This is a genomic window from Actinomadura rubrobrunea NBRC 15275, assembly GCF_001552235.1.
In the GTDB taxonomy this organism is placed as follows: Bacteria; Actinomycetota; Actinomycetes; order Streptosporangiales; family Streptosporangiaceae; genus Spirillospora; species Spirillospora viridilutea.
Genome location: NZ_BCQU01000003.1, coordinates 1 through 57,671 on the forward strand (window position 1 = coordinate 1; position 57,671 = coordinate 57,671).

At 71.9% G+C, this 57,671-nt stretch carries 44 protein-coding genes (1 of these 44 running past the window's edge); 27 read left to right on the forward strand and 17 right to left on the reverse strand.

The annotated features are described in order from the left end of the window. The 4 genes from AR3_RS01400 to AR3_RS01415 all read left to right on the forward strand — a co-directional run. Positions 1-622 (forward strand): respiratory chain complex I subunit 1 family protein (locus tag AR3_RS01400; protein ID WP_174545408.1); only part of this gene is annotated, 622 nt, incomplete at its 5' end. 14 nt (positions 623-636) lie between these two features. Next, positions 637-1,308: a hypothetical protein gene (locus tag AR3_RS01405; protein WP_067907139.1), complete on the forward strand. Its 672-nt coding sequence runs from the start codon at positions 637-639 to the stop codon at positions 1,306-1,308. Further along, positions 1,308-2,804: a proton-conducting transporter transmembrane domain-containing protein gene (locus AR3_RS01410; protein WP_067907141.1), complete on the forward strand. Its 1,497-nt coding sequence runs from the start codon at positions 1,308-1,310 to the stop codon at positions 2,802-2,804. The genes AR3_RS01405 and AR3_RS01410 overlap by 1 nt, the downstream gene beginning before the upstream one ends. Further along, entirely contained in the window at positions 2,801-4,315 is a 1,515-nt protein-coding gene (locus tag AR3_RS01415; RefSeq protein WP_067907143.1) for a hydrogenase large subunit, read from the forward strand. Before AR3_RS01410 ends, AR3_RS01415 begins: the two co-directional genes overlap by 4 nt. Before the next feature lie 29 nt (positions 4,316-4,344). On the opposite strand, the gene AR3_RS01420 is transcribed toward AR3_RS01415, so the two are convergent. Next, a complete protein-coding gene (locus AR3_RS01420) occupies positions 4,345-5,679 on the reverse strand; it encodes a hypothetical protein (protein ID WP_083950827.1) in 1,335 nt (444 codons plus the stop codon). Between the two features lie 1,495 nt (positions 5,680-7,174). On the opposite strand from AR3_RS01420, the gene AR3_RS30965 reads away from it, so the two are divergent. Then, positions 7,175-7,606, forward strand: coding sequence for a hypothetical protein (locus tag AR3_RS30965; RefSeq protein WP_169803769.1), 432 nt, complete (start codon positions 7,175-7,177; stop codon positions 7,604-7,606). A 66-nt stretch (positions 7,607-7,672) separates the two neighbouring features. Here AR3_RS30965 and AR3_RS01430 read toward each other — a convergent pair whose 3' ends face one another. The 7 genes from AR3_RS01430 to AR3_RS01460 form a co-directional block, all read right to left on the reverse strand. After that, complete coding sequence (locus AR3_RS01430; RefSeq protein ID WP_067907147.1) at positions 7,673-8,557, reverse strand: MinD/ParA family ATP-binding protein; 885 nt, start codon at positions 8,555-8,557, stop codon at positions 7,673-7,675. Between the two features lie 11 nt (positions 8,558-8,568). Continuing rightward, positions 8,569-9,888, reverse strand: a complete 1,320-nt coding sequence (gene eccD, locus AR3_RS01435; protein ID WP_227023295.1) for a type VII secretion integral membrane protein EccD — start codon at positions 9,886-9,888, stop codon at positions 8,569-8,571. A gap of 61 nt (positions 9,889-9,949) precedes the next feature. Next, positions 9,950-10,939: a TNT domain-containing protein gene (locus AR3_RS01440; RefSeq protein WP_067907307.1), complete on the reverse strand. Its 990-nt coding sequence runs from the start codon at positions 10,937-10,939 to the stop codon at positions 9,950-9,952. A 384-nt stretch (positions 10,940-11,323) separates the two neighbouring features. Continuing rightward, positions 11,324-11,623, reverse strand: coding sequence for a pore-forming ESAT-6 family protein (locus tag AR3_RS01445; protein WP_067907149.1), 300 nt, complete (start codon positions 11,621-11,623; stop codon positions 11,324-11,326). A gap of 20 nt (positions 11,624-11,643) precedes the next feature. After that, the gene (locus tag AR3_RS01450; RefSeq protein ID WP_067907151.1) at positions 11,644-11,982 is read right to left on the reverse strand and encodes a DUF6507 family protein; all 339 of its coding nucleotides are present in this window, start codon (positions 11,980-11,982) and stop codon (positions 11,644-11,646) included. A gap of 158 nt (positions 11,983-12,140) precedes the next feature. Continuing rightward, on the reverse strand, positions 12,141-13,124 hold the full coding sequence (locus AR3_RS01455) for a DUF6177 family protein (protein WP_106259027.1): 984 nt from the start codon (positions 13,122-13,124) through the stop codon (positions 12,141-12,143). Then, the gene (locus tag AR3_RS01460; RefSeq protein ID WP_067907155.1) at positions 13,124-13,516 is read right to left on the reverse strand and encodes a hypothetical protein; all 393 of its coding nucleotides are present in this window, start codon (positions 13,514-13,516) and stop codon (positions 13,124-13,126) included. Before AR3_RS01460 ends, AR3_RS01455 begins: the two co-directional genes overlap by 1 nt. A gap of 108 nt (positions 13,517-13,624) precedes the next feature. On the opposite strand from AR3_RS01460, the gene AR3_RS01465 reads away from it, so the two are divergent. The 8 genes from AR3_RS01465 to AR3_RS01490 all read left to right on the forward strand — a co-directional run bounded on the left by AR3_RS01465 (position 13,625) and on the right by AR3_RS01490 (position 20,523). Next, positions 13,625-13,921, forward strand: coding sequence for a hypothetical protein (locus tag AR3_RS01465; RefSeq protein WP_067907156.1), 297 nt, complete (start codon positions 13,625-13,627; stop codon positions 13,919-13,921). A 110-nt stretch (positions 13,922-14,031) separates the two neighbouring features. Then, positions 14,032-14,385: a DUF6507 family protein gene (locus AR3_RS01470; protein WP_146150342.1), complete on the forward strand. Its 354-nt coding sequence runs from the start codon at positions 14,032-14,034 to the stop codon at positions 14,383-14,385. After that, positions 14,382-17,033, forward strand: a complete 2,652-nt coding sequence (locus AR3_RS01475) for a hypothetical protein (protein WP_067907159.1) — start codon at positions 14,382-14,384, stop codon at positions 17,031-17,033. The genes AR3_RS01470 and AR3_RS01475 overlap by 4 nt, the downstream gene beginning before the upstream one ends. A gap of 9 nt (positions 17,034-17,042) precedes the next feature. After that, on the forward strand, positions 17,043-17,525 hold the full coding sequence (locus AR3_RS01480) for a DUF6301 family protein (RefSeq protein ID WP_067907161.1): 483 nt from the start codon (positions 17,043-17,045) through the stop codon (positions 17,523-17,525). A gap of 5 nt (positions 17,526-17,530) precedes the next feature. Further along, positions 17,531-17,965 carry a TY-Chap domain-containing protein gene (locus AR3_RS01485; RefSeq protein WP_067907163.1) on the forward strand — a complete coding sequence of 145 codons (435 nt, stop codon included), beginning with the start codon at positions 17,531-17,533 and terminating at the stop codon, positions 17,963-17,965. Between the two features lie 145 nt (positions 17,966-18,110). Further along, positions 18,111-18,527 (forward strand): DUF6301 family protein, encoded by a 417-nt coding sequence (locus tag AR3_RS30155; RefSeq protein WP_227023296.1) that lies wholly within the window; start codon positions 18,111-18,113, stop codon positions 18,525-18,527. A 235-nt stretch (positions 18,528-18,762) separates the two neighbouring features. Beyond that, the gene (locus tag AR3_RS30160) at positions 18,763-19,518 is read left to right on the forward strand and encodes a TY-Chap domain-containing protein (protein ID WP_146150344.1); all 756 of its coding nucleotides are present in this window, start codon (positions 18,763-18,765) and stop codon (positions 19,516-19,518) included. A 441-nt stretch (positions 19,519-19,959) separates the two neighbouring features. Next, positions 19,960-20,523, forward strand: coding sequence for a hypothetical protein (locus tag AR3_RS01490; RefSeq protein WP_146150345.1), 564 nt, complete (start codon positions 19,960-19,962; stop codon positions 20,521-20,523). Between the two features lie 505 nt (positions 20,524-21,028). On the opposite strand, the gene AR3_RS01495 is transcribed toward AR3_RS01490, so the two are convergent. Next, on the reverse strand, positions 21,029-21,757 hold the full coding sequence (locus AR3_RS01495) for a DUF6882 domain-containing protein (protein WP_067907167.1): 729 nt from the start codon (positions 21,755-21,757) through the stop codon (positions 21,029-21,031). A 210-nt stretch (positions 21,758-21,967) separates the two neighbouring features. Here AR3_RS01495 and AR3_RS01500 point away from each other — a divergent pair, with 210 nt between their 5' ends. From AR3_RS01500 to AR3_RS01510, 4 genes are all read left to right on the forward strand, one after another. Further along, positions 21,968-22,741 (forward strand): Imm49 family immunity protein, encoded by a 774-nt coding sequence (locus AR3_RS01500; protein WP_067907169.1) that lies wholly within the window; start codon positions 21,968-21,970, stop codon positions 22,739-22,741. Positions 22,742-22,930: 189 nt separating this feature from the next. Then, positions 22,931-23,086, forward strand: coding sequence for a hypothetical protein (locus AR3_RS30165; RefSeq protein ID WP_157406596.1), 156 nt, complete (start codon positions 22,931-22,933; stop codon positions 23,084-23,086). Between the two features lie 578 nt (positions 23,087-23,664). Next, a complete protein-coding gene (eccCa, locus tag AR3_RS01505; protein ID WP_083950829.1) occupies positions 23,665-27,795 on the forward strand; it encodes a type VII secretion protein EccCa in 4,131 nt (1,376 codons plus the stop codon). Between the two features lie 327 nt (positions 27,796-28,122). Continuing rightward, on the forward strand, positions 28,123-28,509 hold the full coding sequence (locus AR3_RS01510) for a YchJ family protein (protein WP_067907314.1): 387 nt from the start codon (positions 28,123-28,125) through the stop codon (positions 28,507-28,509). Here AR3_RS01510 and AR3_RS01515 read toward each other — a convergent pair. Then, the gene (locus tag AR3_RS01515; protein ID WP_227023297.1) at positions 28,506-29,717 is read right to left on the reverse strand and encodes a cytochrome P450; all 1,212 of its coding nucleotides are present in this window, start codon (positions 29,715-29,717) and stop codon (positions 28,506-28,508) included. The two genes, AR3_RS01510 and AR3_RS01515, sit on opposite strands and share 4 nt — an antisense overlap. A 178-nt stretch (positions 29,718-29,895) precedes the next feature. Here AR3_RS01515 and AR3_RS01520 point away from each other — a divergent pair, with 178 nt between their 5' ends. Then, positions 29,896-30,711: an SAM-dependent methyltransferase gene (locus AR3_RS01520; RefSeq protein WP_067907171.1), complete on the forward strand. Its 816-nt coding sequence runs from the start codon at positions 29,896-29,898 to the stop codon at positions 30,709-30,711. A gap of 14 nt (positions 30,712-30,725) precedes the next feature. Here the strand turns inward: AR3_RS01520 and AR3_RS01525 are convergent, their stop codons facing one another. Beyond that, on the reverse strand, positions 30,726-32,159 hold the full coding sequence (locus AR3_RS01525; protein ID WP_067907173.1) for a xylulokinase: 1,434 nt from the start codon (positions 32,157-32,159) through the stop codon (positions 30,726-30,728). Between the two features lie 903 nt (positions 32,160-33,062). Here AR3_RS01525 and AR3_RS01535 point away from each other — a divergent pair. Beyond that, positions 33,063-36,947 carry an nSTAND1 domain-containing NTPase gene (locus tag AR3_RS01535; protein WP_169803770.1) on the forward strand — a complete coding sequence of 1,295 codons (3,885 nt, stop codon included), beginning with the start codon at positions 33,063-33,065 and terminating at the stop codon, positions 36,945-36,947. Next, a complete protein-coding gene (locus AR3_RS31625; protein WP_227023298.1) occupies positions 36,902-37,462 on the forward strand; it encodes a phospholipase domain-containing protein in 561 nt (186 codons plus the stop codon). The genes AR3_RS01535 and AR3_RS31625 overlap by 46 nt, the downstream gene beginning before the upstream one ends. Positions 37,463-38,571: 1,109 nt before the next feature. Here the strand turns inward: AR3_RS31625 and AR3_RS01545 are convergent. Next, entirely contained in the window at positions 38,572-39,903 is a 1,332-nt protein-coding gene (locus tag AR3_RS01545; protein ID WP_146150346.1) for a helix-turn-helix domain-containing protein, read from the reverse strand. A 202-nt stretch (positions 39,904-40,105) separates the two neighbouring features. Here AR3_RS01545 and AR3_RS01550 point away from each other — a divergent pair, with 202 nt between their 5' ends. Continuing rightward, positions 40,106-40,399 (forward strand): hypothetical protein, encoded by a 294-nt coding sequence (locus AR3_RS01550; protein ID WP_067907184.1) that lies wholly within the window; start codon positions 40,106-40,108, stop codon positions 40,397-40,399. A gap of 759 nt (positions 40,400-41,158) precedes the next feature. Here AR3_RS01550 and AR3_RS01560 read toward each other — a convergent pair. Continuing rightward, positions 41,159-42,325, reverse strand: a complete 1,167-nt coding sequence (locus tag AR3_RS01560; protein ID WP_067907188.1) for an acyltransferase family protein — start codon at positions 42,323-42,325, stop codon at positions 41,159-41,161. Between the two features lie 425 nt (positions 42,326-42,750). Between AR3_RS01560 and AR3_RS01565 the strand changes: the two genes are divergently transcribed. Both AR3_RS01565 and AR3_RS01570 read left to right on the forward strand, forming a co-directional pair. Continuing rightward, the gene (locus tag AR3_RS01565; RefSeq protein ID WP_067907190.1) at positions 42,751-43,500 is read left to right on the forward strand and encodes a hypothetical protein; all 750 of its coding nucleotides are present in this window, start codon (positions 42,751-42,753) and stop codon (positions 43,498-43,500) included. A gap of 154 nt (positions 43,501-43,654) precedes the next feature. Beyond that, entirely contained in the window at positions 43,655-44,623 is a 969-nt protein-coding gene (locus AR3_RS01570; RefSeq protein ID WP_390097707.1) for an alpha/beta hydrolase family protein, read from the forward strand. Positions 44,624-44,707: 84 nt separating this feature from the next. On the opposite strand, the gene AR3_RS01575 is transcribed toward AR3_RS01570, so the two are convergent. After that, the gene (locus AR3_RS01575) at positions 44,708-45,916 is read right to left on the reverse strand and encodes a PucR family transcriptional regulator (protein ID WP_067907192.1); all 1,209 of its coding nucleotides are present in this window, start codon (positions 45,914-45,916) and stop codon (positions 44,708-44,710) included. Positions 45,917-46,230: 314 nt separating this feature from the next. On the opposite strand from AR3_RS01575, the gene AR3_RS01580 reads away from it, so the two are divergent. Both AR3_RS01580 and AR3_RS01585 read left to right on the forward strand, forming a co-directional pair. Continuing rightward, positions 46,231-48,951: an AAA family ATPase gene (locus tag AR3_RS01580; protein WP_067907193.1), complete on the forward strand. Its 2,721-nt coding sequence runs from the start codon at positions 46,231-46,233 to the stop codon at positions 48,949-48,951. A 312-nt stretch (positions 48,952-49,263) separates the two neighbouring features. Then, positions 49,264-50,286, forward strand: a complete 1,023-nt coding sequence (locus AR3_RS01585) for a DNA polymerase IV (protein WP_067907196.1) — start codon at positions 49,264-49,266, stop codon at positions 50,284-50,286. A gap of 291 nt (positions 50,287-50,577) precedes the next feature. Here the strand turns inward: AR3_RS01585 and recQ are convergent, their stop codons facing one another. Then, positions 50,578-52,476: a DNA helicase RecQ gene (gene recQ, locus AR3_RS01590; RefSeq protein ID WP_067907198.1), complete on the reverse strand. Its 1,899-nt coding sequence runs from the start codon at positions 52,474-52,476 to the stop codon at positions 50,578-50,580. A 54-nt stretch (positions 52,477-52,530) separates the two neighbouring features. Beyond that, entirely contained in the window at positions 52,531-53,208 is a 678-nt protein-coding gene (locus AR3_RS01595; RefSeq protein WP_067907200.1) for an HAD family hydrolase, read from the reverse strand. Between the two features lie 229 nt (positions 53,209-53,437). Between AR3_RS01595 and AR3_RS01600 the strand changes: the two genes are divergently transcribed. Next, complete coding sequence (locus tag AR3_RS01600) at positions 53,438-53,908, forward strand: hypothetical protein (RefSeq protein ID WP_174545409.1); 471 nt, start codon at positions 53,438-53,440, stop codon at positions 53,906-53,908. A gap of 108 nt (positions 53,909-54,016) precedes the next feature. Next, positions 54,017-54,388 carry a phage holin family protein gene (locus AR3_RS01605; protein ID WP_067907202.1) on the forward strand — a complete coding sequence of 124 codons (372 nt, stop codon included), beginning with the start codon at positions 54,017-54,019 and terminating at the stop codon, positions 54,386-54,388. A gap of 134 nt (positions 54,389-54,522) precedes the next feature. On the opposite strand, the gene AR3_RS01610 is transcribed toward AR3_RS01605, so the two are convergent. Further along, positions 54,523-57,671: the 3' portion of a hypothetical protein gene (locus AR3_RS01610; protein ID WP_067907205.1), read on the reverse strand. Its footprint extends 250 nt past the window's final position; only the last 3,149 of its 3,399 coding nucleotides appear in the window; its start codon lies beyond the right edge, outside the window; its stop codon occupies positions 54,523-54,525.

Below are 57,671 nucleotides of genomic sequence, written 5' to 3' on the forward strand. Positions count from 1 at the left end.
GCTCGCGCTGGCCGCGCTGGACACCGCCACCGCGTTCGGCGGCATGGGCGCCAGCCGCGAGATGACCGTGCTGGCGCTGGTCGAGCCCACCATCCTCATGTCGGTGTTCGCGCTGTCGGTGCCGGTCGGCTCGACCAACCTCGGCGCGATCGTGAACTCGACGCTGCACGAGCCGCAGCGGGTGGTCTCGCCGGTGAGCCTGCTGGCGGCGGTGGCGCTGGCCGTCGTGGTGATCGCCGAGACCGGGCGGATCCCGGTGGACAACCCCGCGACGCACCTGGAGCTGACGATGATCCACGAGGCGATGGTGCTGGAGTACGCGGGGCCGGACCTGGCGCTTGTGGAGTGGGCGTCGGCCATGCGGCTGACCGTTCTGCTCGGCCTGGTCGCCAACCTGTTCGCGCCGTGGGGCATCGCCGGGGCGGACTCGGGGTGGGTGGCGCTGGCGGCGCTGCCGCTCGCGCTGGCGGCGTTCGCCGCCAAGGTCACCCTGCTCGGCGGCGCGCTCGCGGCCGGCGAGGTGTTCATGGCCAAGCTGCGCATGTTCCGCGTGCCCGAGCTGCTGGCCGGGTCGTTCGTCCTGGCGCTGCTGGCCGTCGCCGCGTCCTTCTTCCTGGCGTGAAGGCGAGCTGGATCATGAGTGACGTCACCTACGTGCGGCTGCTCGACCTGGCCTGCGGCGTGTTCCTGCTCGCCGCGGTGCTGGTGCTGTGGCGGCGCGACCTGGCGGCGATCGTGCGGCTGTTCGCGCTGCAGGGCGCCGCGCTCGCCGCGCTGGTCACCGTGCTCGGCGTGCACGAGGGCCTGGACGGGGACGGCGCCGAACTGGTCGCGCTGGCCGTCGGCATCGCGGTGCTGCGCGCCGTGGTGCTGCCCCGGCTGCTGCGCCGCGCCGTCGCCGACGGCGGCGAGGCCAGGGAGACCGAGCCGCTGGTCAACGTGGCGGCGTCCCTGGTGGTCGCGGCCGGGCTGGCGCTGCTGAGCTACGCGGTGACGCGTCCGGTGGTGGCGCTGGAGCCCTCGCCCGCCGTGCACGCCGTGCCGGTGGCGCTCACCGTGGTGCTCATCGGCTTCTTCGTGCTGGTCTCCCGCCGCCGCGCCCTGTCGCAGGTGGTCGGGTTCCTGCTGGTGGACAACGGCATCACGGCGGTGGCGTTCCTCACCACGTCCGGCGTGCCGCTCATCGTGGAGCTGGGCGTCTCGCTGGACGTGCTGCTGGCCGTGCTGGTGCTGCAGGTGCTGACCGCGCGCATGCGGGCCGCGTTCGGCGGCACCGACCTGGACGACCTTCGGGAGCTGCGGGACTGATGACCACGACGGCACTGCTGATCGCCCCGGTGGGGCTGCCGCTGCTGGCCGCCGCGTCCCACGCCGTGTACGGGTGGCGGCCCCGCAGCACCGCGTGGTCCGGCGCGGCCGCGGCGGCCGGGCTGCTGGCGTGCGGCGTCGCCCTGGCCGCGGCGGCGGTGGACGGGCCGCGCACCGGCCTGGGCGGGCTGCTGCGGGCGGACGCGCTCAGCGCGTACATGCTGATCGTGGTCGGGGCGGTGGCGCTGCCCGCGATGCTGGCGAGCCCCGCCTACCTCGCCGCCGAGCAGGCCGCGGGGCACGCCGGCCCGGCGGACCTGCGCCGCTACGGCGTCCTCACCCAGGCGTTCGTGGCCGCGATGGCGCTGGCGGTGCTGGCCGCCAGCCTGGGCGTGCTGTGGGTGGCGGTCGAGGCCACCACGATCTGCACGGCGTTCCTGGTCGGGCACCGCCGGACGCGCCACGCCACCGAGGCGGCGTGGAAGTACGTGGTGATCTGCTCGGCGGGCATCGCGCTGGCGTTCCTCGGCATCGTGCTGCTGAACTTCGCCGCCCGCCACGCGCACGTGCCGTCCTCGGACGCCCTGGACTGGGCCGTGCTCGCCCAGGACGCCGCCGCCCTCGACGTCGACGTGACCCGCGTCGCCGTCGCCCTGCTGGTCCTCGGGTTCGGCACCAAGGCGGGCCTCGCCCCGCTGCACGCCTGGCTCCCCGACGCGCACAGCCAGGCCCCGGCGCCGGTGTCGGCGCTGATGTCCGGGGTGCTGCTGTCGGTCGCGTTCTACGCCGTCCTGCGGGTCAAGGCCATCGCCGACGCGGCGCTGGGCGCCGGCTTCACCCGCACGCTGCTCACGGCCGTCGCGCTGGCCTCGCTGGCCGTGGCGGCGGCGCTGCTGCTGCGGCAGCGCGACTACAAGCGGATGCTCGCCTACTCCAGCATCGAGCACATGGGGCTGATCGCCCTCGGCGCCGCTATCGGCACCTCGCTGGCGGTGACGGCCGTCCTGCTGCACATCCTCGGCCACGGGCTGGCCAAGTCGGCCGCCTTCCTGGCGTCCGGCCACATCCAGCAGGCGACCGGCTCGACCCGCGTCGACGCGGTGCGCGGCCTGCTCGCCCGCGTCCCGCTGACGGCGGGGGTCTTCGGCGCGGCCCTGGCGGCGCTGCTGGGCTTCCCGCCGTTCAGCCTGTTCGCCAGCGAACTGGGCGTGTTCCGGGCGGGCTTCGCCGCCGGGATGGGATGGGCGGTGACCGCCGCGCTGCTCCTCATGCTGGTGATCGTGGCCGCCGTCGCCGCCCGCGCCGGCCGGATGCTGCTCGGCGCGCCCCGGCCCGGGCCCGGCGCCGCCGCGCTCGTCGACGGCGCCCGGCTCCCCCGCTCCGCCGCGCTCGCGCTCGTCGCGGCGCCGGCGGCCTGCGCGGCCCTCGGCGCGACCGCCTGGCCGCTGCACACCCTGCTCGACACCGCCGCAGCCGTCATCGGAGCACAGCCGTGACCACCGAGCCCACGCACCAGGACCCGGCCGCGCGCACCGTCGCCGACGTCGCGCCCGCGGAGCTGCCGGACCGCGTCGCCGCGCTGCTCGCCGAGCACCACCGGCCCGCGCTGGTCGCGGCCCACCAGGATCCCGACGCGCTGCGCGTGGTGTACCTGTTCACCGCGGCGTCCCCGGACCGCCGCACCGAGCTGCACGTGCGGCTGGACCCGGACGACCCGGTGCTGCCGAGCCTGGCCGCCCTCAGCTTCCCCGTCGGCCGGTTCGAACGCGAGATGCACGACCTGTACGGGATCGTCCCGAAGGACCATCCGCTGCCGCGCCGCCTGGTCCGCCACCACCACTGGCCGCGCGGCTGGTACCCGATGCGGGCCGACGCCGGTCCGCCGCCCGCCTTCGGCGACCCGGAAGGCCCCTACCCGTTCGTCAGCGTGGAAGGGCGCGGCGTGTACGAGATCCCCGTCGGCCCCGTGCACGCCGGGCTCATCGAACCCGGGCACTTCCGGTTCTCCGTCGTCGGCGAGAGCATCCTCAAGCTCAAGGCCCGCCTGTGGTTCGTGCACAAGGGCGTGGAGAAACTGTTCCAGGGCCGCGTCCCGGCGGACGCGCTGGAGCTCGCCGAACGCGTCAGCGGCGACACGTCCGTCGGCCACGCCCTGGCCTTCTGCCTGGCGGTGGAGGAGGCCACCGGCATGCGGGTCCCGCCCGAGGCGCAGCGCATGCGCGCCGTCCTGCTGGAGCTGGAGCGCCTCTACAACCACGTCACCGACCTGGGCGCGCTGTGCAACGACGTCGCCCATTCCGTCCTGAACGCCCAGTTCGGCCGCGTCCGCGAGCAGCTCCTGCGGCTGAACGCCGAGGTCACCGGGCACCGGCTGCTGCGCGGCGGGGTCGTGCTCGGCGGCGCCGTCCTGCGGACGGTCCCCGACGCGTACCGGCTCAAGGCCCTCGGCGAGGACGTCGCCGAGATCGTCGACCTGGCGCTCGGGCACACCGTCGTCGCCGACCGGTTCACCGGCACCGCGCCGCTGTCCACCGCCGCGGCGCGCGACCTGGGGACCCTCGGCTACGTCGCGCGCGCCAGCGGCGTCGACGTCGACGCCCGGCGCGACCACCCCTTCACCGACCTGGGGCCGACGCTGACCGTGCCCACCTGCGACACCGGCGACGTCCTGGCCCGCTTCCGCATCCGGGCCGAGGAGATCGCCGTCTCCATCGCGCTGATCGGCGAACTGGCCGACGGCATGGCGCCCGGACGGATCGGCTCATGGGCGCCGTCCAAGGCGCGCGACGGCCTCGCCTCCGGCGTCGGCATCGTCGAGGGCTGGCGCGGCACCATCACCCACCGGGTGGAGCTGGCCGCCGACGGCACCCTCGCCCGCGTCAAGATCGTCGACCCGTCGTTCTTCAACTGGCCCGCCCTGCCCGTCGCGCTCAACGGCGCGATCGTCCCCGACTTCCCGCTGGTCAACAAGAGCTTCAACCTGTCCTACGCCGGCAACGACCTGTGACCCGGGGCCGGTGTGCGGGCCGGTGCGGGTCAGCGGGGAGTGGTCGCGTACACCATGCGGGCGTTGCGGTGTTCGGAGACCGACCAGATGGTGCCCAGGGTCGGGGCGTCCGGCGCGCCTCCCGGCCAGTGGGACAGGTCCTCGACGCCGATGGCGGCGGGCTGCGTCTTCTCCACGCGCAACGTGCCCGTCGTGGACGTCACCGGGGCCGTGGTGTGGAGCTCGCCCAGGTCGTCCTGCCCGGACACGGGCTGCCCGTGGCTCTGGCTGACGTACCAGCGTCCCTCGAACCGCGTGGCGCCCTGCACGTTGGTGGTCGGCAGGTTGTAGGCGCTGTCGGCGTTCCAGTACCCGCTGGTGCGCTGCTCCCCGTCGACCACGGCGTCGGCGATCTTCCAGGTGAAGACGCGTCCGATGGCGCCGTTGCAGTACTCGCCCGCGACCAGGTGGTCGATGCCGCTGCGGTCGAGACCGGCGAACGAGAACTTCGGCGCGACGGCGCTCGAGGTGCAGGGCGTCCCGCTGTCGGGCACGGAGTGCCGCCACACCGTCACCTCCGGCATGACATAGCGGTACCCGTAGCCGTAGAACACCCCGTTGATGCGGCCGACCTTGGACTTGTCGGTCACGTTGCCCTTGGAGCCCGCGGCCTTCAGGTCGTAGATGTGGCGCATGTCGAAGACGCGGAAGCCGCGTCCGGTGTCCGCCACATAGAGGAAGTTGCCGTACCAGACGATGCCGCCCGCGTGCAGAGAGGTCCCCTCGCCCGCGGTCTGGTCGGTGCGGACGCTGGTGTAGCTGGCGTTGCCGTAGGAGTTCTCATACGGGTGCACCAGCAGCACGTGCCGGTACCGCCCGGTCTTCGGGTCCATGAACGTGACGCGCACGCCCTTCTGGGAGTTGCCCTTAGGGGCGTCGCCCGCGAAGTACCAGCTGACCAGCACCGGCTGATTGGACTCGCCCCACAGCTGGTCCGCTTGCGCGTCGGCCACCGTCGTCACGCCCTGGGGGAACCAGTCGGCGGTGCCGTTGTCGCCGTCCTCGAAGCACAGGCTCTTGGTCACCGGGACCGACTTGCTGCTATCGGGGTCGGTGACAGCGGCCGGGTTGCACGCCGCCCCGTTCCGCACGGTTCCCGTGCGGTTGGCCTCCGCCATGATGGCGCCCACGCCGACGTTGGGCAGCTCGGCGTCGAGCCGGGCCACGTTGGACTTGAGGTACGCGGCGTTCGACGCGACCTCGAGCCGGAAGTTGGACAGATCCAGCGGGGCCGCTGACGCCGCCGGGGTGTGCAGCCCCACCAGCGCGGTCACTCCCAGCGCGGACGTCGAGACGAACGACAGCGCTCGCCGGCGCCACGTCATCGGTGCTCCTCACGGTCGACTCCGGCCGCCCAGCTGTGATCAAGGTGACACAAAACGTGCCGATCGCCTATTCCGTGATGTTGTTAGGAAAATCACAACTTGTGGCGTTTCGATCGTCCGCCCCTGTTTCGGACATCCGTTATCTGCTGGACAACCTCGCCGATACGGCCGCAACAGCCAGGAACGCCGCGCCAAGATGTCTCAAATATGGGAGTCAGTGCAGCAAAGTCGCTTCTGGCTCTGCGAGGAACGCCGGGCGACGACACCGGAGAGAAGCGACGGCCAGACGGCTGATAACTCCTGCGCTCCCTTACAGGGCCTCCGCCCTGAAGGCAGCCGATCTCCTCACGATCCGGGGCTGGAACCCACCCAGACGCGACGGCCAGTACGCGCACACGGGACGTCATCCGGGCAGGACGCGTGCCGCATCTCGCACGCCGCCGACAGCAGGTCACCGGATGCCAACGGCAGCTCCAGCCAGGGGCTGCCGCAGTCGGCACCGAGCCAGAACACTCCGGTGTCGCCCAAGCTCAGCGACACCGCTGCGTTCGTCGCGGTCCTGGCGCGCCGGGCGGCGGCGTGCGCGGAGTGGCCCCTGCACGTCTTGGAACTGGCCCGCGCGATCGGGGTCGACTACCGGCCGCGCGACCCCGAGCTGCTGGTGTCGGCCGCCGACGCTCAGTGGTCCGTGTTCGGCGGTGATGCCCGACCCAGCTGGGGCGGGACGCTTGTCCGTCGTCCAGTGCCTGTACGGAGGCGGTGGCACACCCGTGCGGAGCGTTCGACCACAAGGTTGCGCCCACCGCATCGTGGAGAGGGGCTGGAGCGTCACCGTGGAGGGCGTGGAAACCCATCGCAGTGCCCAGGCATTTCGGCGGGCTAAAGCCGGAAGTGGGCGGCGAGCTGGTGTGCGCCTACGACAGCAGTTGCCGAGCGCCACGTCGTGGCGGGCCGGGATGCGGTGCGCGGTGGACGGGCGCGACGCTGGTGCGCACGATCTTCGACCAGCCCGCCGCCGAGGAGGTGCACGCCCAGCACGCGCGGGTCGTCGCCTCGCTGGAGGCCAAGCCCCCCAGGACGCCGAGCACTTCGACGCCCCCGGTGACGACTGCCTTCACCGCGTTCCTGCGGCAGATCTGGCCAACAACCGCACGCGCCGGTCAATTCGCCGGCAAGGAGGGGCAGAGTGACTGTCCCGCTTCGCGCCTACGGGCAGGCAGCGGCCGAGGCGAGCGCCGCGGCCGACCTCATGCGGATTGGGGTTCCGTTAAGCGCAACGTGCTCCATCAAGGTGCGGGACGAGACCGCAGGCATCCGCGGAGATAGATGCGCGCACCGACTGGAATCGTCACGACCCGACTCGGCCCCGAAATACCACGCCGTGCACCACGGCGCACCGCACATCCGAAATATTGCGCGGCCTTGGTTTCCGTGGCGGGACGCTTCCGTAAACGTGGAACGAGGGGCATCCACGCTTGCAGGACGGAAGGTCACCATGGCGACGAGGCAACGAATTTCCGTGCTCGGTGCCACCGCGGCGGCGCTGCTGGTCGTCGCGCCCACGGGGGCCGCCGGCACCGTCGTGCGCGACACCGTCCGGGCGGAGTCGGCCACAGTGCTCGGCGACGGACGGAACCTCTTCGTGAAGGTGACCTACACCTGCACGACCGGCAACACCCTCAGCGTCGCCGTCGCGCAACCGCCCGTGAAGTCGGGGCAGCGTCCGCTGCGGGTGGGCGCAGGGCTGACCACGGCGAAGTGCGACGGAAGGACCTACACGCTCGATGTACCGGTCCGGCCCACAGGGACGTTCACCGGCACATGGCAGAAGGGCCGGACAGCCGCGGTCGGAGCGGTCATCAGCACCGTCGTGCAAGGAAAGGCCCGGCTCAACGCCAGTGACTCCAGGCAACTGCTCCTTCGATGAGCCCCTGTGCGCGCCGCCCCTAAGCGAACACCGCACCGACCAAGACGCGATGAAGGCGTGGGCGGATCAGGACTGGACGGCGCGGCGCAGCGCCTCCGCGGCTATACGCACGGCGGTCGTTCGGGTGCCGTGAGCAAGACGTCCGGGGTCGAGCGTCGAAGTGCTCGCAAGGTGACGGTCGTAGTGAAGCCGGACGGCCCCCGCCCCCACGTCCGCGAGAATGGCGGCCGCCCCGCTGAAATCGAGGGTCTTGCGTGTGTGCGGACTCTTCACGGTGAAGACGACGACCGATCGGGCGATCAGGTGGCCGAGGCCGGACCCGGCGACGAGATCGAGGGCGCGTCCCGCGCTGCGGGCCCCGTCCGGGGTCGCCGGCGTCGCCAACACGACGGCGTGCGCACCGGCCAGCACCGTCCGCTGCAGCGCGCCGCGCATCCCCGAGCCGCAGTCGATGATCGTCACGCCGAAGAAGCGGGAGAGGGGGACGGCGTTGTGCTCGTAGATCTGCGGGGTCAGCGGGCTGTCCCCCAGGCGCCCGCGGTTGGCGGGGAGCACCCAGAGCCGTTCCGACGCCGGTGTGAGGTACGGCTCGATGTCTTCGAACGATCTGGCGCCCGCCAGGGCTTCCTGCACGTCGGCGAGGGCGTGCCGGTGGCGGACGCCCAGACGCAACGGAAGCGAGCCCAAGTCCGGGTCGACGTCGACGGCGAGCACGCGATCGCGGCGGTGGTGGGCGAACACCAGGGCCAACAAAGCGGCGAGAGTGCTCTTGCCGGAACCGCCGCGCATGCCGACCACGGCGATCCGGCGTCCCGTGGTGACCGGTCGTTGGACGTCCGCGGCGTCTTCGGCGAGGCCCGCCAGGTCCTCCGCGGGACGGAACACCCGGACGGCCTCGCGTCCCAGTCGGCGGAGCAGAGGGTCGCCGTGCGGCAGGTCGCGGTCAGGCACCCTGCTCCTCGTCAGAAGGTGTGGAGAAGTCGCTGGTAGACGCCGAACACTCCGAGGGCCACGGGAATGATGGCGACGGCCGCGGCGGCCTCGGCGCGGCCGGTGATCCGGCGGAGCCGGGCCCGGACGTGCTCGGGCTGTTCGGCGGTCAGCACGGCGAGCGGGATCGCCAGCACCGCGACGAGCATGCCGAGCGCCGGCGCGGCCGCCCACGGCGTCCGATCCGCCCACCGGTAGGCCAGGTTGACCCAGATCGCCAGCGCGGCGGCCAGCAGCACGGCCTTCTGCGGCACCAGCGGGAACATCCGGGCGCGGCTGGCGACGACGATGGCGAGCAGCACGGCGAGGGCGGCCGTCCAGCCGTCGAGACGCGTCGCGGGCGCCCACCCGGCCGTCACCGCGGCCACCGCCACGGCCATGGTCGCGATGACCAGGCTGCGGTGCGTGTGCACCAGGGCGGTCAGCACGTCGCCGCGCGGCACGGCCGACCCCGCGCTGCGCCGGTCGTCCAGCGAGGTCAGGCCGGACAGGGTCAGCGCGATCCGCAGCATGACGTTGAGCAGCACCACGCAGGCCACCGCCAGGACCGCGCCGGTGCGGGCGGCGTCCAGGCCGAGGCCGGTGCAGGCGCCCCACATGGCGGCGAGCAGCGCGACCAGCCCGCCGCCGACCAGGCCGCCGCGTCCCAGCGGGGTGGCGGCGCCGAGCGCGGCCAGCAGCAGTCCGACGAGCACGCCCAGGGAACCCCAACGGATCCAGGGCTCCCAGTCGTACAGGTCGGCACCGTGCCAGACCGCGACGCCCGCCAGTGCGCCGCCGCCGAGCGTCACCGCCGCCCCGAGCCGCGTGCGTCCCAGCGCGCTGAGCGCCAGGCCCGCGACCGTGAGCAGGACGGCCAGTGTCGCGGCGGCCGCGAAACCCGCCGCGCCGCCGGGGTTGGTCCGAAGGACCAGGCCGCCGGCGGCGGTGAGGACCGCCGTGGCGACGGTCGCGGTCCACTGGGCCGCGCGCGGGCTCCACCGCCACAGGTGGTCCGCGACGGCGTCGTCCACGGCCTCGGGCACGTCGTGCACCACGGGCGCGGGCAGCGGTTCGTCGGCGCGCACCAGCCGGAGCACGCTGCCGTCGAGAACACCGCGTTCGGCGAGCGTGGCCTGACCGTCGAGCACCTCACCGGTGGAGGTGACCAGGTGCCGCAGTTGCGCGGGATGCCGGACGGGGTCGTCGAGCAACCGCAGCACCTCCGGCATCAGCGTCCCGATCGGCTCGGTCGCTGGGAGGACCGCATCGACCCTGCGTTGCTCGGCGACCAGGGTGACCCGGCTCCACACGGTGTTCAGCCCTCTCCTCGGTCGGTTGCCGGTTCGGCGGTTCGGTTCCGGTCCGGCGCGGTCACTTCGGAATCTGCGATGTGGCGACGCGTTCAACGTAGCCGTTGCGCAGCAGCCAGCGGACGGTGGGCAGCGCGGGCGGACGCGGGAACAGCCCCGGGTTCAGGGTGAACCTGACGGCACCGCCCTGGCTGGTCGCGGTCGGCCCCGAGATGGACGCGGTGACCTGGAACGGCTTGACCACGCGGTACCGGTGGTAGCTCGCGGGCGTGCGCGGGTCCACCGTGGCCCGGGCGGACGGCGGCAGGCCGCGCTGCGCGAACGGCGTGCCGTACGGGAACAGCACCGATCCGCTCTCCTGCCCGAACGCGTCGACGAGCTGCCCCTGCGTCAGCAGGTAGGCGGCCGAGGCGCCGCCCGCAGCGGCGATCTTGGCCTGGGCGTCCGCGGCGAGCTTCGCCGCCTGCTGAGCCGCCTGGGCCTCCTGCGCGGGCGTCAGCGTCCGCGGCGGCGTCTCGCGCAGGACGAGTTCGCCGTAGAGCCACCGGCACGCCTCGTCCTCGGTGGCGAACTGCGCGCCTATCCGGCCCTGGTCGTACTCGACGACGCCGCCGGAGAAGCCGTTCGCGCTGGGCGCCACCACGTAGTAGCTGGACGTTCGCGACGGCGCCGGCTTGGGCTGCCCGGGCAGCACGTACAAGTCCGGAGGCACCTTCGCCTGCGTCAGCGCCCGCCGCAGCATGGGGAACGTCACCTTCGCCCCCACCCAGTCGGCGGGCACCGGCGCCACCCCGCCGTCCGGCGGAGGAGCCTGCGCCTGTTGGGCCTGCTCCTCCTGCTTCTTCTGGGTGGCGAGTTTCGACTGCAGGAACGACCACCCGACCATCCCGGCGCACACGACGGCGGCGACGCACAGCCCGGCGACGACCTTCATCAGGCTCTCGTCGAACGTGCGGCGCGCCCGTTGCGGCCCGAACAGCACCGCGTCGCGCAGGCGCCGACGGCGCACCGCGACCGACTCCAGCAACTGGGTGTCGTAGTCGCGAGCCACCGGCACCTCCCTGCCTTCCTCCGCCCCGCGCCGTCGGCTGCGGGCACCCGCATTGTCGTGTTCGCCGACGTTCCGTCACCAACGACCGTCCCGCACGGTCGCCGCATCCGCTCCCGCGCAGTCGTTCGTCACCCGGACGGCCCGACGCGACGCGCCGCAGCCTTGGCGTCAGACCGTCCTTTGCGCACTTTACGATCGCTCGGACGGTCGCCGTGTCGGTCGGCGGCGTTCCCGCCGGGCCGAAGGCGCTTCTACCTGGCCGTACCGCGTTCGGCGGCGGTCCGCGCGGGCTGCGGCCAGGGTCGCCGGCGGTCGGGCGCGGGCGACGGCCGCGCCCGGTCGGCTGACCGCCGGTCGCAGGTCAGGACGGCGGCGCCGCCAGGGTCAGATGGCGGCCACGGCCGCGCTGGCCTTGTTGAGCGCGGTCTGGGCGGTCTGGTCGTTGGCGGCCAGGGTCTCCTTCACCAGGCGGATGATCTCGCGCGTCTCGTTGGCCGCCTGCTGCCACCGGGCCTCCTTGGCGGCGTACTCGGCCGACACTCCGGTCGCCTCGAAGTCCGACAGCGCGGTCTTGACGTCCCCCTCGTGCTGGCCGATCAGCGCCTCCAGCCGGGCGATGACCGCGTGGATGTTGGCCTGCGCCTCCTGCGAGGCGGCGGTGTCGTACGCTCGGCGTCCAGCCATGTCGTGCTGCCCCCCCTCCGTCAGGATCCGGTCCGGAACTTGGCGGCGTCGAAATTGGCCGCGGCCATGTTCCGCTGCGCCTCGGCGGCCATCGTCTCGTCACCGGTGACGAAGGCCTTCTCCATGCCGATCTGTCCCTGGTTGACCGAGCCCAGCCCCGCGGTGAGGTCGGCGATGATCTGGTCGGACCGGGCCTTGAACGAGTCGAACGCGGCCTTGCCCGCGCCGTCGAACCGTCCGACGAGCGGCTCGGCCGCGGCGATCAGCTGCTTGACCAGCGTCGCCAGCTCCTGGGTGGAGCCACTGGTGTTCCTGGCCAGGGTGACCAGCGTCTCCTGGCCGTAATCCCATCGCCCCACGTGACACCCCTTTTGTCAGTCAGTCCGCCAATCTGTCACTGCCAATGAGACACGAACGCATCCGTCATGGTTCCATACGTCGCATCTGTCATAGAAGGCCCACTGACCGGCCATCTCGGGGCCTAGATACGCTTTCCTTTTCGGCGTCGCACTGTTGATCACGGTTCCGCCGCTCCGTAATGCGCCATCACGGCCTGGAACTTCGCCCAGTCGGCGGGATCGCGGCCATTGCCCACCTCGTACCAGGCGCCGCCCCCGCCCAGGTCGCGCAATCGCGTGCCCGCCACGTCGGGCGTTCCGGACCGGCGGATCTGCCGCACCGCGTCGGCCGTCACGGCCACTCCCACCGGCGCGGGAATACCGGTGAACCGAGGCTCGGTCGTCAGGTCGCGCCGACCGGGCATCGCCTGCGCCGTCATCGAGACGAGGCCGAACCGCGAACCGATCGCGTCGGCCAGGCCCGCCAGGTCGGGCACGGACTCGTCCGCCCGCAGGCCCACGGCGACGGTCGCGGTCTCCTCGACGCCCGAGGCGGACCGGTCGACCTCCAACGTGCCGATCGCCGGGCGGTCGGCACGCGGATCGGCCACGCAGACGAGCTGGACCCGCTGCGGTGAACGCTCCCGGCACAGCGCGGTCAGCGCGTCCTTCTGCCACGGATTGGCGGCGGGCTCGCATACGCCCCACCCGCCGGGGGCGCTCCCGGTGAGCTCCCGATGCAGGGTTTCGGTCACCTCTCCGAGCGTCAACCGCTCTGTCGGCGGGTGCCGCACGGTCGCCGTCACCAGCAGCTGCAGCCCCTCCGGCGGCGGGCCGGATGAGAACTCCGGGTGGACGACCGCCTCCCCCTCACCGGACCGCGGGACGAAGGCTGCACCGTCCCAGGTCAGCACGGTGCCGTCCAACCCGTCGTAGTACGTCCCGTCGGCGCCCTTCACCGCCCACTGCGCCCACGGGCCCAGCATCAGCCTCAGCGGCAACGTCAACCGGGCTCCGGAGCATACGGAGATCACGAGCCGCCGTTCCGTCTCGGCGCAGAAGCGCAAGGCCTCCGCCATCCGCACCGAGAGCGAGATCACCGGACGGTACACGAGCAGCACCCCGGTGAGGTCAGTGCACAAATCCAGCGCTGGGTGCTCCATCACCGGCTCCTCAACCCCGCCGTCTCGGCGTAGGCGGGGTCGTCCATCCAGACCATTCCGTCGAGCCGTAGCGACAGCTCGGCGGCGAAGCGCAGGGCGGGCACCTCGGAGCCCTCCACCTCCTCGGAGGCGTGCACCTCCAACCACCAAATCGGCGGTTCTAGGTGCGCCACCTCCTGCCCCAGCAGGCGTTCCAGCTCCCCGGGAACCCGCACCAGGATCGGGGCCTCGACGAGCGCCACCACTTGGCCGCCCTCGCGGTCCCAGAGCTGCAGGGCGCCGCCGTCCCCGATAGCGGTCGCGTGGACGTCAGGCCCGGCCGCCACCATGGCGGCCGCGACGGCCTCCTCGTCCAGCGGCTTCTTCAGCAGCGCGACCATGTTCTTGCTCACCGCGTCTCGTCCTCCTCCACGGGCGCGGCGGACCGACCGCACGGGCGACGTGATGCGGATTCGTCGGAAATCATCAAGGCGACCCTAACGGCTACCTCTGACACTCTCGTGCTGATATCCAGTGATCTGACGCTGGAGGTGGAAGTGAAGTTCACGTGGTCTCCGGACGAGTCCGAGTCGGACAAAGCGGACGAGCCTCAGCCCGCAGAAGACCAGGTCACGATCACCACACCGGACGAACTCGCACAGGTTCTCGCCGACGAGACCGAGCAGATGAACGAGTGTTTGAAGCAGCTGACCGAACTCATCGGGCAGACGCCGTCCCGTCCGCGCAATCGGCAGGAGCCCCCGCCGGCCAACTTCCAACCCGATAGATTCCGCCCTAAGCGTCCCAATAATTCATAACGGGACGTAACGCGATGAACGACGACACGCCGTAGTTTGGGCCTTCGCTTCCCGACTCGCCCGCTTTACTCTTGATCGCCGCAGTTGTCGACCGTGCGGGGGGAGCTCGGGTGACACTACGGGGTTGGGACATCGATCTGCCGGGGATCCGCAGCACCATCTCGAAGACCATTGCGGCGATCGAGCCCTTGGAGAAGCACGCCAAGACCTACGCCGACGCCCTCGACGCCGCGGGCGAAGCCTCAGGCAGCAACGTGGTCCAAGCCGCCGTGACCGGATTCGGTCAGCACCATCTGTTCACCCTGCCGCTGCTGGCGAAACGCACCTCCAACTGCATTCGCGGTCTCACCCTGGCCGCCAACGCCTATGTGGCCGGCGACGAGGAGATGGCCGAACGGGCGCATCGCATGGCCTTGAAGGCCCCCCGCCCCGAGGACCTGCTGCGAAAGGGGCGCGACAAGTGATCAACGCCGCCGGCATCGCGACGATGATCGCGAAGCTCAACACCGCCGAGGTGTACGCCCAGGCCTCGCGGCTGCGCAGCGCCGCGCACTCCATCTCCGTCACCGGCGAGAACGTCCACCTCGCGTGGACGCACGGCCTCAACCCGCGCGTGTACACCGCCCCAGAGGCCGAGGAGCTGCGCCAGGCGACCCTCCCCGTGCAGACCGGCACCGCCGACTTCGCCGGTCGGCTGCGGAAGGTCGCCTACGCGCTCGAGCAGTACGCCGACGCGGTGAGCCCCATCAAGACCCGGCTCCAGGACCTGTACGGCGAGGCCACAGCACTCGAAGCCAAGATCAAAGCCGAAGGGGCCGACTGGACCGAGGACGAGGACCTGGTCAAGGAGAACAACCGGATCGAGGCCGCCGTCCGCGCCCAGGCCATGGCGCTGTCAGCCGCCGAACAGCAGTGCGCCAGCGCCATCTACGCCACGTACGGCGGCCGTCCGCCCGCTCCACCCAGCGGCGCAGCCGCCGCCCCGACCACGCCGCCGTGGGGCACCCCGGAGAAGGCCGATTTGCCCTGGTACAAGGACGCTTGGAGGGGCGTGGGCAGATTCCTGCGCAGCTTCGGGCTCGGCTTCTGGGACGTCACCTGGGGCAACTTCTCCGCACTCGTCGGCCTGCAGGGCTGGGAGACAGCGAAAGCGGCCTGGACGCAGATCGGCAAATTCAGTTTGGCCTCCGCGCTCATCACGGCTCCGGGCGGCGCGGCGGCGCTGCTCGATCCGAAGATCCGCAGCTTCGTCTGGAACTCCCACAAGGAACAGGCCAAGGGCCTGGTCGCGTGGGACGAATGGAAGCGCGACCCCGGCCGTGCCGCCGGCCAGGTCTTCGGCAACGCTCTGCTGCTCGCCAGTGTCAAGAAGACCGGAGGCCCGGCGTCCAGCGCCGTCGGCCGCGGCCTGCAACGAGCGGCGGTGGTCGGCCGTGCCGTCGACCCCTTCACCGCCCTCGGCAAGGTCGGCGGCGGCGCGTGGAACCTCGCCCGCAACCGCATCGCCCCCCGCCTCGACGCCGACCTTCCCAAACTCACGTCCATCCCCGAACCCAAGCCCGCCAAGCCCGGCCTGGGCGACTACAGCACCCCCGGCGGAGCCATCGGCGAGGTCAAGCACGTGCAGCCCATCGGCCGACCTGCGACCGATCCGACGTTCCGCCCGAACACCGCCCACTCCGCTCCCCGTGAACCCGCCCTGGCCGGAGCCCCTCCGCGCACGACCCCCCACGAAATCAACAGCTCCCACAACCCGCTCCAGAATCCTCACGGCCCCCGAACGCCTGGCGACGACTTGACGAACACCAGCGGTGGCCCCGAAGCTCCCGGAACCGCCGACCAGACGGTGGCCGGTGGTGTTCCTAAGACAGAACCGGCCAAGACCCCCAGCGGCGAAGCACCCACCTCGGGCGCGGTCGGGAAGGGCGACGAGCCCATCGGCGGCCATAAAGACTCACAACCTTCCGACGGCGAACCCGGTGCTCCGCGTGACCACGACGGAGAACCTGCCGCCCCAGCCGGACGCGACGCCGAGAACGGCGGTCCCGACACCGAGCATGGATCGGTATCGGAGGAGACACCGCCCAACCGCGCGCCCGACGCGAATGGTGGCGAGGACAGAAAACTCGCTGAGCTGCAGCGCGGTGACGACGGCCGGCTGCACCATCCAGACGACCCCGAGGGGACGTATCGAACCGAAGACGGAAAGCTCCACTTCGACGGCGACCCGCCGAATACCTTCCGAAACGAATACACTCACCGCCTGCACGGCGAGAACGGCCGATTCGTCGAGGATCCTTTTGCCAAGCGGCCGTTCGACTACAAAGCCGATTTGGGGCCAACGCAGAAATACATGCCGAGTCCGGAGGTTGCTGCCGAAATCTCCGAGCTGGTCAAGGAGCGTGCTCAGTTGGCAGGCCAACGAGACTCGCTCCGCAGCCAGAAGGAGCCTCTGATGGAGGTTTTCGGCATAGAAGAGCATAAAGAGCTGAGTAGCGCTAAGCTTCCCGAGAGAATGCTGAGTCTGCGTCGGGCCGTCCTCAAAGACGGCGGCCTCTCCGCCGCTGAGAAGGCCGAGAAGTTGGCGCAGTTGGACCAACTGGAGCGCCTTGCGGTCAGGGACAACGCCATCGGAAAGTCGATGGTGCGCACGAGCGAGCGGATGGGGATGGCGGCGGCCCAAGACTTCGTCCGGCAGCGGAATGCCATCCAATTGACTCCGTTGAACGACGGGCCTGGACGATCGGGCACGCTCGATGTCACCGCGGCGCTCACCAAAGAGAATCCGCCACGCCTCGTCATCGTAGAGGCCAAGGGTGGGTATTCCCAGCTCGGGGCCCGGCTCGTCGAGGGAGGGAAGAAGGCGCAGCAGGGCACTCCCGAATATCTGAGGTCGCTGCTCGCGATAGACCCCGACCTTCGTGCGGCTCTCGAAGCCAATCCGGAAGTCAGTCGGCAGCTCAAGGAGGCACTCGACAACGGGACGCTGGAAATTGACTACTATCTTGTCCGTGTCGACAACTCTGGCAAGGCGACGTGGGCCCAGTTCAATTTGAGTCGTGATGGTGCACCGTTCAAACCAAGGCGGATCGTCGGACTTGATGCCCGCTAGGATGAAGTCATGGAGGAGCGACGAAGACTGTCTGCCGAGCAAGTCGTCCAGTTGGTGACGAAGCTGCGGGGGCTGGAGTGGTCGTGGCGTCGGGCGGACATCAGTCCGATCCTCGACGATTTCGGCTGGAATATCGAGTACCAGCACGAACTCGGTATGCGTCTCGGTACCCAGTTCGGCATGGCCACTGGAGACGTGTACTGCACCGATGATGGTCGAGTTTCGGCCATTTATGGGGCTGTTTGTCCGTTCATCGATGACACTCCAGAAGAACGAGCCTGGCTGCAGGACGTCTTTGTGGAGACTGTGGCCGCCGCTGCAACCGTACTCGGTGATCCGACCGATCGTCTGCCGGGAGAATTCCCTGAGGTTCGGTGGCGTGGCCCCCAGACGACGATCGGTGTCCGCAACTCCGCAGTTCTTGTCAGGATATTTGTTGCCACCAACGAGTACATGGATGAGATGGACTGGGCTGCAAGCAAGGGGTTGTAGCAAGGATGGATTGGGAGCATTTCATCACCGCCTTGGCGGAGGAGCTTGCCAAACTTCCCGCCGGCGCACTCGTTGTGATCTCAGAACCAGGGGAGGGCAAGCAGAGCCGTTACGTGCAGTTCGCCCAGTCCAGCGGTGAGCTGGTGGGGTACGTGGTGTACAACGGCTTTCTGGACGAGCGGGTGCGGGCCACGCCTCGCGGTGAGGAAGCCATCATGGATGCTGGCTGGAATCCGCCCCGCGGTCCTCACGACAATTGGTGGCAATCGCTTGGCTGGCCGGCGACCTCCAAGCAGTACCGCGACTTGGCTAGAGCGATCGTTATCGCCCTACGTGACGGGTATGGCATCGACGACATCTCTCATTGGCGGTACCAGGCCTGGAATGAACGAAGCGGGGAGCCTATCGAACTCCGTGGCCTCGGGCTTCGGCCACGGTGATTGCTTTTGATCGCAACCTGATTCCAGGCGGCAATGTGTTGTCTTCGGTGGCCTGATATGTCAGTGCGACGGTTGCGGAACGTGTGTGGCGCATGAAGTCAGGGAGGATCGGCGAAGACTGTCTGCTGACCGAGCCGCCCAGTTGGTGACGAAGCTGCGAGGGCTGGAGTGGTCGTGGCGTCGGGCGGACATAACTCCGATGCTCGGCGACCTTGGCTGGAATATCGAGTACCAGCACGAACTGGGTATGCGTCTCGGTACCCAGTTCGGCATGGCCACTGGAGACGTGTACTGCACCGATGATGGTCGAGTTTCGGCCATTTATGGGGCTGTTTGTTCGTTCATCGATGACACTCCAGAAGAACGAGCTTTGCTGCAGGACGTCTTTGTGGAGACTGTGGCCGCCGCTGCAACCGTACTCGGTGACCCGACCGATCGTCTGCCGGGAGAATTCCCTGAGGTTCGGTGGCGTGGCCCCCAGACGACGATCGGTGTACGCAACTCCGCGGTTCTCGTCAGGATATTTATCGCCACGAATGAATACATGGGACGGCTCGCCTAGTAGGGGGAACAACGTGGAGGAGCATGCGATAACGGTCGATCCGGTTGAGGTGCTGCTTGGCCGCCTACTTTCCATTCAGTGGGAAGAGAAGGCATGGCAGCGGGTGTCGTAGGCGCGTCTTCTGGAGGAATTTCTCCGTCGCGCTGCATTGTGGGCCAAAAAGTTCAACTCCACTGAGTGGCCCTTTTTTGATGTAGCGGCACTCGTTGATCCATCCGTTCGAGCGGACGAGGAGGTGCTGGCCAAGCTCGATAAGGGGTTGCCGATCTTCCTCAGCCTGCCGACGATACGCTTCTGTGAACGAGCCCTGCATTTCGCGACGTTGAAAAGGGCGGGAAAGGCTCCTTCTGAGCTGCCGGACCCGTTCGAGCCGCTGATTGTTCTCTTTGAGCGCGGTAGCCTCTTCTCGAGTGAAGGATCGGGGTATATCGACGTAGATGGGCTTGGAATTCGTCGCGGTCGCTTCGTTGATTATCTGCAGGATGAGCCGCGGGCCCCAGTGGATCGAGAACAGCTGAACGATCTGGACTGGCGGGTACTGGCGGATCGACTCGCCAAGGAGATTGCTGGACTTGATTCCGGAATCGAAATCACTCTGTCAGCTTCCAGTGGGGCGGACCATCGTCAGTATGTACTGCTCTCTCGGGAAGAGCGCGAACTAGCGGTCGTGTTGGTGGAAGATGACTCTGCTGCGGCGCGCGTATCGGAATCTCTTTCTGAGGGGATGCAGGAATCTTGGGCGGCGAGTTGGCGCCACGTAGATGCGCCCGACGGGCATAACAAGCTGGAATGCAGGATGACGTGGCCGCCATCTGACGGGCAACTCAAGCAGCTTGTCGATACGTTGGTGCATGCACTGCGTCGCGGTTTTGGCCTTGATGAGACGGGCAATCTGTGTTATGAGGCTCTGCAGCGTGAATCTGGCAAAGCTATCTGGCTTCCCCGACTTGGATTGACACCACAAAGGACGACTCGAGCGAAGCAGCCATGATCCACAAGTTCGTCCGTCTGTCGGACGCAGTAGTCAGGAGAGGGCGGTGTCAATGGTTCATGTGGGCTGCATTTCCTAAGCCTCCGCAGCGGCGAATGGAAGCATGGAGAGATCGGCGAAAACTTGCTGCTGAGCGAGTCGTCAAATTGGTGACCAAGCTGCGGGGTGGAGTGGTTGTGGCGGCGGGCGGACGCCAGTCCGATGCTACCGAGCCTGGAACGAGCGGAAAGGTAATGAGCCCGTCGAGCTCCCCCGGTTGGGGCTTCCGCGCGAACGGTAACTTACCCGGCCGGTTGTAGCGTCGTAGTCGGCTGAAGGGCCGGGGTATCTGCGCTCTCACACCTTGCATGCGCGGCAGGCAGAAGAGAATGGCAGCTCGTTGTGGTCAGACAGATCGATTTCACTCAGAAGCCTCCGTCGGCGCGTCAGTTGCGTCAGCAGGTGATCGAGCTGCTTGAGCAGTCGGCGTGTGGTCGGGAGGAGCAGCTTGCCGAGGCTTTGAGTCGGCTTCTGCTGCTCAGATTTGTCTACGGTCCTGACTATGGACTTCGCGGGGAAGAGCTGCGTGCCTTCAAGAAGCGAGTAGCTGATGGCGTGCAGAGCGGCAACAACCCGGTGAACCTGGAGAACTATCTAGGGGAGGCGGCGTCTTGGGCTGCTGAGGGGCGGTACGACGGGTACGCGCCTGCGGTGCTTGCCCGCTCCTCGTTCCAGATCCTGCTCGAGGATTTCGGGGAGTGGGATCTGATGAACGAACAGAGGCGTGAAGATCTCGCCTACATCGACGAAGACCTCCGGGAGGCGGCCGAGGATGCGCCGCCTGTCGAGACCAGATTCGTACCTCCGAACTTGCCGGCCACGCACTGGTGGTGGAAGGCCCCGAAGCGCACTGACATGAGCGAAAGGGAGCGGAGACTGAGACTGCGCGGGAGAGACCTGTACATGATTGAGACGTACGGATCTGACAGGGCCTGCCGGCCTTTAGGTGAGGCAGATCGACCTTAGTGCCACACTGGAGTCCCGTCCGGAACCCGCTTGGGCCCTTTTCAGTTGATCTTTGCGTTCAGGTGAGGACGCTCTCGCACCGCCTGGACCGTCAGCGCGGACTCCACGACCGTGCGCGCACGCTGGCACGCCGCCGGAGTCCGCGCAATGGGGCGAACGAGCGCGGACGAAGCAGCCGACCGGGCAGCTGCTCGGACGGTCACAAGGCGTGCCGACCACCAGGATTCGCCCGACGGTCGACTCGCGCGGCATCACATATGCCGCCCCACCAAACCTGATCACCATGTCACCGCGCTGCTGCGGATCCACCAAGATCCACCGGATACTGCTAGCGCGGCAGAGGCTGGTGCGGGGAGCATGTGGGCTCCTGGCCGGTTCGGTCGGTGTGCCCCCAGGTGCACGCGACAGGTGCGGGCGTCAGCTGAGGGCGCATCGTCGCGACCAGCACGTACTCGCCGCAGAGCGGGGGATTGGGCTGGGCTGACGAGGCCTGGCGGGCGGGGGCTCAGGCTGGGGTGGTGGTGGCGGACATGTTGCTGACGCGGCCTTGGGGGTCGAAGGAGACCTGGATCCCGAAGCCAGGGCCGGTGATGCTGAGCTCGGTGTAGTCGTGATTGAACGCGGCGCCGAGCTGACGCAGGCGGGCGTAGCTGTGGATGGCGCGCCGCTGGTCCCGGAGGGGCATCTCGGCGAGTCCCTGCTGCAGGATGCGCATGACGCGAGGGAATGCAGGCGGCGGCAGCTGGAACTCCGGGTGCTCGAGAAGGAACGCGGCACGCGTGCCGCGGCCGACGTCGGCGTGGTAGGAAGTCCAGACGCCTGACACGACCTTCGCCGCGTCCAGAAGCGTCGAGGCGACGCGGGCCGGTTCCAACCTGAAGTCGGCGGGACCGCCGGGCACCGCGGTGAAGGGGATCTCCGCGGACGCCAGCTCGGGGATGCCGTACTGCTGGCCGAATTCGCGCACCTTGACGGACGCGGCGGTCAGGGATTCGGAGTAGCCGGTCGGGTTCGCCCAAGCCCACAGCCACGACTGCGGGCCGGGGGCCGCGCTACCGAGCAGGTGGACGCGGGTGCACCTGAGATTGCGGCTGCCGGTGAACTCGAAGAGTCCTTCCCGCAGGTCCATGTGCCAGTTGTGCCGGCCGACGACCTCCTCCAAGCGCAGCTGGTGTTCCAGGGACAGTAGCGCCGCGTCATCGAGGACGTTGGCCAGCGTGAGCGTTCCGGACATGGGCGGAAGGCTAGGGCAATCCCACTGCTGCGGCGATCCGAATCACCAACCTCGATAGATCCTTCGTGAGTGCGCCATACCCGGCGGTGCGGGCAGGAGCCGCCGGGCGTAGCCGGTCACGGCGACTTGTGCAGGCGTGTGGAGTGAAACCGTCGAAGCGGCGGCACGCGTCACAACCGCGGATCTTGAGTTGAGAACGGGAGCACACACATGCGGATTGCGCGTCACGAGGTCAGCGAGGAGCGCCTGCGTGCCGCCACCGAGAACTTCGCCGAGCGGATCGCCGACCTCGTCGACATGCAGCAGAACGTCGAGTTCGACCACGCCTTCGGCTGGGAGATGGTCGGCATGGACCTGCTCGACTACGCCGGCGCGCGGTCGGTGGCGGATCCGGCGATCGATGACGACACGTGGAAGGCGCTGCTGTCGGCGGCCGAGGCGAATCTGGGGGCGGTGTACCTGGCCGGGGCTCCCAAGGGCGCGCCCGCGTCGGTCACGATCACTTACACGGGCACCGGGGTGTCCTACAACGGCGTGCCCGCCGACGCTGGGACGCTGCACGTCTCGGACTGGCTCAAGGCGCTCTACCTGTGGATCATCATCGGACGGCAGGACCACAAGCGCGGAGCGTTCCTGTTCATCGGCAATCGCCTCCCCGAAGACGCAGGGTTCGCGCACGCCCTCGCCGACTACGTGTTCGGTGAACGTGCCCTTGTGGCCAAGTACCTGGAGGACGCGGCCGGCGACGCGGCGTCCGCGCTGCGTGCCCTCACCGACGGCGCCCAGGACGCATTCTGGGACGCGATCGCAGGCATGCTGACCGCCTACCGTTCCGCTCTCAGTGACGATCCCCGTCCGCGCACGCTGCTGCCCCTGGAACCGCTCGCGCTGACCACGCTGGCCGTCCGCGGCGCGGGCTGGGAGCAGCGCATCGAGTCCGACTACCTGCCGGTCCGGCTCACCTCGGGAAAGGCCGCGCAGTAGCGGGCTCGCTAGGGCCGTTGAGGAACGGGCGCTCGCCGGGGACGTCGGTGAATGAGACGATCTCGCTCAGACCGGCGGTGGTGAAGCCGTGGGCGAGGGCGTTGCGGGCGGCCTCGACCCGCGTAGCCGCGGCTCCAGTGCGGCGGGCCGGCCGCCCGCCGCCGATCTCGACGGCGGAGGTGAATAGGCGTGGAAGTCGGCCGTCCACAGGCCGGTGAAGCCGAGGAACGCGCCGGTGGCGATGTGCTCGGAGTCGAGCGGCTGCCGTTGGTCAGCGTCGGCCTCGATGGGCTGGTCTCCGACCCGCTGTGCGGCATCCACGTCGTCGCAGGGGTGCTGCGCTGAACGACGTGCGCGTCGAACTCCGGGCAGCGCGTGGAGCTGCGGGTGAACGACCTGGTCGGCCGCGAGCTCGCCTCAACGATCTGCCGGGCAAGTGCTCGAGGAGGAACTGCGGCGTGAGCGCGGGGGGCGATGTCGGACGTGGGAGCTGCTCCAATCACCCGACAAGACAGGCTCGTCCGTGGGGTCGGGCGGAGGCGCGTGAACGGGACCTCCGCGGACGCCGCGTTCGTCATGTCGGGCTGCTGCCCGAAGCCGCGCTTCTTCTTAGATGTCAGAGACTCGGCGTAGCTGATCGGGTTCGCCCTGGCTCACAGCCGCGAGTGCGAGCCAGGGCTTGCCAAGTGTTCCGAGCGCCTTGTCGGTGCCGCTGCCGTGAGGACGCATCCCTCCTTTGTGGGACGGGCACTCCTGGCCGACCCAGGACAGCGTTCCAGCCGCACGAGATGGCGGGTCTGCCGGCCGCTGGCCGGGTCCGCTGCGGCCGGGGTCGCGGGGACGGTGCCCGGGGAGGGTGGGCGCAATACTCTCGTGCCGTGACAGCTCGAGTCTGATCGGGTCAAGGCTGGCGAGGAGGCATCGTGACGGTCCGGATCGTCCATCGGCCCGCGCGGACCGTGCATCCGCTGCCGCCGCAGGAGACGAGGCAGGTGGAGGCGCCGCCGACGCTCCCCGAGGCGGGCGGACTGGGCGGGCAGGTGTTCGCGATCCTGCCGATCGTCGGGATGACGGCGTCGCTGACGGTGATGACCGTCCTGCGCAATCCGGCGTTCATCGCGCTCGGGGCCGTCATGCTCGTCGTCGCCGTGCTGGTGGGGGCGGCCTTGCTGCTGTCGCGGCGGGGACAGGTGTCGCGGCAGCGGCGCAGCCAGCGGGAACGGTACCTGGAGTACTTGGAGGAGCTGCGCGACGAGCTGGGCCGGGCGGAGCGCGAGGCGCGGACGCGCGCGCGGCTGCTGGATCCGCCGCCTGAGGCGTTGTACGACATCGTCCGGGATCCGGCGCGGCTGTGGGAGCGGCGCCGGCGGGATCCGGACTTCCTGCGGGTGCGCGTGGGCACCGGGACGATGCCGGGCCCGAAGCTGGAGCTGGGCGAGCGCGGCACGGCGCTGGCGCCGAGCGATCCGTTCATGCTGGCCGAGGCGCGGGGGGCGATCCGGCGGTTCAGCTCTGCCCCGGACATGCCGCTGACGGTGCCGCTCGACATGGCGGGCAACGTCAGCGTCATCGGGCGCAGGGAGGACGTGCTGGCGGTGATGCGGGCGCTGCTGGCCCAGCTCGCCGCCTTCCACGCCCCGGAGGACGTCGCGATCGGCGTCGCCGCCGGCGAGGACCGGATCGGCGACTGGGACTGGGTGAAGTGGCTGCCGCACGTCCTCGATCCGAACAGGAGGGACGGCGGGGCGCCGCTGCGTCTCGTCGCGTCGAGTCCGGGCAGGTTGAGCGCGCTGCTGGCGGACGAGCTCAAAGAGCGGACCGACTTCGCCACCGAGGTGCGGCGCGGGCTCGGGAAGCGGGACGCCTACCGGCTGTTGCGGCGGCTGGTGGTGGTGCACGACCTGTACGGGGGCGTGGCCGCGGATCTGGTGCGTCCGGACGAGACGATCGGGCCGGCGGGGCTGGCGGCGACAGTGATCCATCTGGTGGCGGATCGCACCCAGGAGCCGGGGGACGTGGGCGTCCGCATCACCGTGGACGGCACGCGGGTGCGGGTGGAGGATCTGCGGGCGGCGACCCCGGTGGCCTTCGAAGGGACCTTGGACCAGGTGCCCGCCCCGACGCTGCTGGGGCTGGCGCGGATGCTGGCGCCGTTGCGGCTGTCGCGGGAGTCGGTGGAGGAGTCCGCCGAGCAGGGCGGGACGCTCGACGTCACCCGGCTGCTGGGGGTGGACGAGCCCGAGCGGCTGGACCTGCGGAAGATGTGGGCGCCGCGCAGCGAGCGGGCGTTCCTGCGGGTGCCCATCGGCGTCGACGACGCGGGACAGCCGGTCGTCTTGGACCTCAAGGAGGCCGCGCAGCTCGGTATGGGGCCGCACGGCCTGTGCGTGGGCGCGACCGGGTCGGGCAAAAGCGAGCTGCTGCGCACGCTGGTGCTGTCGCTGGCGCTGTCGCATCCGCCCGACCAGGTGTCGATGGTGCTGGTGGACTACAAGGGCGGCGCGACGTTCGCCCCGTTCGAGAAGCTGCCGCACGTGGCGGGCGTCATCACCAACCTGGAGGACGACGCCGGGCTGATCGAACGCGCGTACGCCAGCCTGTCGGGCGAGGTGCAGCGCAGGCAGCAGGTGCTGCGGGACGCGGGCAACATCGCCAACATCGGCGACTACAACTACCAGCGCGTCCACCACCGGCCCGAGCTGCCGCCGCTGCCGCACCTGCTGGTCATCATCGACGAGTTCGGGGAGCTGCTCACCGCGCGTCCCGACTTCATCGAGCTGTTCCTGTCGATCGGGCGGATCGGGCGCAGCATCGGCGTGCACCTGCTGCTGTCCAGTCAGCGCATCGAGGGCGGCAAGCTGCGCGGCCTGGACACGTACCTGTCGTACCGGATCGGGTTGCGCACGTTCTCTGAGGAGGAGTCCCGCACGGTCCTGGACACCCCGGACGCCTTCCACCTGCCCGCGCTGCCGGGCTTCGGCTACCTCAAGGTGGACACCAGCCTGTACCAGCGGTTCAAAGGCGGGTACGTGTCCGGACCGTACCGAGGGCCCGTGGTGGAGGAGCCCAAGGAGGCGGGGCCGGCGCCCGTGCGTCCCTACACCGCCTACAACACGGCCGTCGATCAACGGGTGGACGTCGTCGAGGAGGAGGGGCGGCTGCCGGAGCGGACGGCCGGGCCCACGCTGCTCGACGTGCTGGTCGAGCAGCTCACCGGCGAACGCGTCCAGACGATCTGGCTGCCGCCGCTGCCCGCCGCCCTCACGCTGGACGCCGTCGTCGGACGGGTGGGCGTCACCGGCGAGGGCATGCGGGCGTCCGCGCAGGTGGCGCCGCTGCGGGTCCCCATCGGGGTGCTGGACGATCCGCGCCGGCAGTGGCAGGGACGCTGGGACCTCGACCTGACGGCGGCGGGCGGCCACATCGCGATCATCGGTGGGCCGCAGACGGGGAAGACGACGCTGCTGCGCACGCTGGTGCTGTCGCTGGCGCTCACCCACTCCCCCGCCCAGGTGTCGGTGTACGGGGTCGACCTGGTGGGCGGCGGGCTGCAGGCGCTGGCGGGGCTGCCGAACGTGGGCGGCGTCGCCGGGCGCGCCGACCGGGAGCGGATCCGTCGCACCGTCGAGGAGGTGCGCGGGATGCTCGACCACCGCCAGGAGGTCTTCCGGCTGCACGGCATCGACTCGGTGGCCGGGCTGCGGCGGCTGCACGCGGAGGGGAAGGTGCCGGAGCTGCCGTGCGCGGACGTGCTGCTGGTCATCGACGGGTTCGGTGCGCTGCGGGACGACTTCGAGGAGATCGACGAGCTGGTCTCCGACCTGCTGCAGCGCGGCAGCGGGTACGGCATCCACGTCGTCGCCGGGATGCTGCGCTGGAACGACGTGCGCATCGCCATGCAGTCGAACTTCGGGCAGCGCGTGGAGCTGCGGCTGAACGACCCGACGGACTCGGCCGTCGACCGCAAGCTCGCCGAGACGATCTCCGCGGACCTGCCCGGGCGGGCGCTCACCGACGCCAAGCTGTTCGGGCACGTCGCGCTGCCCCGATTCGACGGCGTGCCCGACACCGAGGACCTCGGCGGGGTCGTGGAGGCCGCGGCGCGGGCGATCCGCGCGTCCTGGACCGGCCCCACCGCGCCGCCGGTGCGGGTCCTGCCCCACCGGCTGCCGGCCGCGGCGCTGCCCGGTCCCGGCCGGATGCCGGACGCGGTGCCGATCGGGGTGGACGAGCGCGCGCTGGAGCCGGTCGCGCTCGATCTGTTCGACCAGGACCAGAACCTGCTGGTGCTCGGGGACGGGGGATGCGGCAAGACGAACCTGCTGCGGCTGGTCGCCGAGGGGCTGGTCGCCCGGTATTCGCCGGAGGAGGTCGTGTTCGCGGTCATGGATCCGCGGCGCGGCCTGCGCGAGGTGATCCCCGAGCCGTACGTGGGCGGGTACGCGGGGAGCGCGCGGCTGGCCGCGGGACTGGCCGCGGGCGTCGCGAAGGAGCTCGAGTCGCGGATGCCCGACTCGCCGGAGGATCGGTGGAGCGGCGGGCCGCGCGTGGTGGTGCTGGTCGACGACTATGACCTGCTCGCCACAGCCGGGCAGCAGCCGCTCGAGGCGTTCCTGCCGTTCGTGCCCAGCGGACGCGACATCGGGCTGCACCTCGTAATGTCGCGGCGGGTGGCCGGGGCGGCACGTGGGTTGTACGACCCGTTGCTGCTGGCGGTCCGCGAGACGGGTGCGGCGACGGTGCTGATGTCGGGCGACCGGTCCGAGGGGCAGCTGTTCCCGGGGCTCTATCCGTCTCAGCAGCCGCCGGGGCGAGGGCACTGGATCAGGCGGGGAGCCTCGCCGCAGCTGATTCAGACCGCCATCGTGGAGGGGGAGCCCGGTGGGGTGAGTGCCGCCCGGGTGGTTGAGCGCGGGCGCGATGCGGCCCCGGTGCGGGATGGGGGCGCCGCGGCGCCTTCTCCGCGGCCCATCGGGGGGAGGTCGGCGACCGTGGAGATACCACGTCCCGTGAGGCCCGCTGAGCAGCCCACACCAGAGCGCGAGCGCGGGTGACGCGGCCTGTCCGAGTTGGGGACGTCTGACGTGGGGTGCGAGGGAGGAGAGGCGCGCCTCGTCTGTTTCGGCCCTGGCTGCGGTTGAACGAAGAAACTCCTCCGAGGCGTCAGGCATGGAGCTGGCGGGGCAGCCGGGCAGCGTGGTGAACGGGCCCTCCACGGACGATTCGTAATGCCGTATTGCTGTCCAAATCGCGCGCCTTCACGGACGTGGCGGTGAGGGACTCGGTGTAGCCGCTCAAGTCCCAGCGGAGCATGGCCTCCTGGCGGTGATGTCGCATGGGGGAGGCGCGGCGTCGGCTTGGGGCGGCCGAGAATGGAGGGCATGGGGAAACGGCGGTTGTGTCCGTGCGGCACCGGGGTGCCCTACGGGGAGTGCTGCGGACGGCTGCATCGGGGGGAGGCCAAGGCCGAGACGGCCGAGCAGCTCATGCGGTCGCGGTACAGCGCCTTCGCCGTAGGGGACGTCGACTATCTGCTCGCCACCTGGCATCCCGCGACGCGGCCGTCGAGCCTGGACCTCGACCCCGGCCTGCGCTGGCAGCGGTTGGACATCGTGCGGGTCGCCGACGGCGGGCCGTCCGACCGCAGGGGCACGGTGGAGTTCCGCGCCCACTACGTGCAGGGACGGCACGCAGGCGAACTGCACGAGGTGAGCCGTTTCGTCCGGCAGGAGGACGCCTGGGTCTACGTCGAGGGCAAGGTGTTCTAGCGGCGTGCCGTGATGCGGGTGGGCAGGGACGCGAAGCCTCGGTCGTTGGAGGAGTGGACGCGCTTCATCGCGGCGGCGTCGATCTCGTAGTCGGCGATGACGTTCACGAGTTCCGTCAGGGCGATGCGCGCCTCCAGGCGGCCCAGGTTGGCGCCGAGGCAGTGGTGGCGGCCGCTGCCGAAGGCGAGCGACGCGCCGGTGTCGCGGTCGAGGTCGAAGCGGTCGGGGTCGGGGAACACCCGCGGGTCGCGGTTGGCGGACCCCACCAGCAGGAGGACGCGCCCGCCCGCCGGGATCGTCACGCCGTGCAGCTCGACGTCCTCGGTGGTGGTGCGGGCGAGGGCCTGCGTGGGCGGGTCCCAGCGCAGGGTCTCCTCGATCCAGTCCTCGACGCGTCCGGCGAAGGCGCGGGCGCGTTCGGCCGGGTGCTTCCAGGCGGCGTGCCAGGCGTTGCCGAGGAGCAGCATCGTGGTCTCGATGCCGGCGCCGACCAGCAGGATCAGCACTCCCACGATCTCCTCGGGGGTGAGCCGGTCGTCGCCCTCGGCGGCGTCCAGCAGCCCCGACAGCAGGTCGTCGCGGCGTTCGCGGGCGCGCTCCGCCGTCAGCTCGGTGTAGTACTGGACGAGCTCGCCGATCGCCTTCAGCGCCTCGGGGGGCAGGTCGGTGGCCTCCTCGTCCCGGTACATGATCGCCATGCCGAGCTCGCGGAGCCGGTCGCGGTCGGCCTCCGGGACGCCCACCAGCTCGGAGATCACGTCGGTGGGGAGGCGGCCGGCGAACTCCATGAGGTCGAAGGCGTCGCCGTCCAGCAGCGGCGCCAGGTGGGCGCGGGCGATCTCCCGTATGCGCGGTTCGAGGGCCTGCACGCGCCGCTGGGTGAAGGCGCGGGAGACCAGGCCGCGCATGCGGGTGTGCTTGGGCGGGTCCATGGCGACGAACGAGAAGAACTTCTCCGCGTCCGGGCCCCAGAACGCGGGTTCGATGCGCAGGCCGTTGACGCTGGAGAACCGGGTGGAGTCGCGCAGCGCCGCGAGGATGTCGGCGTGTCGGGACAGCGCCCAGAAGTCGTCCCGCTCGTTACGGTAGACCGGTGCCTCCTCGCGCAGGCGCGCGTAGACGGGGTACGGGTCCTCCTGAATGTCGAAGTCAAACGGGCTGTAGTAGAGGTCCATCGCCTTCGCGTCCTCCAGGTCGACACCGCGCAACCGATGTGATCATGTCTGGATTTGTCCTGACACGCCACCCATCTCGTCTATAAGTTTCATGTTCTGAATAAGTCGGGCACATTGGGAGTGGTCGGCGCCGAGGCAGAACCGAGACAGAACCGAGACAGAAGGGACGCCGCCCCCTGACGGCACGGACGGGGCGTGAAGCGAGGTCAGCGTGGACGACGAGCAGGCACCTCCGGGGATCGACCCGACCAAGGCGCACCCGAGCCGCCGGTACAACTACTGGCTCGGCGGCAAGGACAACTACGCCGTCGACCGGGAATCCGCGGAGACGGTCGCCTCCGCTTTCCCGACGGTCCGCCTGGCCGCCCAGGAGAACCGGCGGTTCCTCCGGCGCGCGGTGTCGTACCTGGCGGCCGAGCGCGGCGTCCGGCAGTTCCTGGACATCGGGACGGGCCTGCCGTCGGCCGGGAACGTCCACGAGGTCGCCCAGGAGATCGATCCGTCCTGCCGGGTCGTGTACGTGGACAACGACCCGATCGTGCTCGCCCACGCGCGGGCGCTGCTCACCAGCACGCCCGAGGGGGCCACCGCGTACCTGGACGCGGACCTGCGCGACCCCGAGAAGATCCTGACGCATCCCGACCTGCACGCCACGCTGGACCTGTCGCGGCCGGTGGCGCTGATGCTGGTCGCGATCATGCATTTTCTGACCGATGACGACGACCCGTACGGCGTCCTCGCCCGGCTGCTGGAGCCGCTCGCTCCGGGCAGCCACGTCGTGATCACGCACGCGACCGGCGACCACCTCACCCCCGAGCAGTACGCCGAGACCGTGGCGGCCAACGAACGCAGCGGGGTCCCGTTCCGGCTGCGTTCCAAGGAGGAGTTCACCCGGTTCTTCACCGGCCTTGAAGTGCTGCCGCCCGGCATCACCTCGATCGTCGAGTGGCGCCCCGAGGACCCGCCGGAGAAGCGCTCGTCCGTCGAGGACGTCTCCATGTACGGCGCCGTCGCCATCAAGCCCTGAACCAACGATTGGGCTTATTTGGCGGCGATGTGTTCGGCGTGGTCGCGGTAGCGGTGGTAGAGGGGCTCGTATTGCTTGGCGCGGTGCGTCGGGTGGACGACCGGGTCGGCGGTGACCGGGGGCGGCGGTACGGGCAGCCCTGCCGCTGATGCGGCGAGCATGGCCGCGCCTACGGCGGACGCGCTGCGCACCCCGATGGGGTGCAGCGGCATCCCCAGCACGTCGGCCAGCAGCGTGCGGAATGCGGGGGCGGCGATGCCGCCTCCGACGAGGCGTGCGTGCTCCAGCTTGGAGGCGGACGGCAGTGCTTCCAAGGCGTGACGGATCGCGAACGCCACGCCTTCGACGGCGGCTTGGGCCAGGGACGCGCGATCGCCCGCCAGGTCCAGGCCGAGCCATGCGCCGCGTGCGTGCGCGTTCAGCACGGGGGAGCGTTCACCGGTCAGGTACGGCACGAACGTCACCCCGTCCGCGCCGGGCGGGCGTTCCGCCGCCGCGTACAACTCGTCCCAGCCGAGGCCGAGCACGCGGCGCACCCAGTCCAGTGCGAGTCCCGCGTTCTGCACGGCCGCCATCGCGTACCAGCGAGCGCCCTCCGCGGCGGCCGAGCGGTACAGGTGCGTGCGGGGGTCCGGGGTGACGACGGGGTCGTGCACGGGCCGGACGATCTGCGCGCCCGTGCCGACGGAGATCTGCGGGTCGAGCGGGTCGGTCAGCCCGGTGGCCAGCAGCGCCGCGGCCGTGTCCGCGCAGCCGGTCGCCACGGGGACGCCCACGTCGACTCTCGGCAGACCGCGAGCCGAGACGACGCCGGCCCGTTCGCCGGACGGACGCACCGGAGGCAGCAGCCCGGGGTCCAGGCCGACGCCGCGGACGACGTCGTCGGCCCACCGGTCGCCGGGGACGTCCCACAGCAGCGTGGCCGAGGCGTCGGACGGGTCCGTGGCGACGTCGCCGGTGAGGCGGTGGCGCACCCAGTCCTTGGGCAGCAGCGCGATGTGCGCGCGCTCGTACGCGGCCGGTTCGTTCCGCCGGACCCAGAGCAGCAGCGGCCCGGTCATCCCGGGTGAAAGCGGGTTCGCCAGTTTGTGGAGGAGTTCGTCCGGTAGCGCCTGCCACGCGGAGACCTCCGAGGTGGCGCGGGAGTCCGCCCACAGCAGCGCGGGCCGTATCGGCGAACCGTCCTCGTCGGCGAGCACCAGGCCGTGCATCTGCCCGTCGACGCCGATCCCGGCGACCTCCAGCCTGCCGGACGACAGCGCCTCCCCCAGCGCCGCGACGACCGCGTCCCACCAGTCGGCGGGGTGCGTCTCCGCCTGCCCAGGGGCGGGGCTGCGCACGGGATACTCGCGGGCCGCCTCGGCGTGGACCGTGCCGTCGAGCCCGAGCGCCACCACCTTGACGCCGCTGGTGCCGAGGTCGATGCCGACGAAGACGGGGACGGTCATGCTGCACTCTCCTTGACGCGGCGCTGTCGTCGGGCCAGCCGCTGGAGGCGGCCGGCCGGACGTCTCGGTTGCGCCCACCACATTGTCCGCATCGAGGGGTGCGATGAAACGACGCACAGGTTCCCCTCCGAGGGGAGGAGGGGAACCTGTGGTCAGGCGAGGAGGAGACCGCGAGTGGTTGCCGGCGTCAGCGTCGGAAGACGAAGGCCCGGCCCTCGTCCCCGTTCCACCAGCCGCTGCGCCGCCAGTTCGACCAGGGACCGGTGTTGCACTGCCGCACCCTCACGCGAGGGCGCATGGTCCGCGGGCGGTCGTAGCCGATGAAGCCCACGCCCACGGCGCACCTGCCGTCGTTCCGGAGGTTCCTGACGCGTAGGTGAATGCTGGTCTGCCGCGCGCGTGTCCATTTGCCGGCGTGCCGGGCGCGCGGCAGGGTGCGGTGGCATACGTAGTACTGCAGGAGAGCGCGGCCGTCCCTGGAGCGTTGCGTCCCGCGGTGCCGGCAGTGTCGCCGGTGGTCGGGGCGCGCGCTGTCCACGGCGGTGGACGCGGCGGTCGTGGTCGCTCTCGTGGTCGACGCCGTGGTCGATACCGTGGTCGACGCCGTGGTCGACGCCGTGGTCGCGGCCGTGGCGGAGGCCGCGGTCGGGACGGTCGGCGGGGCGAGGGCCACCAGTCCGGCGCCCACGACCGCACCGGCCGCGATGAGGGCGAACTTCGGCTTTTGCATACCTGTTCTTCCCCTTTCGAAGGATTTCGTCGATGACCGGGCGTATTTTGTGCGACGCCCGGGCCTGACATGTCCGGTTCTAGCCGCCGAATGTTGTCCTGTGTCGGTGAGTGGACACCGGACAACAGCCCACGGACAATGGGCGCAGCGAAGTCCGACCAAATGGGGTGGCGATGCCTCGTCCTGAACGTCCGCTGAACGGCGACGATGTGGTGACGCGTTTCGCCGCCGACCTGCGTCGGCTGCGGGCGAAAGCGGGCAGTCCGACCTATCGCGAGCTGGCGCGGCGGGCGCATTACTCGGCGTCGACGCTGGCAGACGCCGCGTCCGGACGAAAATTGCCCAGTTTGTCGGTGACGCTGGCATATGTCCGAGCTTGCGAGGGAGACGTCGCCGAATGGGAGGAGCGCTGGCGCCGTGCCGCGGTGGAAACCGCGGCCGCCGCGGATTCCGTGAATTCCGATGGGGGCGCCGCCGACGGAGCAGACGATTCCGCGCCTTCGGAACGACAACGCGTCCCTTATGTGGGTCTGGCTGCATTTCAGCCTGAAGATTGCCAATGGTTCTTCGGGCGGGAACGGCTCACCGACGATCTCGTCCGGCGGGTCCGCGCGGGGCGATTCCTCGCCGTGTTCGGGGCCTCGGGCGCCGGGAAATCGTCGGTGCTGCGGGCCGGGCTGCTGGCCTGTCTCCGCGAGGAGACGGCCGTGGAGGGGGCCGAGTGGCCCACCGTGCTGCTCACCCCGGGCCCCCATCCGCTGGACGAGTGCGCCGCCCGCCTGGCCGCCGTCGGCGGCGGCTCGGCCGCCGCGCTGCGCAAGGAGCTGGCCGAGGACGAGCGCGCGGTGCACCTGGCGGTGCTGCAGGCGCTGGCCGGGCGGCCCGCGGACGTCGACCTGCTGCTGGTGGTGGACCAGTTCGAAGAGGTCTTCACGCTGTGCGCCGACGGTGCCGAGCGCGCCCGGTTCATCGCCGCCCTGCTCGCCGCCGTCCGGGCCCCCAACAGCCGCACCCGCGTCGTGCTGGGCGTGCGCGCCGACTTCTACGCCCGCTGCACCCAGCACCCGGACCTGGTCGAGGCGATGCGGGACGCGCAGGTGCCGGTCGGCCCGATGACGACCGACGAGCTGCGCCGGGCGATCACCCAGCCCGCCGTCCGGTCCGGGTGCATCGTCGAGGGCGCGCTGCTGGCCCGGGTGATCGCCGACGCGGGCGGCCGGGCCAACGCGCTGCCCCTGGTGTCCCACGCGCTGCGCGAGACCTGGCGGCGCCGCCGCGGCACCACCCTCACCCTGGCCGGGTACGAGGCCGCGGGCGGCATCCGGCACGCCCTGGCCCGCACCGCCGAGGCCGTGTACGCGGAGCTGACCGCCGAGCAGCGGCGCCTCGCCCGCGGCGTCTTCCTGCGCCTGGTCGCGCTCGGGGACGGCACCGGCGACACCAAGCGGCGCGTCCACCGCGACGAGTTCGGCACCGGCCGTCCCGACGTCGACCGGGTGCTGGACGCGCTGGCCCGCGCCCGGCTGATCACCCTGGACACCGACACCGTCGAGATCACGCACGAGGCGCTGCTGGACGCCTGGCCGCGGCTGCGCCGCTGGCTCGACGAGGACCGCGCCGACCTGCTCACCCACCAGCGGCTGGCGGAGGCCGCCCTCGCCTGGGACCGCGAGCAGCGCGACCCCGGGCTGCTGTACCGGGGCAGCCGCCTGGCCGCCGCCGCCGAATGGGCCGAGCGGCACCGCGACGACGTGCTGCTCGGCGACCTCCTGCGGGACTTCCTCGCCGCGTCGGCCCGGCACGAACGGCGCGCCGCCCGCCTGCGCCGCGCCGCGGTCGCCGCGCTGGCGGCGCTCGCGCTGACCGCCTCGGTGACCGCCGTGGTCGCCTTCCAGCAGAGTTCGGCGGCGAAGACCGAACGCGACCGGGCCATGGCCGAGCGGATCATGAGCGTGGCCGACAGCGTCGCGCACACCGACCCCTCGCTCGCCGCCCGGCTCGCCCTGACCGCGTACCGGATGCGGCCCACCGGGCAGGCGCGCATCGACCTGCTCGACACGCAGAACATCGCCCTGTCCCGAGCGCTCACCGGGCACACCCAGGCGGTGCACGCGGTCGCCTACAGCCCGAACGGCCGCACCCTCGCCACCGGCGGCGCCGACGGCACCGTCCGCCTGTGGAACGTGTCCGACCCGACGCGTCCCCGCCCCGCCGGGCCGCCGATCGCCGGGCACGCGGGCGAAATCCACGCGCTGCGGTTCTCCCCGGACGGCCGCACCCTGGCCGGTGCGGGCCAGGACCGGACGGTGCGCTTGTGGGACGTGTCCGACCCCGCCCGCCCGAAGGCCCTCGGGCGGCCGCTCACCGGTCACACCGGCCGAGTGCTGTCGGTGTCGTTCGGCGGTGACGGCGCCACGCTCGTCACGTCCGGCGACGACCGCACGGTGCGGCTGTGGGACGTGTCCGACCCCGCCGCCGCCCGCCCTCTCGGCGAGCCGCTCAAGAAGCAGGACGACGCGGTCGAGTCCGCGGCGGTCAGCCGCGACGGCCGCACGGTCGCCGCCGCGGGCCGCGACGGCGCGATCCGGCTGTGGAACGTCACCGACCGGGAGCATCCCGCCCCGTGGCGGCGGCCGCTCACCGTCCCCGGCGGCGCGGTGCACGCGGTCGCGCTCTCCCCCGACGGGCGGACGCTCGCCGGCGTCGGCGACGACCGCACGGTGCGGCTGTGGGACGTGTCCGACCCCGCGGACGCCGAACCCCTCGGCAAGCCGCTCACCGGCCACACCGACACGATCCTCGCCGCCGCGTTCAGCCCCGACGGGCGGACCCTCGTCACCGGCGGCGCCGACCACACCCTCCGCCTCTGGGACGTGTCCGATCCGTCCCGTCCGACGCGGCTCGGGCCGCCCCTGGCGGGCCACACCGGGTTCGTCACCGGCGCCGTGTTCAGCCCCGACGGACACTGGCTGGCCAGCGCGGGCACCGACCGCACCGTGCGGCTGTGGAACCTGCCCCGGACCGCCCTCACCGGCCACACCGACACGGTCAACGCGGTGGCCTACGCGCGCGACGGCCGCACGCTCGCCACCGCCGCCGACGACCGCACCGTGCGGCTGTGGGACGTCCGCGACCCCGGCAGCCCCCGCCCCTGGGGACCGCCGCTCACCGCGCACACCGATCCCGTCATCCGGGCGGTGTTCAGCCCTGACAGCCGGACGCTCGCCACCTCCTCCCGCGACCGCACCGTCCGGCTGTGGGACGTCCGCGACCCGGCCCGCCCGCGCCCGCTGGCGTCGATCCCCATCGAGGACGCCGAAGCGGCCGGCGCGCTGGCGTTCCATCCGGCCGGGCGCGTCCTGGTGACCGGAGCGGCCCGCCGCACCCTCCAACTGTGGGACGTGTCCGACCCGGCGCGCCCCACCCGGCTGGGGGAGCCGCTCACCGGGCACACCGCCGAACTGCACTGGGCCGTGTTCCGACCCGACGGCCGCGTCCTCGCCGTCGGCGGCGCCGACGACAAGGTGCGGTTGTGGAACGTCCGCGACCCGGCGCACCCGCGCGCCCTGCCGCCGATCGCGACCGGCGACAACAGCGGCCTCCTCTGGGGCGCCTTCGACTCCGCCGGCGACGTCCTGGCCGTGGCCGGCGCCGGTCAGGCCGTCCAGTTGTGGAAGGTGCGCGATCCGGCGCGTCCCACGGCGTTCCGGCGGCCGTTGACCGGACACGGGCTGCCGGTGCGATGGGTCGGGTTCCGCCCGGGCGAGGAGGGCTTGGCCAGCGCGGGCGATGACGGCACGGTGCGGCTGTGGCGGGTGACCAAGCGCGCCCGCGCGTTCCCGGCGGGCAAACCGCTGACCGCGGGCCACACCGGCGCGTTGCGCAGCGCCGCCTACAGCCCCGACGGACGCACGCTGGCCAGCGCCGGGGAGGACCGCGTCGTCCGTCTGACGCCCACTGATGTCGACCGGGCGGCGCGCCGCATCTGCGCGACCACCGAGGGGTCCTCGTCGTGGGGGCGGGCGCGGCGCTTCAATCTGGCCCGTCCCTGCGACTGACCCCGCGGTCCCCATCGGCCAGCGTTCGCGGCCCGGACATCGGGCCGTCGCATCCCCGTCCGTCCGGTGTCATCGCGGCGCTGGAGAAAGCACGGTACAAGGGTGAGTTCGCGCGGCCCCGCCACTTCGACGTGGCGCGCGCCGAACACGCCGAGATCCCGGTCAACGGCGGCGCCTACGACCTGATCCTCATCGGGCCGAACGGGTTCCGCCGCGAGTTCGCCGGGACGGTCCGCGACACCGCCGAGGTGTCGTCGGCCCTCGCGCCCGGCCTGCGCGACCTGCGGATCACCCTGCGCAACACCGGCCGCACGCCCCTGCGGTTCCGGCTGGCGTCGCTCGCCTACGGCCACCGGCGCCGCGAGGTCACCGTCCCGCCGCGGCAGAGCCGCACCGTCAACTGGCACACCCGCCACGGCTGGTACGACGTCGAGATCAAGGTCGCCGGGCACCCGTCGTTCCGCCGGCGGCTGATGGGCCACATCGAGAACGGTCGGCCGAGCGTCTCCGGCTGAACGGGAAAGAGGCGGGGCCGCCCCCTCCTCGGTCCCGCCTCTTCCCTCTCGACATCTTCCTGCACGCGTCGCCGCCTTCTCGTCGTCGTCGGCGCCGGTGGCAGGGCGCGGTGTGTGACGTCGGCGACTCCGCCGGCTCGCGTCGGCCGGTGGAGCCCTGACGCGCGACGCCGCCCCGAGACGGGGAGGGCCGCGCACCTGTTTCGACGTCAGGTGATGTCGGTCGGGTTGCGTGTACCGCGGAATCCGAGCCGACATCCCGGGGAGGCCCAGCCTGTTCTCAGCGCTCACCGGACCGCCCCGTCTGCCGCGTCGCCGACGTCGAACCGCAGGGGACGACGCGGCGGACGTATGCCTGCTGGAAACGGCCGCCGCCCTCGATGACGCGGACGCCCGGACAACGGCTCCGACCGGCCGGCGGTTCCCCAAGCGCGAGGCGTGGGTGTGGACGCGGCGTTGCGCTCCGGCTCGGCTTGGCGACCGGCTCTGCGGGGCGCGCCGGGCGGCCTGCGGGTCGGACGGTCGTGCCTTCGGTCGTCCGGTGTCGGCGCGACGTCGCGCTCCGGGGCGGCCTGGCGATCGGCCCTGCGGGGCGCATCGGTTGGCCTTCCCGTCGGGTGGTCGTGCTTTCGATTGCCCGGAGTGGGCACGGCGTTGCGCTGCGGGTCGGCCCGGCGTCCGGCCGACTCTGCGGTGTGCGTCGGTTGTTCGCGGCCTGTGCGTGGGGCGGTCGTGCCTTCGGTTGTCCGGAGTGGGCGCGGCGTTGCGCCTCGGGTCGGCGTGGTGCTCAGCCCTGCGGGGCGTGTCGGTTGTTCGCGGCCCGCAGGTCGGGTGGTGGCGCCTTCGGTTGTCCGGTGTCGGCGCGACGTTGGGAAGCACGCGCGTGCATGCCCAGCCGCCGACGCCGGGTCCTTCAAGGACGGCGTGGTGGCGGACGCCGGTGCGGTATCCCGTTCTGAGTCGGTGTTCGGGCTGTGCTGCGTGGCGTTGGCGGGAGCTTGTGTGTGCATGGCGTTCTGCCGTCGCAGGTTCCTCGGGGACGGCGGGTACTGGCTGGCGGGTGTGTAGCGGGGGCCGGTGTGCCGAGGTGTGGGTGCCTGCGGCGGACGCTAAGCGAGCGCCTTGCGCGAGTCGTGTGAGGCGACCAGCTCGCGGAACTCGGTGACCGCCGTCTCGGCGTGCCGCCCTGGGGGTACGGCGCTCAGCACGTGGTCGACCAGGGTGGTGACCATGATGCTGCTCTGCTCGGGCGGAAGAGCCGCGTAGGCGTTGCCGGCGTGGCGGACCCCCTCGGTGACGTCGCCGGTGCGGACGTGGCCGACGGCTTCGAGCAGTTCGACCTGGGTCCGGTAGCGCGGGCAGTCCAGAGGGTGGACGGCGCGCAGGCGGCCGATGGCGCGGTCGAGTCCGTCGCGATCGCCGAGCTGGCCGTACACCCACGCCTCGGTGTAGCGCAGGCGATCTTCCGGCCATCCCTGGTTGACGGACAGCTGCTTGCTGTCGGTGATCGACGGGGGGAGCGCCTCGAAAATTGCATTGCAAGTTTGAATTTCCGCGCGGGTCTGGCGGTCGGCGCCTTCGAGGGAAAGCAGTTGTGCGCGCGCCGCACGGACGCCGAGCAGCCCGCGGTACAGGGTGTTCGACGACTGTTCGATGATCCTGTCGGCTTCGTGGAGCAGATGTACCGTCGGGCGTCCCTCGTAAAGGCCGTGGATCAGCCGCTCCTTGCTTATCCACAGGTAGAGGTCCTTGTCTCCGGAGGTCTTGGCCGCGCTCAGCGCGGTGAACCACCATTCGCGGGCCGCGCGCGGCTGGCTGAGATTGGACAGCGTCTTGGCCATCATCAACGACAGGCCGCCGGCGACCCGGCACCACGAGGGGTAGGCGGGGCTTTTCTCCTTCTTGCTGCGGGCGGTGATCACCTGGACGGTGGCCAGGTCAGCGGCCAGGTCGAGCATCAGCCGCTGCGGTGAGGCGAACCGGTAGGTATGGCCGTAATCGGCGACCGTCTGCTCCCATTCGTCCAGGTGGCTCTCCTCATTGCGCCCGACGGCGCGGTCGACGCCGGACCGGATGGGCTGGAGTGCCTCGAGACCCACGGCCGCCGGGACGCCGAGTGCGACGAGCGCCTGCAGGAGTGTGCGTCGTTCCATCTCTTCGTCGTCCTCGTCTTGATTGCGGGGATATATGTCCTTTTCGGGCGCTTCGTCCACGGTATCCGCGTGGTTTTGGGTCTCGCGTATCTTCGAGGCCAGATCTTTGAGCTCCCCGCCGGCGTCGAGCGCCTTGTCGAGCAGTTCGGCCAATTCCGCCGAGGGCGGATGCAGATCGCGGGACACCTTCGACAGGTATCCGTGGTCGTAGTGGACGGCTGCCGCGAGCCTGCGCAGTGACAGATCGCGCTCGGCCATGAGAGCCAGCATCTTCTCGCCGAACTTCATGATCGCCTCCACCTCGTCGGCGGTGCACGTCCGGTGCATGGTGCACGGCGGCGGATGCACCGGGGATGCACCATGCAACGTCTTCTCAAAGTAACGCTGCGGAGGCTTTTATGTGCGGAGAGCGACGAAAAGCGGCCCTGAGCTGCGTAAGCGGCACGCGCCCAGGGCCTAGGGGATCAACCTGCAAGGGAGGCCGACCCCCATGGCACCCGATGGTACGGCCGCGTGCGACCGGCTCGCCGCGCTGCACACGCATCTGTTGGCGCGAGGGCTGACGGCCAAGCTGACACCCCAGGGGCTGCGCATCTCGAATCCGCAGGTCAGCGGATGTTGCGACAGGGCGGCGGCGGATCTGGTCACATGTCGGCCACGTCCCGAGGACGGCGGCGCGCTGTGGTTCTACACCAGCTGGCAGGAGCCGATCGGCCCCGCCGACGACATCATCGACGCGAGCGTGTTCATCATCGGCTACCTCAACCGGCGGGCCGAGCGGTGACCGCCGCCGTGGCCGAGTGGCGGCTCGCCGAGCTGCGCGCCGCGTTCCCCGAAGCGCTCATCTGGTATGGCTCGTACACCGGCAGTCTGTGGGCGTACGTCCGCGAACGGACGGGCGCGGCGCGGTTGGTCGAGGCCGCCACGCCCGAGGAGATGGCGCACCTGCTGTACACGGCACGCCTGTGGGGGACGTTACGGCAGTCAGTGGCGGCCGGCCCCGAGGTCCCGAAGTCGGGGCAGGACGGGGCCTGGTCGTCCATGCCGGACGCGTGTCGGGTGCAGGGAGATGGAGTGCAGAGGCCGTCGGCGCTCGCCGGGCGGCGACCGCCGACGCGGAATCAGCGGGGGCCGTCCATGCAGGGCGGGCCGGCGGCGTCCGGGCCGAGCGGTCGGCGACCGCCTGAGCCGGGGGCGTCGTCCAGGTGGAGAACGACCGCGTCGCACAGCGTCGCCAGGCCGGTTGCCGCGGCGCCCGGCGGGCGCAGAGCTGTCCGGAGGCGCCGGGGCGCATGGCTGCGGCGGCTGCTGGGCGGACCGGACGCGGCGCAGGCGCGGTGAGCGTCGCTCCGGTCCGCCCGGTCGGCGCCCTGTCGCCTCCGCGGGCCGTCACCCGCCCGCCGGGTCGGCGTCCGAGCGGCGGGGCGCGGTGCTGCGGCGGGTGAGGGGGCGCGGTGGAGGCGCGGTGCCGCGTGGTCGGCTCCGCGGGGCGTCACCGCCCAGCTGCCGGGCCGTGGACGAGCGGCGGGCGGGGCGGACGCGGTCAGGCGGCCGGGCGGCGGGACAGGCGGCGGGCGAGGCGCTGCATCGGGCGTTCGACGGCGCGGTAGGTGAACGCCGCCGCGGCGACGACGCAGGCGATCGCGGCGACGGCCCAGCCCAGGCGTTCGGCGAGGGCCATGTCGTCCGGGTCCCCCGTCAGCCGCCACACCACCTGCAGGACCGGCGTGTGCAGCAGGTAGAGCGAGTAGCTGATCAGACCCAGCCAGGCCAGGACCCTCGGCATGCCGCGGTGGCGCAGGGACCAGCCGAGCAGGAACGTCAGCCACGCCGCCGTCACCGCGATCGGCCAGTCCCAGGACGCGTCGGCCGTCGTGAACGCGGCCCACGCGCCGGCCGCGACGGTGAGCGCGGGGACCAGCGCGACCAGCGCCGACGCGGGACGGCGGGAGACCTGGCCGCGTTCGATCCGGTACAGGGCGGTGCCCGCGAACATCGTCGCCAGGATCGCCAGGCTCTCCATCCCGCCGACCCGGCTGTTGACGGTCAGCAGCGCGAGCGCGAGGACCGCCGGGACGACCGCCCCGTACAGGCGGATCCTCCCCGTGCCGAACATCATCGCGAGCAGCCCGGCCGCCAGGACGGCGGCGGTCACCGCGACCGACCCCATCTGCCAGCGGAACGCGATCAGCCAGACCGGCAGCGCGGCGCCCACCGCCGCGGCGGCCGCCGCGAACAGCGCCGCCGCCGGTGCGCTCGCCCGATGCGCCCCGGCCGCGAACATCGCCGCGACCAGCAGGTAGAACACCATCTCGTACGACAGCGTCCAGAACACGTTGACGACGCTCGGGACGCCCAGCACGTCCTGCAGCATCGTGGCGTGCGCGAGCGCGCCCATCCACGGCCGGTCGGTGAGCGGGGAGGGCAGCGGCCACGCCACCCCGGTCGCCGCCAGCGCCACGCCGAGCAGCGCCGCCACCGCGAACAGCGGATACAGGCGCAGCAGGCGGCCGATCCAAAAGGCGCGCAGGTCGCCCCGGCGTTCCAGCGACGCGGGCACGATGTAGCCGCTGACCAGGAAGAACACGAACACGCCGTACCGGCCGAAGTTGAACCACGGGCTCGCGTTCCGGCGGACCTCGGGGAACAGCACGTCCAGCGAGTGCTCGAAGACCACCACCAGCGCCGCCAAGCCGCGCAGGGCGTCCAACCAGGCGAGGCGCCGTCCACTGGGCGGTACGTGTTCGGCCGGTTGCGGACGGGAACGGGCTCTGGGCGCCGTGGCAGACGCGAACGCGGACACGAGCATCACAGCCACGCTAGGTGCGGACTCTCCAATGAGACTGATGATTTCCTGAACGTTTCCTGAATAACAAGAGCCCAGTGGGACGAGGCCGGCGCGGCGCCGCGTGAAGACCGAGGTCGGGACCGCCGCCGCCCGGCGCCCGCGCCGCCATGGCCGGTCGCGGCCACCGCGTCGCACCGGCCGACGCCGTTCGGGGATCGTGAGGCCGACGTTCCGGACGAGAGGTGAGCGTGCATCGAGAAGCCTTGGGTGGTGAGTCTGCGGTTGCGCTGGTCGTCGGGCGGTCGCGGGCGCCGGGGCTTCGCATGGAGGCGGCGCATCCGCGGCGCATGCTGCTCCGGCAGGGGCGGGACGTGGTGCTGCTCGGCATGGTGGACCGAGACCACTACGGCGTGAGCGTCTACTGTACGGGACGCTATGCCTCGCCTTTGCCGCCCCTGCGCGCGGCCGAGGCGCGCGCACGACGGAACTGGGTGCACCGCTACGCGTCCTGGTTGGACGCCGCCGACAACGGCCCCTTGCACGAGGGGCGGTGGGTGCTGCGTCCGTGCAACGTTCCGCTGAGCTTGCTCGTCGCACCCGTTGTCGGGTCGACGGTGTACATCGACTGGGACGGCAACGGGTGGGGCGGGGTGCTGCCGTTGCGTCCGCTTTCGCCTCCTGACGCCGGGCGTGTGAAGGCTTACCGCAAGCAGGTACGCGAAGGGGTGCTGCCGCCCGTCCTCGTGTGGGCCGTCAGCGGCTTGGACGGGCATGTGGTGCTGGACGGCCACGACCGTCTGGCGGCCGCGCTCGCCGAGGAGGTCGCCCCTCCGATGCTGGTGCTGACGCGCGGGATGGACGCCGCCGAGCAACGCAGCGTTCTGGAATCCACGGAAGCCCACGTGACGGGTGTCATCGACAACCTGCGGAGGCGAGAGCACCACCCCGGGGTGCAGCGGCAGATCGACGCGCTCGTCCAACGGCACGCGCAGGCGGCCGCACTTCTCCCTTACGACGCCAAGCGGACGCGGGCGTGGCCCCTGCCGGGCGGGGCCGCCGCGTGGGACGCCGAGGCGGCCGCCCTCGGGTGGCGATGAAACCTCCAGGTAGAAGCCAGGGCGCCGACGAGACAGGCGATTTCGCCGATGCCTGTTCGCCTGGCTGATTGCACGCTCTGCACGTCGATATCCGTGTGAACCGCGTCACGGTTCCCCGTGCCGCGGCTCCTCCCCGAAGGAGTGCATCGACGTGCTGTCCCGGAACACCCCATCTGACAGCGCCCCGCCCATCAGATCCGGGCTCTCGACCGCTCCCCGCCGCCGCGCCCTGCGGGCCGTCGCGACGACGGCCCTGGCGCTCACCCTGACCGCCGGCACCGGCGTGCTCGCCGCCCCCGCCGCCGGCGCCGCCCCCGCAGCCCCGGCCGCTGCGGCTGCCGCGGCGGTCAGCCCGTACCAGCACGGGCCCGACCCGACCGAGGACCTCATCGAGGCGCCGCGCGGCCCGTACGCGACGGCCCAGATCAGCGTGTCCAGGCTGAGCGTCACCGGCTTCGGCGGCGGCGTCATCTACTACCCGACCACCACCAGCGAAGGCAGGTTCGGCGCCATCGCCATCTCGCCGGGCTTCACCGCCACGTGGTCCAGCCTGGACTGGCTCGGCCCGCGCCTGGCCTCGCACGGGTTCGTGGTGTTCGGCATCGAGACCAACACCCTGCTCGACCAGCCCGACAGCCGCGGCGCCCAGCTGCTGGCCGCGCTGGACTACCTGACCCAGCGCAGCTCGGTCCGCGACCGGGTGGACGCGTCCCGGCTGGCCGTGGCGGGCCACTCCATGGGCGGCGGCGGCACGCTGGAGGCCGCCAAGAGCCGTCCCTCCCTCAAGGCCGCCATCCCGATCGCGCCGTGGAACCTCGACAAGACCTGGCCCGAGGTCCGCACCCCCACCCTGATCATCGGCGGCCAGCTCGACACGATCGCACCGGTCGCCACCCACTCCATCCCCTTCTACCTGTCGCTGAGCAACGCGCCGGAGAAGGGCTACCTGGAGCTGCTCGGCGCCAGCCACTTCTTCCCGCAGACGTCCAACACCACCATGGCCAAGTACATGATCAGCTGGATGAAGCGGTTCATCGACGACGACACCCGCTACAGCCAGTTCCTGTGCCCGGCCCCGAACGACTTCACGCTCTCCGACTCGCGCGTCACCTGCCCCGTCTGATCGGGTGACCCGGCGCCCGGCGGCGACCGCCTCCCCTCGGCGGCCGCCGCCGGGCCGTTTCGCGTCCGGAACAAGGCCGCGCGATCACTGGCGGTCGTCGGTCAGCCGGTGCGCGCTCAGCGCCAGGACGACCTCCACCAGGTCGCGGGGACGGCTGAGGAGGCGGCCGGTGAGCTTCTCGATGCGGCGCAGCCGGTTCAGCACCGTGTTGTGGTGGCAGTACAGGCGGGACGCGGCGCGGGCGGCCGAGCCGTCGCACTCCAGCCAGGCGGTCAGCGTGGACAGCAGCACCTCGCGCGTCGCCGCGTCCAGCCGGGCCAGCGGGCCGAGCACCTGGGCGTGCAGCCGGTCGGCGAGCGCGGGCTGGGACGCCAGCAGCGCGTCCGGCAGCCGCCGGTCGATGCGCGCGACGTCCGGCTCGGGCGGGCGGCAGGTGCGCAGCGCCAGCTCGGCCATCCAGCGGGCCGCGCCGAGGTCGGCCAGCCCGTCGACGACGGCACTGACGCCCGCGTACGCGCGCACGTGCGGACGCAGCGCGTCGACCAGGTCGTCCAGGTCGGCCTCGCCGAGGTCGACCACCGCCACCTGGACGTCGGCGCGCACCCGCCAGATGAACCGCATGCCCCCGGCCGCGACCGAGTCGGCGGGACGCCCGGTGGCCCGTTCCAGCGGCTCGTCCTGGCGCAGCATGACCACGGCGTAGCGGCCGGACGGCGCCAGGCCGAGCACGGAGCAGGCCGTGGCGACCAGGCCGCCGTCGCCGCGTCCCTCCAGCAGCGCGTCCACGACGGCGTTCACGCGCTCCTCGCTGCGGCGCAGCAGGTCGTACTCGGTGCGGTGGTACGCGGCGGCCGCCGTGCTGGACTGCTGGTCGATCGTCTGCCAGGTGCGCGTGGCCTGCCGGACGAGCGCGGGCACCTGCGCGGGGTCGTCCTCGGTCACCGCCTCGACCAGCGCGTCCCAGAACACGCACCCCGCCAGGCGGTAGGAGCGCAGCAGCCGGTCCAGCGGCAGGCCCTGCTCGGCGCGGCGCCGGCCGAGCTCCTCGGCCCACTCCAGATCGGCGCGGCCCCGGCCGGGGTCGAGGATCGCCGCGAACCCGTGGTCGAGGCCGGTGTGGCAGACCTCCCACAGGTCCTCGCGGGGACCGCTGGGGCGGTCGCCGCCCTCGCCGCTGAGGATCTCCCCGACGAGCCGTCCGGCGAGCTCGGGCAGCCGGTCCCGCAGCCGCGCCACGGCCCGGCGGACGATCGCCCGGTCGGCGCCGTCGGCCGCCGTTGTGAGCGTCGCCATGCAAGCCTCCTCGGACACCACCGCGCGCGCCGCCGGCGCGCTCCGGTGGGGGAGGTGCGGGGGCGCGAGCAGGGGAGCGGGGCCATGGTCGCATCCGGCGCGGACCGTGGCCAGACCCGGCCCGGCGGGATTGTGAGCGATCACAACGGCGGACGGCCCGCGTTGCGTCCCCTCCCCGTAATAGAACGGCGCTCTAGACCTGTTCGGGGGTCGCGTGTTGCTGTGGGCTCGTCACCCCCCTCGCGCCGGGCCACGGGCCGAGCCACTGGACCGCGAGCCGCATCGCACGAGCGGCATCCGGCTGGAGGTGCGACATGACCCTCGGAACCACCCCGGAGGAGACCGCCCTCTACGGGCGGGACCGGGAACTGGCGGCCCTGCGCGGGCTGCTCGACCGGGCCCGCACCGGACAGGGCGGCGCGCTGGCGGTCGTCGGCCCGCCCGGCATCGGCCGGACGAGCCTGCTGGACGCGGCCGCCGCCCAGGCCCCGCCCCGGTTCCGCACGCTCGGCGCCCGCGGCATCCCGCAGGAGGCCGCCGTCCCGTACGCGGGGCTGCACCGGCTGCTGCGCCCGCTGGCCGACCCGGCCCGGCGGTCCCCCGCCGGGCGCCGCGACGCCCTCGCGCCGCTCCTCGGCCACGGCGGCGCCGTCACCGCCCCGCGGTTCACGCTGTTCACCGCCGTGTACGAGCTGCTCGCCGAGGCGGCCGCCGCCCGGCCGCTGCTGTGCGTGGTGGACGACGCGCACCTGCTCGACGCGGTGTCCCTGGACGCGCTGACGTACGCGGCGCGGCGCGTCCGCGGCGACCGGATCGCCATGGTGTTCGCGGTCTGCGGCGACGAGGGCCCCGCCGACGTGCCGCGGCTCGTCCTGCCTCCGCTGGACGACGCCGCCGCCCTGCGCCTGCTGGACCGGCTCACCCGGGGGCTGATCCGGGAAGACCTCGCCGAAGAGCTCGTGGAGCTGGCCGCCGGGCGTCCCCTGGCGCTGGTCGAACTGGCCGAGGCGCTCACCCCCGAACAGCTCGCGGGCACCGCCGCACCGCCCCGCGCGCTCCCCGCGCGCAGCCGCCTGCGCGCCCTCTACCGGCAGCGCTACCTCACCCTGCCGACAGGGGCGCGGCGGCTCGTGCTGCTCGCCGCGGCCGACGACCGCCTCGACCTGGACGCCCTCGCCCGCGCCGCCGACCTCGCCGACCTGGACGCCGCCCGCGCCTCCGGGCTGCTGCGCGTGGACGGCGACGCCGTCGCCATGCCCCCGCTCGCCCGGTCGTCGGTGTACGCCGACGCCTCGCCCCTCGAACGGCGCTGGGCGCACGCGCGGCTCGCCGACGTCCTCGACCGGGAAGAGCAGCGGGCCCGTCGCGCCCGCCACCGCGCCGCCGCGGTGGAGCACCCGGACGACGCCCTCGCCGACGAACTCGCCGAGGCCGCCTCCCGCGTCCGCGGCGACCGGCTCGACGCCTCCCGCACCTGGCAGCGCGCCGCCGAACTCACCACCGACCTCGACCTGAAGGCCGACCGGTACGTGCGCGCCGCCGCCGACGCGTGGCGGGCCGGACGGCCCCGGCGGGCCCGCGCCATGCTCCGTCCCGTCCTGCCGTGCGCCGACGCCCCCGAACGGCTCGGCCGCGTCAGGCTGCTCCAAGGCGAGATCGAGCTGTACGACGGGTCGCCCGCGATCGCCGCCGGAATCCTGCGCGAGGCCGCCGACCACCTCGCCGAGACCGACCATGCCGCGGCCGCCACCACGTTGATGAAGGCCGCGCACGCCGCCGAATCCGGCGGCGACCTGCACTCCTTCGTCGCCGTCGCCGACCATGCCGCCGCCGCGAGCCTGGACGGGCCGGTCGCCGAACTGGCGTCCGCGCACCTCACCGGCCTGGCGGCGGCCTTCCGCGGACGGCACGGCACCGCGTCCCGGCACCTGGCCACCGCACTGGACCTGGCCGACAAGGTCGACGACGGCACGGCCCTCATGTACGCCACCTACGCCGCCATTGTGTGCGGCGACGAGCGACGCGCCCACGAACTGGCCGCACGCGCGGTGGCGCGCGTGCGATGCGGCGGGGACCCCGTCCAGGAGCCGCAGGCGCTGGCGATGCTCGCCCACACCGAGCTGTTCCTGGGCCGCTACACGGCGGCGACCGCCATCGCCCAGGAAGGACTGCACCTCGCCCGCGCCGCCGGGCAACGCAACGTCGCCGCCGACCACCTCGCCACGATCGCGCTCGTCACCGCGTTCCGCGGGGACCGCGCCGCCACGCTGCGCCACCTGGACGGGCTGACCGAAACCGTCGGCCGGCACGGGCTCGCCCGCCCCGCCGCGTACGGGTCATGGGCCTTGGCCTGCCTGGACCTGGCCGACGACCGTCCCGGCGACGCCCTTGCCCGGCTCCGGCTGCTCACCGGCACCGACTCCGCCCACCCCGCCGTCGCCGTCATGGCGACCGCCCACCTAGTGGAAGCCGCCGTCCGGTGCGGGCGTCCGGACGAGGCGCGCCGCGTCTGCGAACCGTACGACCGGTGGGCGCACGGCACCGGCAGCCCCGGCCTGCGCGCGCTCGCCCTGCGCTGCCGCGCCCTGCTCGCCGACGACGAGGACACCGCGACCCGGCATTTCGAGGAGGCGCTGCGGCTGCACGGCCACTGCGACGCGACGTTCGAACTGGCCCGCACCGAACTCCTCTACGGGCACCGGCTCCGCCGCGACCGCCGCCCCCGCGAGGCCCGCGGCCACCTGCGCGCGGCCATGCAGATCTTCGACGCCTACGACGCCGAGACGTGGGCCGAGCGCGCGCGGGCCGAGCTGCGCGCGGCGGGCGAGGCGGTGGACGGCGGCGGCACCGTGGACCTGGACCGGCTCACCGCCCAGCAGCTCCAGATCGCCCGCCTCGTCGCCGCGGGCGCCACCAACCGCGAGATCGCCGCCCGGCTCACCCTCAGCCCGCGCACCGTCGACCACCACCTGCGCAACGTCTTCACCCGCCTCGGCATCCGCTCGCGCGTGGAACTGGCCCGGCTGCTCACCTGAAGTCGTCGGCGTGGTCGCGGGCCCACTGGGCGAACGTGCGCGTGGATCGTTTGCGCCGGGCGACCGTGGCAGCGTGGCCGCTGGCCGTCTGACCGGGCTGAGGCAACAGCGTCGAGTGCCTGAGCGGACGGCCGGTGTGTTGCGCGGCTGCGGTGCGAAGGCGTCGAGGCTGCGGGCGGGGCAGAGAACCGGGCAGGCTCAACATGGTTCGCCGCGCGCTGGATGGTCGTAACGGTGCCCCGGGGACGCCGACGGACGGTCCGTCACGTGATCAGGTTCGCCGGGAATGTGCAGGTGGAGCGACAATGGGTTATGGCCCACTGGGTCCTGCACGTCGATCTGGACCAGTTCCTCGCGGCCGTGGAGGTGCTGCGACATCCGGAACTGCGCGGGCGCCCGGTCGTCGTCGGCGGGGACGGCGACCCGACCAAGCGCGGCGTCGTCAGCACCGCCTCTTACGAAGCCCGCGCCTACGGCGTCCACTCCGGCCTGCCGCTGCGGACCGCGGCGCGGCGCTGCCCCGACGCGGTCTTCCTCCCCGTGGACGCGAAGGTCTACAAGACCGTCTCGGCCCAGGTCATGGCGACGCTGCGGGAGTTCGACGCGGTGGTCGAGGTGCTCGGCTGGGACGAGGCGTTCCTGGCCGTCGACACCGACGATCCGGAGCGGATCGCGCGGGAGATCCGTGACCGGGTGCGCGCGGCCACCGGTCTCGACTGCACCGTGGGGATCGGCCAGAACAAGCTCCAGGCCAAACTGGCGACGGGCTTGGGCAAACCGGCCGGCGTCTTCCGGCTCACCCACCAGAACTGGTTCGACGTGCTCGGCGACCGGCCGACCGACGCGCTGTGGGGCGTCGGCCCCAAGACCGCGAAACGGCTGAAAGACATGGGCATCGCCACGGTCGGTCGACTCGCGGCGGCCGACCCGCGCGCCCTCGCCGAGCGGCTCGGCCCCACGATCGGGCCGTGGCTCGTGCGGCTCGCGCAAGGGCAGGACCACTCGCCGGTGCACGGCCGACCGCACGTCCCCCGGTCCCGCGGACGCGAGACCACCTACCAGCATGACCTGCGCGACTGGGAGCAGGTGCGCCGGGAAGTCTCGCGCCTGGCGCGGCGGGTGGCGCGCGAAGTCGCCGCCGAGAGGAGACCGGCCGTCCGCGTCGTCGTGAAGGTCCGTTACGCGCCGTTCTTCACGCGAACCCACGGCCGGGCGCTGGAGGCACCGACGACTGAGGCTTCCGCAATCGAGGCGGCCGCCTTCGCCGCCCTCGACCGGTTCACCGAACGGAGGCCGGTGCGCCTGCTGGGCGTCCGTGCCGAGTTCGCGTCCTGACCCGGCCGGGCACCCGGACGTCCGACCAGTCGCCACGCGACGGGGTCGGCACCCCGCCTCCGCTCCGGCGCGGCCGCCGCCGCTCCACGTCGCCTCAGAAGGACGAGCCGGGCGCCGCGCCGCACGGGGCGTGGCTTCAGTGACGGCCGCACCCGCACCTCCGCGAGCTCATTCGGGAAAGCGCTCCCGTCATCGGTGATCGTGGTGCGCCTCCAGCGCCGCGAGCCGGGCGGCCGGCGCCACGGCGTTGAGTTGGTCGGGGACCAGCGCGGCGGCGCGATCGCCGGGGCGTCACCAGTCGATGTCGTCCTCAGGAGGCGGTTGATCGGCGCCGCCCTGGTCGGAGCCGTGGTCGGCGACGGTGGCGAGGACCTGCTCGCCGTACTTCGCCAGCTTGTTCTCGCCGACGCCGCTCACGCGGCTGAGCTCGGCCAGGGACGACGGGCGGACCGTGGCGATCTCGCGGAGGGTGGCGTCGTGGAAGATCACGTAGGCGGGGACGCCCTGCTCCTTGGCGGTGGCGGCGCGCCAGGCCCGCAGCCGCTCGAACAGCGGCACGGCCTCCTCGGGGAGGTCCGCGGCGGGGCTGGTCTTCCTGCCCGGCTTGGCGGAGCCCTTGGATTTGGCGGGACGTTCCGGCTCGCGGCGCAGCATGACCTTGCGCTGCCCCCGCAGCACGTCGGCGCTGCGGTCGGTCAGCACCAGCGCGCCGTAGCTGCTCTCGACGGCGAGCAGGCCCTGGGCCAGGAGCTGGCGGACCACGCCCCGCCACTCGGCTTCGCGCAGCTCGGCGCCGACGCCGAACACCGTCAACGCGTCGTGGTCGAACTGGATGACCTTGGCGGTCTTCCTGCCGAGCAGGATGTCGATGATGTGGCCCGCGCCGAACTTCTGGCGCCGCTCCCGGTCGAGCCGCACCACCGCCGACAGGATCTTCTGCGCGGCGATCGTGCCGTCCCACGACTGCGGCGGCGACAGGCACGTGTCGCAGTTGCCGCACGGCTCGGCGGACTCGCCGAAGTAGTCCAGCAGCCGGACGCGGCGGCAGTCGACCGTCTCGCACAGCGCCAGCATCGCGTCCAGGTGCGCGGTCAGCCGGCGCCGGTGCGCCTCGTCGCCCTCCGACGCGTCGATCAGCTTGCGGAGGTTGACGACGTCCTGCAGCCCGTAGGCGAGCCAGGCGGTGGACGGCAGGCCGTCCCGCCCGGCGCGGCCGGTCTCCTGGTAGTAGCCCTCGACCGACTTGGGCAGGTCCAGGTGCGCGACGAACCGCACGTCCGGCTTGTCGATGCCCATGCCGAACGCGATCGTCGCGACCATCACCAGGCCGTCCTCGCGCAGGAACCGCGCCTGGTTGGCGGCGCGGGTGGCCGCGTCCAGGCCCGCGTGGTACGGCAGCGCCTCGATCCCGTTCGCGGTCAGGAACTCGGCGGTCTTCTCCACCGAGTTGCGGGACAGGCAGTAGACGATGCCCGCGTCCCCGGCGTGCTCGGTGCGCAGCAGCGTCAGCAGCTGCTTCTTGGGGTCGGTCTTCGGCTCGATCCGGTACTGGATGTTCGGGCGGTCGAAGCTGTGCACGAAGTGCCGGGCCCGCTCCAGGTCCAGGCGGGCGGCGATCTCGGCGCGGGTGGCGGGGGTGGCGGTCGCGGTCAGCGCGATCCGCGGCACGTCCGGCCACCGCTCGTGCAGGCCCGACAGCAGCAGATAGTCGGGACGGAAGTCGTGCCCCCACTGCGACACGCAGTGCGCCTCGTCGATGGCGAACAGCGAGATCGTCCCGCGGTCCAGCAGTTCCACGGTGGCGGGCAGGCGCAGCCGTTCGGGCGCCAGGTACAGCAGGTCCAGCTCCCCGGCGACGAATTGCGCCTCCACGAGGCGGCGCTCCTCGAAGTCCTGCGTGGAGTTGATGAAGCCGGCCCGCACGCCGAGCGCGCGCAGCGCGTCCACCTGGTCCTGCATCAGCGCGATCAGCGGCGAGATCACCACCCCGACGCCGCGGCGGACCAGCGCGGGGATCTGGTAGCACAGCGACTTGCCGCCGCCGGTCGGCATGAGCACCAGGGCGTCGTGCCCGGCGATCACATGCTCGATGATCTCCTGTTGGCCGTCGCGGAACGCGTCGTACCCGAACACGCGCCGCAGCACGTCCAGCGCGGCGCCCGTCTGCACTTCGCTCGGGGGAGAGGACACCCCGCCATCCTAGGGACCGGGTACGACGGCGCGGCGGGTCATCCACAGGCCCGGTCAGGGGCGGGGCGTGGCGGCCAGGTCGTCGAGCAGTTCCGGCGTGACGGCGCCGAGGTCGCGGGCGACGTAGGAGGCCAGCTGCAACGCGTCCTCGGCCGGGGGGTAGCGCGGATGCGGCACGGCGATCACCCGCATGCCCGCGGCGTGCGCCGAGCGCAGGCCGTTGGCGGAGTCCTCGATCGCCGCGCACTCGGCGGCCGGGACGCCCAGCCGCCGCGCCACCGCGAGGTAGCCGTCCGGCGCCGGCTTGCCGCGCGCCACCTCCTCGGTGGACAGCGTGGCGCGGAACAGGTCGGCCACGCCCATCTCGGCGAGCACGAAGTCGATGAGGGTGCGCGGAGACGAGCTGCTCAGCCCCAGCGGGAGCCCGCCGTCCGCCACCCGCCGCACCGCGTCCACGGCGCCCGGCATGAGCGGCAGGTCCGCCTCGTACCGGCGGACCATCTGCTCGATCACGTCCTCGGCGACCTGCCGCGGCTCGAGGCCGCCGATCACCTCGGCGGCCAGATACCGGGACCACTCCGCGGTGCTCATGCCCATGAGCCGCTCCTGGGTGTCGGGACGCCAGCGCCCGCCGCGGTCGGCGACGTAGCGGCGGCGCACCTCCTCCCACACCGGCTCGGAGTCGACCAGCACGCCGTCGAGGTCGAACACGACGGCCCGGATGGCGGGCATGAGGGGTCCTTTCGTCGCGATCACCGTCCGCGTTGATCGTTACCCGTCCCGGGGCGGCCCAACCGGTGGTCCCCGGAGGGCGGGACGCGGCGCCGCCCGTGAAAGGACCTTCCGCAACGCAGCGTGACGTTGCAGGTGATTATCGGGCAAATCGCACAAGATTCGTTTTGCTCTCTGGCAGGGTGGAGGCCCCCGCCCCGGCTTCTGCAGCCGTTGGAAAGGAGAGTCCATGGCGTTCATCGGATTCGTGCTGGTCGCCGCGGCCGTGGTCGTCGGCGCCGGCGTCGCGCTGGACAATCCCGGCGACACCACCCTGACCGTCTTCGGCACCGCCGTGCCCGGTGTCAACGCCCTGTGGCAGGTCTTCTTCGCCGGCGCCGCCGTCGCGGTGGTGTTCGTCATCGGCCTGGTCCTCACGTTCACCGGCATCGCCCGCCGGGTCCGCACGCGCCGCGAGATCCGCTCCCTGCGCGAGGAGCACGAGGAGTCGCTCACCACCCTGGAGAGGGAGAAGCGGCAGCTCCAGCGCGAACTGGACCGCATCCGCGGCAACGCCCCGATCTCCGCCAGGCGTCAGCCGAGCCAGGGCGCGACCCCCGCCCCGTCGTCGGCCCCCACCCAAGTCCCGGTGGCGGGGGCTCGCGCGGGCTCCCGCCCGCAGATCAGCGCGAGCTCCCCCTTCTTCGACCGCACCGACTGACCGGCTCCGCGGGACGAGCCGCGGATCGTCCGGAACGGTGACAGGCCCGCGCGGAGAATCGTTGCGCGGAGTGATGACGGCGGCGCCGCGTCACTTCAGGATGGAAGCGTGTCGATACTCATCAAGACCGCCATCACGGCGGCGGCGCTGGCGGTGGCCGCGTTCCTGCTCGACGGCATCACCGTCACCGGGGACGACACGGGGCGGCGGGCCCTGACGCTCGTCGGCGTCGCGGTCATCTTCGGCCTGGTCAACGCCATCATCAAGCCGATCGTCAAGACCATCGGATGCGCGTTCTACGTGCTCACCCTGGGCCTCATCGGGCTCGTGGTGAACGGCCTGTTGCTGCTGCTCACCAGCAAGATCGCCACCGAGGTCGGCCTGCCGTTCCACGTCGAGGGGTTCTGGCCCGCCTTCTGGGGCGCCATCATCGTCGGCGTCGTCGGCTGGCTGCTCAACCTGTTCGTCAAGGAGGACTGACCGCTCCTCCCCGGCCGGGCCGCCGCCCGCTGCGGGACCTCAGCCTCTCAGGAAACTGACGGAAGCCTCGCGCATCGCGATCGCCGGTGCGCGAGGCTTCCGCCATTTCGGTGCCGCCTGCTCGTTCGGCGGTGTCAGTCCCGGGGCTGCCCCTTCTCTGCGTCCGCACCCTCACCCGGCGTGGTGCTGTCAACGCTGGTCGCCGCATCTGTGGCGCCGACTGCCGGATCGTCCTCGCCTGCCTCCGCACCGCCTGCAGTGACGCCGCCGCTTGTCGCGTCTGCAGCCCTCTCCAGGTCGGCCTCTTCGGCCTCAGGCGTGATGCCGCCGCTGAGGGCGTCCTCGGTGACGCCGTGTGGTGTCGTGACCTCCGTGCTGGACGCGGCGTCGTGTGAGGGGTCGCCGGACGCGCCTGCCTGTTCCGTCTCGGAGTGCGGGTGAGACGCGTCTTCGGACGCCGCGCCGTCGGCCTGCTCGGGCGCGAAGGTCTGCGGGTGAGACTCGTCCTGAGCTTGCCCTGCACCTGCGTGCCCAGTGGCGTCGTCTGCGATTGCTTCCCCAGCGGGCTGGGCGGCGACGGTCTCGGTGTCGGGTATGGCGTGGGGCGTGTCCGCCTCTGCGTTCGCGCCGGGGAGTTCAGCGGGCGATGCGGTATCGGCGCCAGGTCCCAGTTCGGCGCTGGTCTCCGCCGGGGTGTTGGAGGCGGTGCTGTCGCCGCTCGTTGTGTCTACGGCGTCGTGTGAGGGTTCGTCCTCGCCGGTTGTAGCGGCGCTGATCTGGCCCGCAGCGGCCTGGGCGTGAGGCGGGTCTTCGGGCGTCTCGCCGTCGGCATGCTCGGGCGCGGCGACATCAGCCGTCGTGGCGTCGTGGCTGGGCGCGTGCTCCGCCGCCTCGTGCGGCGTCGTGACCGCTGCGTCCTGCGAGTCGTCGGTCTGGGCCGTGGTGGCCTGGGTGTGATGCTCGTCTTCCGGCTCTTCCACACCCGATTGCATGGTTTCGGCGTCACGCGTGGCGTCGCGCGTGGGTACGTCGCCGCTGGGCTGGGAGATGCCGGGTGCGGGCTGGGACGACTCGTGCGTGCCGGCGAGTTCGGCGGCTGACGCGGTATCGGCTCCGGACCCCTGCTCGGTTTCGGCGGCTGTGGTTGCGGCGCCCCTGTCCGCAGGGTCGGTCGTGGGCGACGGCGCGGCCTGTGTGTTCGGTGCGGGGGTGTCGGTGCTGTCCGCTGCTGGGACGGAATCCGGGCGGGTGAAGGTGTGGGGGGCGGCCTCTGCGCAGCGCGTGAACGGGGAGGTCAGGGCGGCGGGGGCGTCGGCGTAGTCGGAGTACGCGACGGGGCGTCGCGCGGGGTCGCCCAGGAGCGTCCAGTGCCGGGTCCGAACGGCGCCGACCAGGAACTCGGCGTCGGTGACGGCTCCGGCGCCCGTCACGATCAACGCGTCGAACTCGGCCGACGGGTCGAGGGGCAGCGCGGCGGCGAGCGGGGTGGCGCAGACGAGGTCGGCGGTGCGCAGCAGCAGGTCGGCGGCGTCGTCGCCGGCGTCGTGGCCGCGGTCGCCCGCCTCCAGGTAGCCGGAGAGCTGCTCGATGCGCTGCATCGCGCGCCGCTGGTGCGCCTCCAGGCGGCCGGGCTCGGCGGTGGCCGGGTCGGTGCCGCAGAAGTCCCTGATGTTCTCGCGGGTGCGCCGCACGGTCTCCTCGGCGGACGCCAGCTCGGCCGCGCGGGCGGCGTTCTCCCGCTCGGCGGCCGCCTCCCGCTCCGACAGCTCCGACTCGGCCTCGGCCAGCCGCTGCGTCGCCGTGGCCGCCAGCGCCCGGCTGCGTTCGCCGGCCGCCACCGCCTCCTGGCGGGCGGCGCGGACGGCCGCGAGCCGCTCCTCGATCATCCGGACGGTCTGGTGCGCGTGCCGGGCGGCGCCGGCCGCCTGGGTGGCGCGGTCCACGGCCTGGGCGGCCTCGCGGGCCCGCTCCCGGCACTCGCCGGCGACGGTCTCCCGCTCGGCCGTCAACCGGATGATCTCGGCGTCGAAGCGCTGCTGGGCCTGCCGGGCGGCCTCCAGCCCGGCGCCGCCCTCGTTGACGAACCGGAGCAGCCCCGACCGGCGCAGCTCCGCCTGCTCGGCGGCCTGCCTGGCCTCGGCCGCGCGCACGGCCGCCTGGTCGGCCTCCCGCTTGCGGGCCTTCGCCTCGGCGCGCAGCTCGCGCAGCTCGGGCGGCGGGGCGGCGACGTGCAGGCGCTGGCTGAGCGTCATTCTGCGGCGCCGCGCCGACAGCGCCGACTCCGCCGACACGGCCCGGTAGTACGCGGCGTGCGCCTCGGCGTCGGCGTCGGCGGACGCGGCCTGCAGCCGTTCGGCCTCGGCGGCGGCCACGGGCAGGTCGTGGCGCGCCTTTTCCAGCTGGCCCGCGAGCGCCGCCTCCTGCTCCCGCGCCGCCTGCAGCTCGGTGCGGGCGTGGGCGATCCGGCCGTCGATCTGCGCGAGCCGGTCATGGGCGGCGTCCGCGGCCTGGGAGAGCCGGTTGGCCTCCGCCGCCGCGGCGTCCGCCGCCTCCTGCAGACGCTGCGCCTCGGCGCGCGGCTCGGCCAGCTCGGCGGTGATCCGCTCCAGTTCGGCGGCCAGCCGTTCGGCCTCCCGCTCGGCGTCCGCGACCGCCTGCTCGGCCGTGCTCGCGGCGGTCCGCAGCTCGTCGATCCGCGCGCGCAGGGCGGCGAGCTGGGCGTCGAGTTCGGCGCGGCGCCGCTGGTCCTCGGCGCGCAGCGCGTCGAGGGCGGCGACGTCCCGCGGCCACTGCTCCATCCACACCAGGCCGCGCTGCAGGAAGCGGCCCTCGGTCTGCCACGCCTGCCGCCACGCCTCCCCCACCGGCCGGACGGTCGCGGTGCTCATGGTGGCCTCCGGCGCGCGCGGCGCCCCGGACGGCTCGTCCTCCACGGGGCGCAGCGGCCGGGTGCCGGTGGACGGGTCGACGCCGGCCGCCGCGAGATGCTCGTCGGTGGCGGGTTTCAGCGGCAGCGTCCCGGTCGAATCCTCCGCCGGAAGGTCCGGGTTCCGGTCCGCGACCGCGGCGATGTGGACGACGAAGGCGGTCTCGTCGTCGGCGAAGCTCTGCGCGATCTGTTCGGCCTCTTCCGCCGTGGGGGCCAGCAGCAGCGCGCGCTCCCCGCCGGACAGGAGGGGCGCGACGATCTCGTGCACGGCCTGGACGGCGTTCTGCGTCACCTCGACGAGCCTGACGTTGGACGGCCCGTCCGCCGCGTTCAGCGACGCCGGGTCGACCAGCA

What these genes read in the sequence shown, in the direction of transcription:
- AR3_RS01405 (WP_067907139.1), top strand. Translation starts at nt 637, where the DNA reads ATGAGTGACGTCACCTACGTGCGGCTGCTCGACCTGGCCTGCGGCGTG.
- AR3_RS01410 (WP_067907141.1), top strand. Translation starts at nt 1,308, where the DNA reads ATGACCACGACGGCACTGCTGATCGCCCCGGTGGGGCTGCCGCTGCTG.
- AR3_RS01420 (WP_083950827.1), bottom strand. Translation starts at nt 5,679, where the DNA reads ATGACGTGGCGCCGGCGAGCGCTGTCGTTCGTCTCGACGTCCGCGCTG.
- AR3_RS30965 (WP_169803769.1), top strand. Translation starts at nt 7,175, where the DNA reads ATGGCGACGAGGCAACGAATTTCCGTGCTCGGTGCCACCGCGGCGGCG.
- AR3_RS01445 (WP_067907149.1), bottom strand. Translation starts at nt 11,623, where the DNA reads ATGGCTGGACGCCGAGCGTACGACACCGCCGCCTCGCAGGAGGCGCAG.
- AR3_RS01455 (WP_106259027.1), bottom strand. Translation starts at nt 13,124, where the DNA reads ATGGAGCACCCAGCGCTGGATTTGTGCACTGACCTCACCGGGGTGCTG.
- AR3_RS01480 (WP_067907161.1), top strand. Translation starts at nt 17,043, where the DNA reads ATGGAGGAGCGACGAAGACTGTCTGCCGAGCAAGTCGTCCAGTTGGTG.
- AR3_RS01485 (WP_067907163.1), top strand. Translation starts at nt 17,531, where the DNA reads ATGGATTGGGAGCATTTCATCACCGCCTTGGCGGAGGAGCTTGCCAAA.
- AR3_RS01495 (WP_067907167.1), bottom strand. Translation starts at nt 21,757, where the DNA reads ATGTCCGGAACGCTCACGCTGGCCAACGTCCTCGATGACGCGGCGCTA.
- AR3_RS01500 (WP_067907169.1), top strand. Translation starts at nt 21,968, where the DNA reads ATGCGGATTGCGCGTCACGAGGTCAGCGAGGAGCGCCTGCGTGCCGCC.
- AR3_RS01510 (WP_067907314.1), top strand. Translation starts at nt 28,123, where the DNA reads ATGGGGAAACGGCGGTTGTGTCCGTGCGGCACCGGGGTGCCCTACGGG.
- AR3_RS01525 (WP_067907173.1), bottom strand. Translation starts at nt 32,159, where the DNA reads ATGACCGTCCCCGTCTTCGTCGGCATCGACCTCGGCACCAGCGGCGTC.
- AR3_RS01535 (WP_169803770.1), top strand. Translation starts at nt 33,063, where the DNA reads ATGCCTCGTCCTGAACGTCCGCTGAACGGCGACGATGTGGTGACGCGT.
- AR3_RS01545 (WP_146150346.1), bottom strand. Translation starts at nt 39,903, where the DNA reads ATGAAGTTCGGCGAGAAGATGCTGGCTCTCATGGCCGAGCGCGATCTG.
- AR3_RS01550 (WP_067907184.1), top strand. Translation starts at nt 40,106, where the DNA reads ATGGCACCCGATGGTACGGCCGCGTGCGACCGGCTCGCCGCGCTGCAC.
- AR3_RS01565 (WP_067907190.1), top strand. Translation starts at nt 42,751, where the DNA reads ATGCTGCTCCGGCAGGGGCGGGACGTGGTGCTGCTCGGCATGGTGGAC.
- AR3_RS01575 (WP_067907192.1), bottom strand. Translation starts at nt 45,916, where the DNA reads ATGGCGACGCTCACAACGGCGGCCGACGGCGCCGACCGGGCGATCGTC.
- AR3_RS01580 (WP_067907193.1), top strand. Translation starts at nt 46,231, where the DNA reads ATGACCCTCGGAACCACCCCGGAGGAGACCGCCCTCTACGGGCGGGAC.
- AR3_RS01585 (WP_067907196.1), top strand. Translation starts at nt 49,264, where the DNA reads ATGGCCCACTGGGTCCTGCACGTCGATCTGGACCAGTTCCTCGCGGCC.
- AR3_RS01595 (WP_067907200.1), bottom strand. Translation starts at nt 53,208, where the DNA reads ATGCCCGCCATCCGGGCCGTCGTGTTCGACCTCGACGGCGTGCTGGTC.
- AR3_RS01600 (WP_174545409.1), top strand. Translation starts at nt 53,438, where the DNA reads ATGGCGTTCATCGGATTCGTGCTGGTCGCCGCGGCCGTGGTCGTCGGC.